The following is a 57,671-nucleotide window of genomic DNA, read 5'->3' as shown; positions in this document are numbered from 1 at the left end:
TTGACGTGGACGTCGGCGACGAAGCCTCCGATCGCCTGACGCACGTCCCGGCGGTCGAGCGCCGAGCCGGTTGTGGCACCGTCCTCGGAGCCGGAGCCGTCGGGCAGCGCGCCCGCCAACCGCACGAGCCGCTGCAGCGCACCGAACAGCGAAGCACCGCTGCCCGCACCCGCACGCTCGTGCACCAAGCTGGCCGTGGTCACGGCCCAGCCCTGATCGACTTCGCCGATCACGTGCTCGGCCGGAACGCGCACCCCGTCCAGGAAGACCTCGTTGAAGTCCGCCGTCCCGGTGATCTCGCGCAGCGGCCGCACCGTGACCCCCGGCAGCGACATGTCCAGAGCGAAGGCCGTGATGCCCGCGTGTTTGGGGACCTCGGGATTGGTGCGGGCCAGCAAATAGCCCCAGTCGGCGTGCTGGCCATTGGTGGTCCACACCTTCTGGCCGTCGATGACGAACACGTCGCCGTCGCGACGTGCGCGGGTGCGCAGGCCCGCGAGGTCGCTGCCGGCATCCGGCTCGCTGAACAGCTGGCACCAGATGTGCTCCCCGGACCGGATGCGGGGCAGGAAGTAGTCCTTTTGCTCGGCGGACCCTGAAGCGATGATCGCCGCGGCAGCCAACATCCCGCCACCCACCGGGCCAGGCGCGTTCACACGGATCAGCTCGTCGATCACGACCGACTCGTGCAGCGGATGCGCGTCGGGCAGTCCACCGTATTCGACCGGCCAATTCACGCCGAGCATTTGCTCGGAGAACAGCCGCGCGGTCCATTCCCGGAGTTTCGGGATGTCGTGCGCTTCCGGAGCCCGAACGCCGGTTCGACCATGTCGAGGCGGTTGACAGCTGGCGGCCAAGGCACGCACCCGCTCGCGCAACAAGTCGAGGTGCGTGTCCTGTTCGAGGTGCAATTCAACCCCTCTCCATCGAATGGCCGAACCAGCAATCGAGCTTAATCAGTATCCTGTATCTTGTGAAGGCTTTTCCGGATCCGGTCCTTCCGTCACCGATCAGAGCCAAGGAGACACCGTGGATTTCGACCTCACCGACGAGCAACGGGGGCTGATCGAGGTCACCCGGGAGTTGTTGGAGCGGCAGTCCTCGGTGGAGGCAGCCCGGGCGTTGATCGATGGGCCGGCGGGTTACGACCAGCAGTTGTGGCATAAGGGAGCCGAGCTGGGCTGGCCCGCCTTGGCCATTCCCGAGGCCGACGGGGGGCTGGGTCAGCAGGTCATCGAATGGGCTTTGGTCGCAGTTGAAATGGGTCGCGGACTGGCGAGTACGCCCTTCCTGCCGACCGCCGTGGTCGCAGACGCGGTCACCCGTTCGACCGTGGCGGGTCGAGCGGAGCTGCTGTCCGCGCTGGCCTCCGGTGCGCAGACGGCGACCTGGGCGTTCGCCGAGGTTGGACGGCCCTGGTCGGTGGCGGGAATCCAGACCACCGCCACACGGGACGGTTCCGGGTATGTGCTCAACGGCGCGAAGGCATCGGTGCAGGACGCCGATTCGGCGGCGACGTTTCTGGTCGACTCGGTCCTCGACGGACGCCCGGCGCGCTTTCTGGTACCCGCCGAGACAACCGGTGTGAAGATCGAGCGCCAGCACACGCTCGACGTGACCCGCCGGTTCTGTGACGTCGTGCTTGACGGGGTGACGCTGGAGGGCACGGCCGTGCTTGCCGAGGGTGCGGCCGCCGAGGAGTCCATCGCCCGCTCCGGCCAGCTTGCAGCGGTGCTGACCTGCGCCGAACTGGTCGGAATCGGCGAGCGGCTGCTCGAGGTCACGGTGGCCTATGTCAAGGAAAGGGTTCAGTTCGGCCGGGCGGTCGGCAGCTTCCAGGCCGTCAAACACAAGTGCGCGGACATGCGAATCTGGAGTCAATCCTGTGCCGCCGCAACGTACTTCGCCGCCATGGCCCTCGACAGTGAACACCACGACAGCGCCCACGCCGCCAGCGTGGCCAAGGCGTACGTCTCCGATGCGGTCAACAGGCTCGCCGGCGAGGCGTTACAACTGCACGGCGGTATCGGTTTCACCTGGGAGCACGACCTACACCTGTACCTGCGCCGGGCCCGGGTGGGCGCCGCACTCTACGGCGACGCCGACCATCACCGCGAGCAGCTGTTCCGGGCGCAGGTCCGCGCCTCCGCCTGACGGCTTCCTCAGTTCTCCCAACTCAGCTGCAGCGAGTCCAGCCCGAACACCTGCCCCGGGTGCGCCAATGTCGTGGGCAGCGGGATCGATGTTCGCGAAGCCTGTCAACGTCACATCGTCAACCTCTCGTCAGGCGTACCTTGTCTCCTTGTCTACCAGGCGATTTCGCCACATGCGATGACGCTAGGACGGGACTGCGGTCAGACGGCGCACCCGCTAGTCGGAAACGTCCTCCGCCGGCCGTCGTCGTTCGCAGTTCCCTGGCTTCTCCCGGAGGGAACAGTCGTGCGGCGGCGAGGCGCCTTCAGAGATTCAGCAGACAAGGTCACGACGGGGACCGCCGAACTCACGTGACGGACGTACCCACTAGCAGTCCGACGACATAGGTCGCGGCGATCGCCAGGGTCCCGAATGCCAGCTGACGTAGGGAGGCGAACCATATCGGTCGCCCGGTGAAACGCGCGGCCACACCCCCCGCGACGAGCAGGCCCACGCCACCACACGCCAGCCCTGCCCACAGCGAGTGGAAGCCGAGCAGGTACGGGATCAGCGGGATGATCGCGCCGAGCGTGAACATCAGGAACGACGACCCACCCGCGACCCACGGCGAAGGCTTCTCCCTGGGGTCGACGCCGAGCTCTTGGACGAGGTGGAAGTTCAGGGCTCGGTTCTCATCGCGATGGACCTCGTCGGTGGCCTTGAGCGCGGTATCGCGGGTCATGCCCATGTCCATCAGCATCGCCACCAGTTCCGCCCTCTCGGCCTGCGGGTGCTTGCGAAAGGCTCGTCGCTCGACCAGTACCTCGGATTCGATCTGTTCGTTGGCGGTGGTCACCGAGGTGTACTCCCCCAGCGCCATCGAGAACGCGCCTGCCAACAGCCCCGCGACGCCGCTGATGACGACGGTGTTGGGGTCGGCCGCTGCGGCGACCCCCGCGATGAGGGCGGTATTGCTGACCAGACCGTCCATGGCGCCGAAGGTCGCAGCGCGCAACCAGCCGCCGGTCACATCGGCGTGGCGATGTGTCGAGGTGTGCGGCACTCCGGTCGGGGCGGACATGAGGATGATTCAACGCCACGGATTTCGCCTGGTCCAGTGAGGATTGCCTGGGTTTACCACATCACAGTTTGCGGGAGCGCGCGGACGGCTACGGTCGAGTCATGACCACCACTGCGGAACATCTGCGCAACGCGCTCGACGGCCGTTGGCGCGATGTGAAGAACCGGATGCGCGAGGAGCTCTCCAACGAGATCTTCCGACCGCACTACACCCCCAACACCGTCATCGCCCGTACGAAGGTGGCGGAACAGCTCAAGATCATGGCGGCCATGGGGGCCGCCGAGGACGGCTTCAAGAAGGAGCACGGCGGCAACGGCGACGTCGGTGCGGCCGTCACCCAGATCGAGATGCTGGCGATGAGCGATTTGTCGCTGATGGTGAAAGCCGGTGTGCAGTGGGGGCTGTTCGGCGGGGCCATCGAGAACCTCGGCACCGAGCGACACCATGAGAAGTACGTCAAGCCGATCATCGACTGTGAGCTCCTGGGCTGCTACGCGATGACCGAGACCGGTCACGGCAGCAATGTGCAGGCGTTGGAGACCACCGCCACCTACGATCCGGCCACCGAGGAGTTCGTCGTCGACTCCCCGACACCGACCGCGCGCAAGGACTACATCGGCGGGGCCGCCGAGACCGCCCGCATCGCCGCCGTTTTCGCCCAGCTGATCACTCCCGACGGGCAGGGCCACGGTGTGCACTGCGTGCTGGTGCCGATTCGCGACGACGACGGCAACGACCTGCCCGGGGTGACGACGTCGGACTGCCACTACAAGGGTGGTCTGCCCGGCGTCGACAACGGCCGGATCCAGTTCGACAAGGTCCGCGTCCCGCGGGAGAACCTGCTCAACAGATACGGCGACGTCGCGCCCGACGGCACCTACAGCTCACCGATCGAGAGCCCCGGCCGCCGATTCTTCACCATGCTCGGCACCCTGGTTCGGGGCCGGGTCACGGTGGGCGGCAGCGCGGCGGCCGCGGCCCGCGTCGCACTCGACATCGCCACGCGATACGGCTTGCAGCGCAGGCAGTTCGAGGCACCGGGCGAGGACCACGAGGTGGTCATCATGGACTACCTGGTGCATCAGCGCCGGCTGCTGCCGCTGATCGCCGAATCGTATGCGCTGCAGTTCGCGCAGAACGAACTCGTCGCCAAATGCCATGACCTGCAGAGCGCCGAGGATCCCGACCCGGAGGAGCAGCGTGAGCTCGAGGGCCGCGCGGCCGGGCTGAAGGCCGCCAACACGTGGCACGCCACCCGCGCGATCCAGGAGGCTCGCGAGGCCTGCGGCGGCGCGGGCTACATGGCCGAGAACCGCCTGATCGCGTTGAAAGCCGACACCGACGTGTTCACCACCTTCGAGGGCGACAACCACGTCCTGACGCAATTGGTGGCCAAGCAACTGCTCACCGCGTACGCCGACGACGTCAAGAGCATGAGCCCGGTCGAATGGGTGCGGTTCGCCGCGAACTTCGCCGGTGAACGGGTGCTCAAACGCACTGCGGCCGAGACGATCATGCAGACGATCCTCGACACCCGGCAGGACAACGAGGAGGAAGGCAGCCTGTTCAACCGCGGCACCCAGGTCAAGATGTTCGAGGACCGCGAGGAATACATGCTCTCCACGGTGGCGCGCCGGCTACAGGGCAAGTCGAAGGAGATGAGCGAGTTCGACGCGTTCAACGCGGTGCAGGACCACGTGCTGCACTGCGCCCAGGCCCACATCGACCGGGTGATCCTGGAAGCCTTCGTCGCCGGCATCGATGCGTGCGAGGACGAAGAGGCGCGCAAAATCCTGAACATGGTGTGCGATCTGTACGCGCTGTCGGTGATCGAAAAGGACCGAGCGTGGTTCATCGAGCACAGGTTCATCTCGACCGAACGCGCGAAGGCCGTCACCCGTGGCATCAACGAACGCTGCCGGACGCTGCGCCCGAACGCCGAGCTTCTCGTCGACGGCTTCGGCATCCCCGAACAGTTGCGTTACGCGGAGATGCTGCATCCCGAGCGCATCCCCGACGCCGACGAGCACACCGAGCAGAACGCGATCAGCTCGGGAACGATCGAACCGAAGTAATTCTTGGGATCGGTAGCCGCTCAGTAGGCCTGTACTTGATCGCACCTCACGACAAAGGAAGCGATCATGAAACAAATTTCGCGATTCGCCGCAGCAGCGACGGTATCCGGCGGTCTCGCGCTGGCCGGATTGGGATTGGCGAGCGGCGCCGGTGCCGACTACTACTGGTTCAGCTGGTGCCCCGGCCAGACGCCGCCCTCGGCAGCGTCGGACCGCAACCTGGACTGGGATTGGAACGTCTGCCACCGGTACCGGTATCAGGGCAACGACCTCATCGACGAGAGCGGTCGCCTCTATCCCGCGCCGCCGCCGGCGCCCGGCGCCATCTGCGGTAGAGACCTGTTCACCGGGACGCCCATCTACTGCGGCGCCTGACGCCGCGGCGGGACGGCCCGCCGCCACGTGACGACGAGCCATCCTGCAAGGGGCGTTCAGCCCGCGGCCAGCTCCTTCTTCCCGTACACGCGCTCCATCAGAGCGGTGTCGCCGTGGATCCTCACCGCGGTTGTCTTCCCGCCACGAACCGTGAATACGTCTGCGTCCCGGCCGATTTGGCCGTCGACGCTGATCTCCGTGAGTGCGACGACGGTGTCCCCCTCGGCGATCATCTGGTCGACCCTGATGGTGATCGGCCGCTGCGCAAGTCGGCCGAGGTACTCCATCAATTCCGTCTTGCCGTGGTAAGTGCCGCTGACAACGCTCTCGCCGGGCTGAACCCATTCGATGTCGTCGTCGAACAGACTCATCAGCGACTCCATGTCTCCGGTTGCGAAAGCCTCGTACCCGCGTCGGATGAGTTCCTTGTTTTCCTGCTCGGACATTTCGATCCCCTTTGTGCGCATCCGATACTTCGGCCGCGAGAGCGTGGCCGGTCTAGGGAGCCGCATGTGTGCAGCTCCCGGATCAGTCAGACCGTTCGCCGCCGCAACAGATTGTCCGCCTGGTCGGATCCGTTGGAGCTGGTTCCACAACGTCGGTTCGCCGTTGTTGCATGTGGCAACTTCCGATTGCTGTCACCAGGGAGAACGATCGCGGGAAGCGAGATTTTGGTTCAGCTCCGCGTCCATAGGCAGTCGCCGCTCAATTCGATGAGAAACATCCTCGGCGGTACGTCGAACTGCAGCGGCTGGCCAGGATTCCCTTCGACGGTCGACGGTGTGCTGAGCTCACCGGGGCTGACGACCACCTGCTGTTGGGCGCGGCACGTCGTGCTCGAGTCCCGCGGTGTCCCAACCCATTTGCCCGCTGCCACGTCCGGATTACGCATGCCCTGTCCGTGCAGTCTCAACCCAGACGCCTGGCTCAACCAGCGGTCGGCGGGCGGCTGCGGACCGGTCACATCCTGCCACGCGCCGCCTCGGCACACCGAAACGGTATCCGCGCCCGGCGACTGCGTCCTGGCGCCCTCGAGGTCGGCGGTGCACTGACCGGTTGGCGGCGGCGGTCCAGGATCCGCGCACGCGACCGGTGCGCTGATCAACGCGATCAGCATGGCGGCGAGCACGACTCTCAACACATCACACCTTGCTCAGGTCCGTCTTCATCATCACCACGTTGTAGGAGTCCCACACCGAGAGGTTCCAGTACAGATCCGTACCGGTGCCCTGAGTCGACGGCGACCACGGATGCATCATCGGGGCGTAGATCCCGCCCGGTTGTTGCTTCATCAACACCTTCGGTTTCGACCAGGTGCCCTGTGGGGTGTCGGATGTCCGCAGCACGATGTTGTTGAACTGGTCGCCGTGCAGCACGACGTACTTGTTCAGCTGTTTGTTGTACTGCACGGACATTTCGCTGACCTGGTTGCCTTCAGCGGCGGCACCGCAAGCACCCTGCTCGACCCCAAACACGACCGTGGCCGCGGATGGGTTGTTCTTCACCCAACCGGCCGGAGCCCCACCCCAGGCGCTGCTGCCGTTCCAGTACTCGTACTTACTCAAATCCAAGATGTCCTGCTCGGGTACCCGCGCCAGGTATGCCGCGCCCTGACGGCCGTTGGGGGTGCCGTACACGTAGACATATCCGTCGCCGGGCCGCACGAACGCCATCTGCTGGAAGTTCTGGTTGCCGCTCCACGGTTGGTTGTAGCGAACGGTTTCCGGTGCGACATGGAAGGTTTCACCGTTATCGTCGGACCAGGCGATCGCCGAGTAGTTCGTCGTCCAGCTACCCGGTGCGCCCCACTGGGTCACCGACATGAAACTCACGTATTGGATGGTGCCGTACCTGGAGCCTTCCACGGGCACCGAGATCCCCGCTGTCGGAATCAGCGTGATTCCGGCGGGCAAGCCCTCGGGGAAGATGACCTGCCTGGCGCGGGTCGGGTAGCCGTCGGGGCCCAACGGCGCGCCGCCGAACATGTTGCCGTTGTACCACTCGCCGTCGGGGATCTCCATGCCGTTGGCGAGGTACCAGTCCTCGCTTCGCATGATGATGTTGGACCGCCAGTCTTGCGACATATTGCCGTCGAAGAATGTGTCCCCGAAGGCGATCAGGATCTGCCTGCGTTCGATCTCCGGAGTGTTCGGATCGTCCTCCAGAATGCCGTTGTCCCACATGATCCCGAGGTCAGTGCCGCCGACGGAGAAGCGGTCGACGGTGTTGGCCAGCAGCGGATTACCGGGGTAGGCGTGGGGGCCGGTCACCCAGGAGACGAACTGCGTCGACGGGCTCACCTGCGGGTTGGGGAACGGCGAGTACAGCGGAGTGAAGGGTTCGGCGGCCGTCAGCGCCATCCTGGCCATCGGGTCCGTCAGCATCATCGTCGGGGTGGTCACCATCGGCGTGGTGGTGGGCCGCCCCGCCAGCGCCGCGAAGAAGTTCTCGAACTCCCGACGCGCGAACGCCAGCAAGCCCCAGATCAGCGGCGGCTGCGCGGGTGACGACGGCACCGTTCCCGCCAGCGGGTTCAGTATCCAGTTGATCGTGTTGGTGACCAGATTCGTGACCGCGGTGAACAGGTTGGCAGGAGCCGCCGGCGTCACGGTCGTCGGCTGGTAGGCGAGCATCAACGGCGACGCGTTGTTCATCGCCGTCGTCGCCAATGACCGTGCGTCGGCGAACACCACGTACTTGGCCGGTTCCTGGAGCGTCGAGGCGGGGTCGGAAAGCGACTGCGTTGCAGCCGTGTCGGTCGTGGTGCCCGCTTCTTGCGTGGAGGCGTCAGCGGTTGCGTCGGGTTTCGATTGCGATGACGGGCCCGCTTCACCGGTATCGAAATTCTTGGCGGACTCGGTGCTCGCCTTCCGCTCGGCGGAGGGTGTCGGTGACGGCACGGCCGTCGGCGTCGCTGTCGGTGTTGCCGTCGGCGTAGCGGTGGGCTCCACGGTCGGCGTCGCAGTGGGCTCGGGGCTCGGTGTCGCGGTGGGCTCGGCTGTCGGTGTCGACGTGGACTTCGGTGATTCCGCTGTCGGAGTGGAGCCCTCCTCGTCACCGGTTTCGTCTTCGGCGGCGGTACCGCGCGACGACCCCGTATTGGTTTGGGCGCTGACCGTCACACCGCCGGTCACGGTGCGGGTCCGGGTCCTCGAGTCGGACGGCTCTTTGTCGTCGTCCTCGTCGTCATCGTCCTTGTCGTTCCCCGCCGAGGTCGAGGTGGACGTCGAGGCCGACCCCGTCGTGGACGTCGTGGCACCGCTACCCGACGTCACGGACCCTGTCGCGGCCCCCGGCCCGCCGGTCGCGGACTCCGAATTAGCGGACTTGTCCCATTGCGAGTCGGTGGTGTCTGCCACTGCGAAGCCGTGTCCCACGGCAACCGCGGTACCCACCCCCAACGCGATGGCCAGCCCCCCGACACGACCGACATACCTTGCTGCGCCCATGCTTGCCCTCCGAAAAAGATCCCCCGCCCGTCGAAGCAATGTAATAGCAGTTATGGGGGGTGTCAGCAAAACCGGCAGATGTCCCACTCGCAACAACTGTCAGGGCAGTCATCGCCGTGCTGGGGTTTTGCGTTACTGGTTCACAGAGGAGCTATCACCTAAGAGGAAAGCAGGCCTGCCTTGCGTAGTGCCTTCTCATACAGATCGAAGGCATCGCCGAGGCCGTCGTTGACCCATGCGTCGACCATTCCGACGCTGTCGGCCACCAGTTGGACCTGCGTCACGAATTGCTGGAAGTCCCCGTCCCGACGCAGCGCGTCTATCTGCTCCTGCGATCCTTGGATCAAGACGAACCCGCCGAGTTCCATGTTCTGAGGGCGCAGTACGGCGACGTCGTAGCGCTCGATCGCCCCATCGCGCAGAAGCTGGGCACCGTAGCCCTCGAGGGACTCCCGGAAGAATTCGAGTGCTTGCACTTCACGTCCGCGGGTAGGGATGCCCCACGCGATCCAGATGCCTGCATCAGCCATCCGCCCATCATGCGCTGTGCGTGCTGAGATGGGTTGGCCCGACACGGTGGAGAACCCGAAAGTGGTAATGCTGCTCCCCCGGCTGGACTCGAACCAGCAACCCTTCGGTTAACAGCCGAATGCTCTGCCAATTGAGCTACAGGGGACTGCTCTCCCGCCGGCACGCTGTGTGCGGGACGGGGGTTGACTCTAGCGTACGTGTCGGCGGCGCCGCCAATACGCCGCCACCGCTCGCGCTCTCAGGTACGTCAGGCAGGATGGAACGCAACACACCGTTTTTGGAAGGGACCTTGTGATCGGGTATTTCGTCGTATTGGGTGTCGGCTATGTACTCGGCTCGAAGGCCGGCCGCCGCCGATATGAGCAGATCGCCGGCACCTACAAGGCGGTCACCGAGAGCCCTGCGGCGAAAGCCGTGCTCGACGCCGGACGACGCAAGATCGCCGACCGGGTGTCACCGGACCCACCGATGATCACGTTGACCGAGATCGACAACGGAACCGAGATCATCGGGCCCGAGACCGCGCAGGTGAGAAAGGTCCGCTAGCGGTACGGGTCGGTGATCGTCTGGCCCGGGACCAACGGGCCCGTGTTGATGCCGGTCTGCCCCTGATTGAGGCCGATATCGGGCGTGCCGACGTTGATGCCGTTGCCATTGGAGACGCCGAGGCAGCGGCCGTCCTCCTTGTTCCCGAACCACGCCAGGCACTGGCTGAGCGGCGGGGCTGCATCGGATTCGGACAGCACGGAGGCGGCGAGCGGCGCCGCGACGGCGGCCACCGCGAACGCACCTGCGGCGACGAAGCGTCGCGTCCGGTTGTTGGTCGATGTCACGTCCACGCCTTCCTGACCGCTGACCGTTCCCACGGTTGTATAGCGCGCCCACCATATCGCGTTACCGAGGGCTACGCAGAGATGTCGTCTCCGCTGGCCTGCTCGAGCAGGCTGCGCCGATACGCCTCCATCGCGACCAGGTCCCCGAACAATGCGTGGTACTCGTCGCCCTGCTCGACCGGTGACATGCGCTGAAGTTTGGACTTGACCTCGGCGATCTGTCGCCCCACCCAGACTTCCTGCAACCGGGCCAACACCCCGCCGATGTAGCGCGGCAAGCGCTCGTCGTCGTCGACGTTGATGGCTTCCACCCCGAGCTCGTTGACCAGGCTCGCGGCGGCGGGCGTCTCGGTGTGCGTGCGAACCGTCTCGATCCACTCCGCGCCGGACTGGCCGGTGGACGTGCCACCGGCGGCGTCGACGGCCGCGCGCACCGCGGCGTAACCCGGATGCGTGAAGCTCTCGACCGTCAGGGAGTCGAACACCGGCCCCGCGAGCGCGGGATACTGCAAGGCGGCCTTGAGCGCCTCGCGTTGCGGCCACAGCGTCGGATCCGCAGGGTCGGGCCGCGAACCCGGGTCAGGAGTGCGTGACCTGCGTGGCTGCGCCTGCTCGCTTGCGGTGCGCCTGCGACCGGCGCGTTCGGGCATCCCCCGCTTCTGGGCTTCCTCGCGCACCCGCGTGAGCACCTGCCCCTCGTCGGCCCAACCGACCCATCCCGACAGGCGGCGCGCGTACTCGTCGCGCAGCATCGGCTCCTTGATGCGAGCCACCATCGGCACGCACCTGCGCAACGCGGCGACCCGACCCTCGGCGCTGTCGAGGTCGTGTTCGGCCAGCGCGGTGCGAATCGCGAACTCGAACAACGGTGTTCGACGTGCCACCAGGTCGCGCAGCGCACCGTCGCCGAAATGAAGCCGGATGTCACACGGATCCATCCCGGCCAATTTGTCTTCTGAGGCCACCGCGACGAACGACTGGCCCGCCAGGTTCTGTTCACCCTCGAACGCCTTGATCGCCGCGGCACGGCCCGCCGCGTCGCCGTCGAAGACGTAGATCAGCTCGCCGCGAAAGAAGTTGTCGTCCATCATGAGTCGACGCAACATCGACAAGTGCTCGTCGCCGAATGCGGTCCCGCAGGACGCGACCGCGGTTGTCACGCCGGCCAGGTGCATCGCCATCACGTCGGTGTAGCCCTCGACCACAACGGCCTGATGCCCCTTGGCGATGTCGCGTTTGGCCAGGTCCAACCCGAACAGCACCGACGATTTCTTGTAGAGAACGGTTTCGGGCGTGTTGACGTACTTGGCTTCCATCGGGTCGTCGTCGAAGATCCGGCGCGCGCCGAAACCGATCACCTCGCCGCCGCTTGCCCTGATAGGCCACAGCAGCCGGCGGTGGAAGCGGTCCATCGGGCCGCGTTTGCCTTCCCGGGACAGGCCTGCCGACTCGAGTTCCTTGAACTCAAAACCCTTGCGCAGCAGATGCTTTGTCAACGTGTCCCAGCCCGACGGCGCGAAGCCGCAGCCGAACCGGTTGGCCGCATGGCCGTCGAAGTTGCGCTCGATCAAGTACTGCCGCGCCGGTGCGGCCTCCTCGGACTCCAGCGCCGCCGCGTAAAACTCCTGTGCTGCCGCGTTGGCCGCCAGCAACCTGCTGCGGCTGCCACGGTCGCGCTGCACATTGGTGGTCGAGGTGCCGGTGTAGGTGATCGTGTAGCCGACACGGTCGGCGAGCAGTTCGACCGACTCGACGAAGCTGACGTGCTCGATCTTCTGGACGAAGGCGTAGACGTCGCCACCCTCGCCGCAGCCGAAGCAGTGGAAGTGGCCGTGATTGGGCCGCACGTGGAACGACGGCGACTTCTCGTCATGGAACGGGCACAGCCCCTTCAGCGAGTCCGCGCCCGCGCGCCGCAACTGCACGTAGTCGCCGACGACGTCCTCGATGCGGACTTGGTCGCGAATGGCCGCGATATCGCGATCAGGAATGCGGCCGGCCACCGGGCCAGTCTAGAGCGCCCCGCGCGAAGGCCTAGGCGGGTTCCAACCGCTCGAGGCGACCCTCGGTGAAGGACGCGACCTGGTCGATGATCACCCGCAGGCGGGCGCCGTCGTCGCCGGCGGAATTGAAAGCCGGTACGAAGATGGGGTCGAGCGTCGCCGGTGCGCCGGCGGCGACCCACCCCACCACGCGGTGCACGCGTTCGCGCTGCCGGGCCTGCAGTTCCAGATGCCGGGGATCCGACATGATGAACTGCAGGGCCAGGATCTTGAGCACGGCCACCTCGGCCCGCACCAGCTCCGGGACGTGCACGTCGGCCTGGTAGCGAACCAAGGGCCCCCGGCCGGATTGCTCGCGGGTCGCCGCGATGGCCGCGGACGCGAACCGGCCGACGAGCTCGCTGGTCAGCTTCTTGAGCGCGACGGATGCGGCCAGCGTGCCGTCGTACTTACCCACAGCGGCCACGACCGGCAGACTGGACAGCCGCGATGCGGCGGCCACCAGGTCGTCGGACCGCAGCCCGGCACCCATCCCGCTCGACTCCCCCAACCGACCCAGTACCGCCGCGGCGTCCGTGTCGGCCAGCACCCGCATGTCGATGCGACCGGAGACCACCCCGTCCTCGACGTCGTGCACCGAATAGGCGACGTCGTCGGCCCAGTCCATGACCTGGGCCTCCAGGCAGGGTTTCTCCGCGGGCGCATCGGCGCGCACCCAGTCGGCCACCGGCACGTCGTCCTCGTAGAAACCGAACTTGGTGGGTCGGCTTCCGCGTCGCCACGGATACTTGGTGACGGCGTCCAGCGCGGCCCGGGTGAGGTTCAGCCCCGCGCTACCGCCTTCTGCGTCAAGGGTTTTCGGCTCGAGGCGGGTCAGGATTCGGAAATTCTGGGCGTTGCCCTCGAAGCCGCCGCAGTCGGCGGCGATCTCGTTGAGGGCACGCTCGCCGTTGTGGCCGTACGGCGGGTGACCGATGTCGTGAGCCAGGCCGGCGAGGTCGACGAGGTCCGGGTCGCAGCCCAGGCCGATCGCCATACCGCGGCCGATCTGGGCGACCTCCAGCGAATGGGTCAGCCGGGTGCGTGGCGTTTCACCCTGGCGCGGCCCGACCACCTGCGTCTTGTCGGCCAACCGGCGAAGGGCCGCACAGTGCAGCACCCGCGCCCGGTCACGCGCGAAATCGGTGCGGTGCTCGGTGTCGGTACCGGGCAGCGCGGCGCCCTTCGGCGGCTCGACCACCCATCTCTGGCGGTCGACCTCGTCGTAGGGATCTCCGTGCCCTGTCAGCTTGCCTGTCACCGACGGATAGTCTGCCAGCACCAAAACCGGCCCGACCGTGGCGCGCACTAGATTGGCGGGCATGCGCCTCGTCCGCTTGCTGACCCTCGTGCTCGCCATGCTCACCGCCGGCACGCTCATCGCGCCGACGGTGGCAGCCGAGCCGCCGTTTCGACTGCCGGGTTACGTCACCGACAACGCGGGCGCCCTCGACAGCGCCGGCCAGGCGGACGTGACCTCGGCGGTCGACTCGCTCTACAACAGCAGCAGGACCCGGTTGTGGGTCGTCTACGTCGACACGTTCTCCGGTCAGCCGGCCGAGACGTGGGCGCGCAACACCATGCGCACGAGCGACCTGGGTTCCTATGACGCCCTGTTGGCGGTGGCCACGGTCGACCGTTCGTACGCCTTCCTGGTGCCCGACAGCGCGACGGAGTTGAGCTCGGGCCGGGTGGAAAGCGTGCGGCGCAACGACATCGAGCCCGCACTGCGCAACAGCGACTGGGCCGGGGCGGCGGTCGCGGCCGCCGAAGGGCTCGCCCGCTCGGGCAGCTCGGGTTCGACGCTCAGCTGGACCGGATTGCTCATCGCCCTGGGAGTGATCGCGCTCGCGGTGGTGGTGCTGATGATCTGGCGGCGTCGGCGCAGGCGCAAGCGCCGGGAGGCCGAATTCGCCGCTGCGCGCAGAGTCGACCCGAGTGACCCGCAGGCCCTGGCGGCGGTGTCGCTGGACGCGCTCGACGACCTCTCGCGAGCGATGGTGGTCGAGGTCGACAACGCGGTGCGGACCAGCGACCACGAACTCGAGTTGGCGGTCGAGGAGTTCGGCACCGCACGGACCGAGCCGTTCACGCGGGCGGTCACCAACGCGAAAACCACGCTCGCTCAAGCATTCAACGTCCGGCAGATCCTCGACGACGCCATCCCCGAAACCCCGGCGCAGCGGCGCGACCTGCTGACCCGCGTGGTCGTGGCGGCGGCCAAGGCCGACCGGGAGCTGGACGCGCAGCGCGACGCGTTCACCGAACTGCGGAACCTGGTGATCAACGCCCCGTCCAAACTGGACTCGATGACGCAGCGCGTCGTCGACATCACCGCCCGGCTCGAGCCGTCGCGTCAGAAACTCGCCGAACTGCACAGCGAGTTCGATGCGACGGCGCTGAGCTCGGTGGCCGGCAACGTCGACGCGGCCAAAGAGCTCCTCGACTTCGCCGATGAGAGCATCAGCCGCGGGCGCGACCTCGCCGCACGCCCGGTGCCGGGCCGCCAGAGTGAGCTCGTCGAATGCGTCCGTGCGGCGGAGTCGGCGCTGGTGCAGGCGCGCGGACTGCTCGACGCGGTGGACAGCGCCGCCAGTGACATCCGCCGCGCCGCTGCCACGTTGCCCGCAGCTATCGAGGACATCCAGAACGGCATCAAGCAGGCCGGCGCCCTGCTGCAGCAGGGAAGCGTGCCGCAGGCGGCGCAGTTGGCCAAGGCGCGTGACGCGGCAGCGGCCGCCGTCGCCGCCGCGCAGCGCTCGAAAGCCACTGACCCGCTGGGGACTTTCACCGAACTGACGAAAGCTGACGCGGATCTCGATCGGCTGCTGGCCGCCGTCGAGCAGGAGCGGGAGGCCGCCGAACGACTCAACCGGGCGCTGGACGAGGCGCTGTTCACGGCGCGGTCGCGGGTGCGGTCGGTGTCGGACTTCATCGACACCCGTCGCGGCATCGTCGGTCCCGAGGCCCGGACCCGGCTGGCCGAGGCCGTCCGTCAGATCGGCGCGGCCGAAGAGAGGCGGTCCACCGATCCGGCCGAGGCCATCAAGCACGCCAACGGCGCGGCGATGCTCGCCTCACAGGCGCAGAACCTGGCCAACGCCGACGTCCAGAACGCGCAGAGTTCGTACATGGGACCGTTCGGGGGTGGCCGCGGTGGTGGCGGCAACATGGGCGCGATCATCGGCGGCATCCTCATCGGCAACATCCTCAGCGGAGGAATGCGCGGCGGGTTCGGCGGATTCGGCGGGGGCGGATTCAGCCCCGGTTCGTTCGGCGGCTCCGGTGGCGGCGGCGGGATGTTCGGCGGCGGCGGCCGCTTCTAGGTCGCCCGGGGCGCGCTAGCGACCATAGCTCCTATGTCAAGCGGCGGCGTGTTGCGGTGATTGATCGTGGGTTTGATGGTCGGTGCGCAGGCGGTGGACGACGTCGCGGGCGATATAGCGCTTGAGGCAGCGCAGTGCAGCCTTTTTGGTTTTCCGCTCGAGTTTCTTTCGGTAGTAGCTCTGGCCGGGGCCCGGACAGCGGATCTGGGTGATGGCGATGCGGTGTAGTGCGGCGTTGAGTTGGCGGTTACCGGCGCGGCTCAACCGCACCCGGCCGGTGTTATCGCCAGACCACACTGGGATCGGTGCCACTCCGGCGTGGCGGGCGAAGGCGGCTTCGCTGCTGAAACGGGTGATTCCGGCGGTTTCGCCAACGATCTTGGCGGCGGTGAGCTCGCCACAGCCAGGCAACTCCAGCAGGGTCGGGACGACCTCGCGCACCCGCGCGCCGATGCGCTTTTCCAACGCGTTGATCTTGTCGGTGAGCTCGATGATCTCGAGCAGCTCCTCGCCGGCGAGTTCGGCCACCAAGCCTGAGTGAGCATCCAAAACGGCCCACAATGCCTGCTGATGTTTATCGCGGTCCAGTGCGCCCAGAACGAACTCAGGGTCGAGTTCATGGATCCGCCAGCGCAGCGAGTTGATCGTTGCGGTGCGTTGCCCCACAAGGGTTTCACGCCGGTCCACCAGCAACTTGAGTTCACGAGAGATCTCATCATGGGAGGCGATCGGCAGATCGGGTTCGCGCAATACTGCCCGCGCCACCGCCTCGGCGTCGATCGGATCAGACTTGCCCTGGCTGCGCGCCGAGGCCCGGGTTTGGGCCATCAACTTCGTCGGCACCCGCACCACTTTCTGCCCGTGCGAAAGCAGGTCACGTTCCAGGCGTGCCGACATGTTGCGGCAGTCCTCGATACCCCAGATGAGGTCAGTGCCGAAACGCTCCCGCGCCCACCTGATGGCCTCGGTATGTCCGGCGCTGGTGGCCTTGGCGGTCTTGGCCTCGAGTTTGCGGCCGACCTCGTTGACCGCCACAAAGGTATGGGTGCGCTTGTGTACATCGACTCCAACGACAACCATGGTGAATGTCTCCTTCACATATCAGGTGACACGAGGTTGGGCCGGTCGGCGGACAAAGCTCAGTGGGGGCGATGCCACGCTCCTATCAGGTCACGCCGGCCGGTCCTTCACACCCGATGCCGACAAAACGGTCGAACATCAACCGAAGGTGACAGCGAAATGCAGGGTCAGACATCGGGTGGTCCGGAACCAACCACTACGCAACGGGCGATGTCACGCCGACACACCGCAGCGCAGTACCATCACTCTGACACTGAGCGAAGTGTCACAGTTTCGCGGCGTGTTGCGGACAAACACGGGCGCTCGCGGTAGTGGGGCTAGCAGCCCTTGAGCCGGGCGGCGAGGTAGTCGCTGACGTTGTCCAGTGACACCCGGTCCTGCGTCATCGCGTCGCGCTCGCGGACGGTGACGGCCTGATCCTCGAGCGTGTCGAAGTCGACCGTCACGCAGAACGGGGTGCCGATCTCGTCCTGGCGACGGTAGCGGCGCCCGATCGCGCCCGCGTCGTCGAACTCCACGTTCCAGCACTTGCGCAGTTCCGCGGCCAGGTCCCGCGCCTTCGGCGAGAGCGCCTCGTTGCGCGACAGGGGCAGCACCGCGGCCTTCACCGGCGCGAGCCGCGGATCCAGCCGCAACACGGTGCGCTTGTCGACGCCGCCCTTGGCGTTGGGCGCCTCGTCCTCGGCGTAGGCGTCGACCAGGAACGCCATGAACGACCTCGTCAGCCCGGCCGCCGGCTCGATCACGTAGGGAACGTAGCGGGTGTCGTTGGCCTGGTCGTAGTACGACAGATCGGCACCGGAATGCTTTGAGTGCGTTGACAAGTCGAAGTCGGTGCGGTTGGCCACACCCTCGAGCTCACCCCACGGGTTGCCCTGGAACCCGAACTTGTACTCGATGTCGACGGTGCGGTCGGAGTAATGCGACAACTTCTCCTTCGGATGCTCGTAGAGCCGGAGGTTGTCGCGGTCGATGCCCAGGTCGACGTACCACTGCAGCCGCTCGTCGATCCAGTACTGGTGCCATTCGCGGGCGGTCGACGGCTCGACGAAGAACTCCATCTCCATCTGCTCGAACTCGCGGGTCCGGAAGATGAAGTTGCCCGGGGTGATCTCGTTGCGGAAGCTCTTGCCAGTCTGCGCGATGCCGAACGGGGGCTTCTTGCGTTGCGTGGTCACCACATTGGTGAAGTTGACGAAGATGCCCTGCGCGGTCTCCGGCCGCAGATAGTGCAGGCCTTCCTCGGTTTCGATCGGACCGAGGTAGGTCTTGAGCATCATGTTGAAGTCACGCGGTTCGGTCCACTGGCCTTTCGTCCCGCAGTCCGGGCAGGCGATCTCGGTCATCGCGACGGATTCGGGATCCTCGATCCCCTTTTTCTCGGCGTAGTTCTCCTGCAGGTGATCCTGTCGATGCCGCTTGTGGCAGTTGAGGCACTCGACGAGCGGGTCGTTGAACACGTCGACGTGTCCGGACGCCACCCACACCTCGCGGGGCAGGATGATCGACGAGTCCAGGCCCACGACGTCTTCGCGGCTGGTGACCACCGCCCGCCACCACTGGCGCTTGATGTTCTCCTTGAGTTCCACGCCGAGCGGGCCGTAGTCCCACGCCGACTTGGTGCCGCCGTAGATCTCCCCCGCCTGATAGACCAAACCGCGCCGCTTGGCCAGGTTCGCAACGGTGTCGATGATCGAGGAAGAATGAGCCACGACTGCATAGCCTAGCCACACCCTCACCGCCGCCGAGCGACCGCATTTGGACGGCGACACGCCGCGATTTCGGGGACAGACACGGTCGCTCGCGCCAAGGGTTGGGGGGCTGCGGTCCGGCGTTGACATGCATGGAAGCGCATGTATTGTTGGCCGTAATGAAAATCGTTTCCACTTTGGCTGACGGGCGCGACGCCACCGGGGACGCCCACGACCACGGCGGCGCACCGCTTCCCGAGCTGCCGCCGCGCGACGTGCTCGACACCTCCGGCGACCTGCTGAGGGCGTTGGCCGCCCCCGTCCGCATCGCGATCGTGCTGCAGTTGCGGGAGTCGGCGCGCTGCGTGCACGAGCTCGTCGACGCGCTGGCCGTGCCCCAGCCGTTGGTCAGCCAGCACCTGCGCATCCTGAAGGCCGCGGGCGTCGTTGCCGGTGAACGGTCCGGGCGCGAGGTGATGTACCGCCTCGTCGATCATCACCTCGCCGACATCGTCGTCGCTGCGGTGACGCACGCGGCCGAGGGCCACGAGTGAACACGACCGGAGTGCGCGCCACCCGACAACGTGCGGCCATTGCAGCCCTGCTGGAGAACGTCCACGAGTTTCGTTCGGCCCAGGAACTCCACGACGAGCTCCGCCGGCGCGGCGAGGGCATCGGGCTGACGACCGTGTACCGCACCCTGCAACAGATGGCGGCCTCAGGCGTCGTCGACACGTTGCGCACCGACACCGGCGAGTCGGTGTACCGCCGCTGTTCGGAAGACCACCATCACCACCTGGTCTGCCGCGCGTGCGGTTCGACGGTGGAGATCCAGGGCGGCGACGTCGAGACCTGGACGGCCGACATCGCCCGGCAGCACGGCTTCTCCGATGTCAGCCACACGATCGAGATCTTCGGCGTCTGCGGCCAGTGCGCGGCGACGAACGGTTCAGCCGACTAACGCGCGGCGTACCTCGGCGCCGGTGGCGAGCACCATCAGGATCAGCGTGCGCAGTGCGTCGTCGGTGAGCCCGGCGGCGGGAAAGTTGTAGCGCAACAGCACATCCGCGGCCTTCTTCGAGTTGCGCTTGGCTCCGGCGGCAACCTCCTTCGGTGCGCTCTTGGAGGCCAGCGACACCGTACCCAGCAGCGTGTTGTGGGCGTGTTCGGCGACCGCGGCGCGCAGCTTGGCGTCCAGCGGTAGATCCCAGGCCAGAATCTGGGTGAGCGACACCAACTCCAGACCCTCGGCGACCGGAACCGTGCGCAGGGAGGCGAAGGTCTCGTCGTGGTGAACGGTGACCGCCCCGTCGTCCTCGCGCGTCACGGGCAGCACGCCTTCGAGGATCTCGCCGAGGCGCTCCTGCAGTGCCATCAGGCTCTGCCGCTCAGGTACATCATCAGGCTCTCCCGAAGCGCCGGTTGCGGTTGACGTACTCCTCGCAGGCGGCCCACAGATCACGCCGGTCGTAGTCCGGCCACAACTTGTCCTGGAAGACGAACTCCGCGTAGGCGGCCTGCCAGAGCAGGAAGTTGCTGGCGCGCTGCTCCCCCGAGGTCCGGATGAACAGGTCGACGTCGGGGATGTCGGAGCGGTGCAGGTGCTTGGCGAACGTCGCCTCGCTGATGCGGTCCGGCTTGATCTTGCCGTCGGCGGCCAACCGCGCGAGCTCACGGGTCGCCTCGACGATCTCGGTGCGGCCGCCGTAGTTGACGCAGTAGTTGATGGTGATGACGTCGTTGCCGACGGTCATCTGCTCGGCGATGTCGAACTCCTTGATCACGCTGCGCCACATGCGCGGCCGCGAGCCCACCCAGCGCATCCGCACGCCCATGTCGTTGAGATTCTCCCGGCGGCGACGCACCACCTCCCGGTTGAAACCCATCAGGAAGCGCACCTCTTCGGTGCTGCGTTTCCAGTTCTCGGTGGAAAACGCATACACCGTCAGGTGTTTGATGCCGATTTCGATTGCGCCACAGGTGATGTCGATGAGGACGGCCTCACCCATCTTGTGCCCCTCGGTGCGGTGCAGGCCACGCTGAGTGGCCCAGCGCCCGTTGCCGTCCATGACGACCGCGACGTGGCGGGGCACCTGGTCGGCCGGGATCCGCGGCGCGGCCTCCTTCGACGTGTGCTGGGGCGGACGCGCGAACCGGCCGTTGGTGCCCGCGGGGATCTCGGGGAAGACGACGGGCCACGTCGACTTGTCCGGGAACGTGGGATAGTCGTCAGGCGCCGGGGGCAGCTGTGGGTAGGTCGGCGGAGCCTTCTTCCTCCGCCCATCCCGTTCGCTTGCCATGTGGCACATCCTGCCCGACCACCGACACATGCTCGTCGCCGACACTCTTATCCACCCGGTACACCCGTTCCACCAGCGGCAACGTCCGCAATTGGCGCTCCAGGTGCCACTGCAGATGTGCGGCCACCAGCCCGCTGGCCTGGCTGCGGTGCGACGCCGTCGACGTCTCGGCGTGCTCCCAATCCCCGTCATGCAGCGCGGCCATCAGGTCCAGCACAGCCTGCGGCGGGGTCACCGACCCGGAGGGCCGGCAGTGCACGCACACGCTGCCCCCGGCCGCCACGTGGAACGCCCGGTGGGGACCCGGCGCAGCGCAGCGGGCACACTCGGTCAACGCCGGGGCCCAGCCCGCGATGCCCATGGCGCGCAACAGGTACGCATCCAACACGAGCTCACGGGGTCGGCCGCCGTCGGCCACTGCCCGCAACGCGGCCACCGTCAACCGGTGCAGCGCGGGCATCGGGGCGCGTTCCTCACCGGCCAGGCGTTCGGCGGTCTCCAACACCGCGCAGGCACAGGTGTAGCGGCCGTAGTCGCTGACGATGTCGGAGGCGAACGCGTCGATGGCCTGTACCTGGGTGACGATGTCGAGGTTGCGGCCCGGATGCAGCTGAACGTCGATGTGCGCGAACGGCTCCAGCCTGGCGCCGAACTTGCTGCGGGTGCGCCGCACCCCCTTGGCCACCGCCCGCACCAACCCGTGATCGCGGGTGAGAAGTGTCACGATGCGGTCGGCCTCGCCGAGCTTGTGCTGGCGCAGCACCACCGCCCGGTCCCGATACAGCCGCATCGGTTCAGTCTCCCACTGCGGTCCGTCAGATTCCGATCCGCACCGCCGATAAGCTTTCACTCGATGGTCAAAAACGCGCGCTTCCCCACACTCACTCAACAGCTCTTCCAGCTGGCGAGCGGCTCTGTCACGTCGGTGGAACTGGTTACGCGCTCGCTCGACGCCATCGCGGCCAGCCAGCCGACGCTCAACGCGTTCCGCGTCGTGTTCACCGAGCAGGCCCTGGCCGACGCCGCCCGCGCGGACCGCAAACGCGCCGCGGGCCATGATCTTTCGAAGTATCCGCTCTGCGGCATACCCATCGCGGTCAAGGACGACGTCGACGTCGCGGGCCACCCGACCAGGTTCGGCGCCGACGGAGACGTCCGCCCCGCGACCCGGGACGCCGAGGTGGTGCGGCGGTTGAAGGCCGCGGGCGCGGTCATCGTCGGCAAGACCAACACCTGCGAACTGGGTCAGTGGCCGTTCACCAGCGGGCCCGCATTCGGCCACACCCGCAACCCGTGGTCGCGCGACCACACGCCCGGCGGTTCGTCCGGCGGCAGCGCCGCGGCGGTGGCGGCCGGGCTGGTGACCGCCGCGATCGGATCCGACGGGGCGGGCAGCGTGCGCATCCCCGCCGCGTGGACACATCTCGTCGGCATCAAACCGCAGCGCGGCCGCATCTCGACATGGCCGCTGCCCGAGGCGTTCAACGGGATCACGGTCAACGGTGTGCTGGCGCGCACCGTCGCCGATGCCGCGCTGGTGCTCGACGCCGCGTCCGGCAACGTCGCGGACGATCGCCACCAGCCGCCGCCGGTCAAGGTTTCGGAGTACGTGGCTCAGGCGCCCGGCCCCCTGCGGATCGCGATGTCGACGAAGTTTCCGTTCACGGTGTTCCGGGCCAAGTTGCACCCGGAGATCCAGGCAGCGATGTCTGTCGTCGCCGCTCAGCTCGAGGACCTCGGGCACAGCCTGTTCGCCGCCGATCCCGACTACAGCCTCGAGATGTCGTGGAACTTCCTGTCCCGGTCCACGTCGGGGCTGCTGGACTGGGCGGACCGGCTCGGTCATGGCGTCACCCTGGACAAACGGACCAAGGCGAACCTGCGCACCGGCCGGCTGCTCTCGGAGCACGTGCTGCGCAAGGCCCGCGCCCGCGAGGCTCGCGCGCACCGTCGCATCGGATACATCTTCAACATCGCCGATGTGGTGCTGGCGCCGACGACCGCGCAGCCGCCGCCGAAGGTGCACGAGTTCGACGAGCTCGGCGGGCTGGCCACCGACCGCACGATGATCAAGGCGTGCCCGGTGACCTGGCCGTGGAATCTGCTGGGCTGGCCGTCGATCAACGTGCCGGCCGGATTCACCTCCGAAGGTCTGCCGATCGGCGTTCAGCTGATGGGCCCGGCCAACAGCGAACCGTTGCTGGTCTCGCTGGCCGCGGAACTGGAGGCGATCAACGGCTGGACGGTGCGCCAGCCCGACCCGTGGTGGCTCCCCGCACCCGCCCCCGACCCCGAAACCGCGGCGTCCGAGGAGCCCGCGGCGGCCCACGACCGGCGCGAAGACGAGGACGTCTCCGACGAGGTCGCGTAGAGTCTGCCGACATGAGAGCGCTGCGTTACGCGTGCGCATTGCCGGTTCTGGGGCTGGTGGGCGGCTTGGTGACTGGAGTTCCGACCGCGGCCGCTGACAACAAGCGGTTCAACGACGGTGTGGTGGCCAACGTCTACACCGTGCAGCGACAGGCCGGCTGCGACACCGACATCAAGATCAACCCGAAGCTGCGCCTGGCCGCCGAATGGCACACCAACGACGTGCTCAACAACCGAGCGCTGGGCGGCGACATCGGGTCGGACGGAAGCACGGTGGCCGACCGGGCGCGCAATGCCGGCTACGCGGGCGCCGTCACGGAGACGGTGGCCATCAACCCCGCGCTGGCGATGAGCGGCATCGAGTTGATCAACCAGTGGTACCACCGGCCCGACTACAAGGCGATCATGGCCGACTGTTCTAACGTCGACATCGGCGTGTGGTCGGCGAACGCGCTCGACCGCACGGTGGTGGTGGCGGTCTACGGCAAGGGGGACGGCGCCCCACCGGCACACGGCCCTGGACGGCCCTTCGGGGAGCCCGGCTCGGGCGCCCAGAGCTGAGCTAGAAACCCAGGCGGCCCAGCTGTTTCGGGTCGCGTTGCCAGTTCTTGGCGATCTTGACCCTCAGGTCGAGATAGACCTTGGTGCCCAGCAGCTTTTCGATCTGCTTTCGCGCGGCGGTGCCGACCTCGCGCAACCTGGCCCCGCCCTTGCCGATGACAATGCCCTTCTGGCTTTCGCGTTCGACGAACAGGATGGCGTGCACGTCTATCAGCTCACCCTGCTCCGGTGTGCGGCCTTCCCGCGGGGTGACCTCCTCGATGACGACGGCCAGCGAGTGAGGGAGTTCGTCGCGCACACCTTCGAGCGCGGCCTCACGGATCAGCTCGGCCATCAGGGTCTCCTCGGGCTCGTCGGTGAGCTCCCCGTCGGGGTAGAACGCGGGCCCCGGCGGCAGTTCGGAAGCCAGCACGTCGACGAGCACATCGAGGTTGTCCGCCGCGGTCGCCGACACCGGAACGATCTCGGTGTCGGGGCCGACCAGTTCGCTCACGTCGACCAGTTGCGCCGCGACGCGGTCCCTGGACACCTTGTCGATCTTGGTGACAATCGCGACCAGCGTGGTCTTGGGGGCGACCGCGCGGATCTGGTCGTGGATCCAGCGGTCGCCGGGGCCGATCTTCTCGTCGGCGGGGATGCACCATCCGATGACGTCGACCTCGGAGTAGGTGTCCTTGACCAGGTCGTTGAGCCGCTGGCCGAGCAGCGTGCGCGGACGGTGCAGCCCCGGGGTATCGACGAGCACGATCTGGAATTTCTCCCGGTGCACGATTCCGCGGATGGTGTGCCGGGTGGTCTGCGGGCGGTTCGACGTGATCGCGACCTTGGTGCCGACCAGCGCGTTGGTCAACGTCGACTTACCGGTGTTGGGCCGGCCGACGAAACAGACGAAGCCCGAACGGAATTCGTCGCTCACGGGTTTGACACCGGACGCCCGGACCGATCGGCGACGATCACCACCGCGTCCGCCGACAGCTCGCGCACCGCCGCCACGCCCGCGTCGTCGGAGGATCCGCCGAGCACCACCGCGGCCTCCAGACCGGTGGCACCGCTCGACACCGCTGCGGCCACCGCGGCCTGTAAGGCGGTCAGTTCCAACGCCGTCAGCGCCACCGGAGCCGCCGCGTAGGTGCGCCCGTCGCGGTCACGCACGGCGGCGCCGCTGCCCGCCTCGGCCCTCGCCATCGCCCCGCGCGCCAGCGTCACGAGCTTGGCGTCCTCACTGTCGAGGTCAGTCATCGTGCCTCACCGCTCTTCGCCCAAGCGCTCATTGTTGTCCTCGCCGTCTCCTTGGTCAGACTCGGTGCGACTGACCAGCACCGTGCCGATGCGCACCCGCCCGCGGTGGTCCGGTCCGCCTTCGGCCTGCAGCCGCAGCCCGTCCCACGTCACCTCCGCGCCCGGGAGCGGGACGCGACCGAGTTCCAGCGCGACCAGACCGCCGACAGTGTCCACGTCGAGATCGTCGTCGAACTCGATGTCGTAGAGCTCGCCGAGGTCCTCGATCGGCAACCGGGCCGAGACGCGATAGCGGTTGTCGCCCAGGTCTTCTACGGGGACCACTTCGCCGGCATCGTACTCGTCGACGATCTCACCGACGATCTCCTCGAGCACATCCTCGATGGTGACCAGGCCGGCGATCGCACCGTACTCGTCGACCAGCAGCACCATGTGGACGCGGTCGCGTTGCATCTCGCGCAGCAGCTCGTCGAGCGGCTTGGAATCGGGTACGAACACCGTGCGCCGCATGACATCGGAAACCTTGGTGCCGCGACCGCCGTCGGTCGAGTAGTACGTCCGCTGTACAAGGTCTTTGAGGTAGACGACGCCGACGATGTCGTCGACGTTCTCCCCGATCACGGGGATACGGGAGTGGCCGCTGCGCACGGCGAGCGAGGTCGCCTGCCCCGCCGTCTTGTCGCTTTCGATCCACACCATCTCGGTGCGCGGCACCATGACCTCGCGTGCCGGGGTGTCACCAAGTTCGAACACCGACTGGATCATTCGCCGCTCGTCGTCGGCCACCACACCGCGCTGCTGCGCCAGGTCAACCACCTCGCGCAGTTCGATCTCGGAGGCGAACGGGCCGTTGCGGAATCCGCGACCCGGTGTCAGCGCGTTCCCGATCAGCACCAGCAGCCGGCTGATCGGTGTCAGCAACACCGAAAGCGCTTGCAGCGGAAGGGCGGCGAGCAGGGCGATCGTGTAGGCGTGTTGTCTGCCGATTGTGCGGGGGCCGACGCCGATCACGACGAAGCTCACCACCACCATGATCGCGGCGGCGACGAACAACCCCCATGTGACGCCGAGATGCCCGTCGAGGTAGGCGGCCAGCAACACCGTCGGCCCGACCTCACAAGCGATGCGCAGCAGCACGATCAGGTTGATGTAGCGCGGGCGCTCGGCCATCACCCTGGCCAACCGCACCGCTCCCGGTCGTTCCTCGCGGACGAGTTCCTCGACGCGGGCCATCGACACCGTGCTCAGCGCCGCGTCGATCGCCGCGAAAAGCCCGCCGAAGAAGACGAGGACGATCGCGAAGATCAGCTGTCCGGCGCCGGTCACAGCTCGTCGAAGTATCGGGAGTTGTCGAGAAGCCGGCGTTCCTTCTCGGACTGGCGGTCCTGGTGGTAGGCCTCGACCTGGTCGGCGACCCACTCCTCGAGCAGTTGACGCTGCAGGGTGAACATCTCTTTTTCCTCGGCGGGCTCGGCGTGGTCGTAGCCCAGCAGGTGCAACACCCCGTGCACGGTGAGCAGCGCCAGCTCCTGGCCCAGCGAATGCCCGGCCGCGGCGGCCTGATCGGCGGCGAACTGCGGGCACAGCGCGATGTCGCCCAACATCGCCGGACCGGGTTCGGGGGCGTCGGGCCGGCCGCCGGGCTCCAGCTCGTCCATGGGGAAGCTCATGACGTCGGTGGGACCGGGCAGGTCCATCCACCGCATGTGCAGATCGGCCATCGCCGCGGTGTCGAGCAGCACCATCGACAATTCGGCCGCGGGGTTGACCTTCATCTTGCGGATGACGAAGCGGGCGACGCTGATCAGTTCCTCTTCGGAGACGTCGATGCCCGACTCGTTGGACACCTCGATGCTCATATCGACCGCTACCGTCGGGACCGGGAGCCGGAGGCGCGGCGCTGTGCCCGGTTCAGCTGCGTGGGTTCGTCGTGTCGCGCGTACGCATCGACGATCTCCGAGACCAGCCGGTGCCGCACGACGTCGGCGCTGGTGAGCTCGGCGAAGTGGATGTCGTCGATGCCGTCGAGAATCCGCATCGCCGCGTGCAGGCCCGAAGCGGCGCCGCCGGGCAGGTCGACCTGCGTGATATCGCCTGTCACAACGATTTTGGAGTTGAAGCCGAGCCGGGTCAAAAACATCTTCATCTGCTCGGCGGTGGTGTTCTGCGCCTCGTCGAGGATGATGAACGCATCATTCAAGGTGCGGCCACGCATGTACCCCAGCGGCGCCACCTCGATCACCCCGGCGCTCATCAGCTTCGGGATCAACTCGGGGTCCATCATGTCGTGCAATGCGTCGTAGAGCGGGCGCAGATACGGGTCGATCTTCTCGCTCAGCGTGCCGGGCAGGAAGCCGAGTCGCTCACCGGCCTCCACGGCAGGCCGGGTGAGGATGATCCGCGACACCTGCTTGGACTGTAAAGCGTTGACCGCCTTGGCCATCGCCAGATACGTCTTGCCGGTGCCCGCCGGGCCGACGCCGAACACGATGGTGTGCGCGTCGATGGCGTCGACGTAGCGCTTCTGGTTCAGCGTCTTGGGCCGGATGGTCTTGCCGCGCCGCGACAGGATGTCGAGGGTGAGCACCTCGGCGGGCGACTCGTTGCCGGTTCCGGTGAGCATCCCGACGCTGTGCCGCACGACGTCGGGGTTCAGGGCCTGCCCGTTGCTCACGATCGCGATCAGCTCGGAAATCACCCGTTCGGCCAGCGCGACGTCGGCGGGTTCGCCGGACAGGGTCAGCGCGTTGCCGCGCACATGGATGTCGGCCGCCAGGACGCGTTCGAGCGCGCGCAGATTCTCGTCGGCGGAACCCAATAGGCCCACGACGAGGTCGGGCGGAATGTTGATGCTGCTGCGTACCGACTCAGAAGACTGATCAGAGTCAGCGGTCGTCTCGCGGGGCGTCAAGAGGGTTCAGTGCCTGCTTTCTGGTTCTGACCTGGCCGTTGCAGATGGTCTGTTCACAGTTTACCGCTGGTCAGCGACACGACCCAATGCTCGAGGCGGCCGTGTATCACGACCACCGGTCGGTCAGCACGCCCAACGCCCCCAGCGCGACGGCCGCGGCACTCGAGGTCCGCAGCACCGTGGGCCCCAACCGCACGACCGTCGCGCCCGCGTCTGTCAGCGCTGCGATCTCGTCGTCGGCGATGCCACCTTCGGGCCCCACCACCAGGACCACCGAATCCGCCGCGGCCACCGGCACATCGGCGAGCCGCTGCGTCGCCGATTCGTGCAGCACGACTACGACGGCGTCCCGGTCGCCGAGCCCGGCGACCAACTGGGCCGTCGAAACGGGTCCGCTGACCTCGGGGATGCGTGCCCGCCGCGACTGCCGGGCCGCCGAGCGGGCCACCGCACCCCACCGGCGCAAACCCTTTTCGGCCTTGGCCGCCGAGTCCCACCGGGCCACGCAGCGCGCGGCCTGCCAGGCCACGAACGCATCGGCGCCCGCCTCGGTCGCCAATTCGATCGCCAGTTCCGAGCGGTCCGACTTGGGCAGCGCCTGCACGACGGTCACGGTCGGCGACGGGGGCGGTACGAAGCGCCGGTCCAGCACGCGCGCGGTCAACCTGCCCTTTGTGACCTCGCTGACCTCGCAGTTCGCCAACTCTCCGGCGCCGTCGCTGAGCTGCAGCGGCTCACCCGGCCGGATGCGGCGCACATTGGCGGCGTGAAAGCCCTCGTCGCCCTCGACGACCGCCAACTCACCGACCGCAGGCAGGGAGTCGACGTAGAACAGGCCCTGCGTCACGGCTTGTAGACCCGAGACTGCACTGATGGTTGCCGATCACGGTTCGGCACAGCCCTCAGCGCAGTCTCGCGCATAGGCGTCGGCATACCACTGCCCGATCAGCGGCCGCTGAACGTCTCACGCAGCCGGCTGAACAGCCCGCCGCCGCCCGCGGCCGTCGGCTGCGCGGAGCGCACCTCGGCGACGTCGCGGGCGCGCTTCGCCTTGAGCTTGCGCAGCAATTCGGCGTCCTCGTTGTCCAGCCGCGACGGCACCACGACATCGATGTGTGCGTGCAGGTCGCCCCGCACCCCGGAGCGGAGGTGCGGCATGCCGTGACCGCGCAGCGTGACGACGGCGCCGGGCTGCGTCCCGGACGGGATCGCGATCTCGGTCGGCCCATCGAGGATCGCGTCGACGGTGACGCTGGTACCCAGCGCCGCGTCCACCATCGGCACCGAAACCGTGCAGTGCAGATCGTCGCCGTCACGCAGGAATGTGGCGTGCGGCTGCTCGTGCACCTCGACGTACAGGTCGCCCGCCGGTCCCCCGCCCGGTCCGACCTCGCCTTGGGCCGCCAACCGCACCCGCATTCCGTCACCGACGCCGGCCGGGATCTTCACGCTGATCTCCCGGCGGGCGCGCACGCGGCCGTCGCCGCCGCAGCGGTGGCACGGATCGGGGATGACCTCGCCGACCCCACCGCACACCGGGCAGGGCCGCGACGTCATGACCTGGCCCAGCAGCGAGCGCTGCACCGTCTGGATCTCGCCGCGGCCGCCGCAGGTGTCACAAGCCACCGGGCTGGAGTTTCCGTGTGTGCCCTTGCCGTGGCACAGGTCGCACAGCACCGCGGTGTCGACGGTGACCTGCTTGGTCACGCCGGTCGCGCACTCCGATAGGTCCAGGCGCATTCGCAGCAGCGAATCCGACCCCGGCCGCACCCGGCCGACCGGCCCCCGGGTGGCGCCGCCGCCGCCGAAGAACGCCTCGAACACGTCGCCCAGGCCCCCGAAGCCAGCGGAGAACCCGGCTCCGTTCGACGCCGATTCCAGCGGGTCGCCGCCGAGATCGACGATGCGGCGCTTCTCCGGATCGCTGAGCACCTCATAGGCGGCGCTGATGTCCTTGAACCGGGCCTGGGCCTCTTCATCAGGGTTGACGTCGGGATGCAGTTCGCGCGCCAACCTGCGATAGGCGCGCTTGATCTCCGCATCCGACGCGCCCTTGCTCACGCCGAGCAGCCCGTAATAGTCGCGTGCCACGCTGACTTGCCTGACCTTCCGCCTGTGCCGGTGTCTACCGGCTGCCTAAGACTTCCCCGATATAGAGAGCAACCGCAGCGACATTAGCGATAGTTCCCGGATAGTCCATTCGGGTGGGGCCCAACACACCCATGCCGCCGTACACCTTGCCCGAACTGCCGTACGCGGTGGTCACCACGGAGGTGCCGGCCATCTCCTCGGCCTCGGTTTCGTGGCCGATGCGCACGGTCACCTTGCCGGCCTCCTGCTGTGCCGCCAGCAGCCGCAGCACCACCACCTGCTCCTCGAGCGCCTCGAGCACCGACCGCAGCGAGCCGCCGAAGTCGGCGGTGTTGCGGGTGAGGTTGGCGGTGCCGCCCAGCAGCAGGCGCTCCTCGCGGTGCTCGACCAGCGTTTCGACCAGTACCGTCGCCGACCGCCCGACCGCGTCGGCGAGCCCGCCGTGCCCGTCGAGGTGCAAGGCCAGGTCCGCGACGGCGACCGATGCCGCCGCCAGCGGTTTGCCCTCGAGTGCCTGGCCAAGCAGGTCGCGCAGCTTGCTCACATCGTGCTCGTCGAGCGTGTCGCCCAACTCGACCATGCGCTGGTCGACGCGGCCGGTGTCGGTGATCACCACCAGCAGCAGCTTGGCCGGGGTGAGCGCGACCACCTCGAGATGACGAACCGTGGAGGTCGACAGCGTCGGGTACTGCACGATCGCGACCTGCCGCGTGAGCTGTGCGAGCAGCCGCACGGCGCGGCGCAGTACGTCGTCCAGGTCGACACCGGATTCGAGGAACGACAGGATCGCGCGGCGTTCCGATGACGACAGGGGTTTGATGTCGTCGATCCGGTCGACGAACTCGCGATACCCCTTCTCGGTGGGCACCCGCCCGGAGCTGGTGTGGGGCTGGGCGATGTAGCCCTCCGCCTCCAGCACCGCCATGTCATTGCGCACGGTCGCACTGGAGACACCGAGGTTGTGCCGCTCGACGAGCGTCTTCGACCCGATCGGCTCCTTGGTGGCCACGAAGTCGGCGACGATCGCGCGCAGCACCTCGAACCGGCGGTCGTCGGCGCTACCCATGTCTGCTCACCTACCCCTCGAATCGTGTTGTCACCCATTTTAGGGGCACCAACAGCGCCGATAGCGCCCGAGCGGTCGTTCGACACGTGCAACGCGCGCGACTGCGGTGCACTAACCTTGCTCCTTGTTGTCATTGTGAAAATCACAGTCCGGGGAGGACACCGGGGGACGACTCGAAGGACGCTGGCCCGATGATCTTCAAGGGAGTCAGGGAGGGTAGGCCCTACCCCGACCACGGGTTGTCACACCGGCAATGGGCGCAGATCCCCCCACGCCAGATACGGCTCGACGAGTTGGTCACCACCACCACGGTGCTCGCGCTCGATCGACTGCTCTCCGAGGATTCGACGTTCTACGGCGACCTGTTCCCGCACGCGGTGCGCTGGAAGGGCATCGTCTACCTCGAAGACGGGCTGCACCGCGCGGTGCGGGCCGCCCTGCGCAACCGCACGGTGCTGCACGCACGGGTGTTCGACATGGACGTGCCCTCCCCGGCTGACGGGTGGGCCCGAGCACAATAGGTTCAGGCACAACAGATTAGCGCCGCCCGTCACCGAACCGATTGATGCTCATGTCCTTTCAGTGACTGCGCGCCCGCGGACTCGCCCAGGTCGGCACCCAGGATGCGGTCCGACAACAGCCCCAGGCATGACAGGTTGGGGAAGCCCGGTCCCTGTGTGAGCCCTGACAGACCCGGCAGGAAGAGCTTGGGCCGCAACCCGCCGACGGCGAGGTCGTCGCCGATGGCCTCCTGCAGCACGTCCGGGGTCAGCGGCGCACCCAGGCCGAGCTCCAGCAGATCCAACGCGTCCTGACCGAGCAGCGGCACGAACCACATCGCGTCGGCGCCTGAGCCGTCGATGACCAGATCGAATCCGTGCACCGTCTCGAGAGACTCACCACCCGCAGTTGTGCTCAGCGTCAACCGGATCCGGCCCTCGCGGGCGACCGCGTGCGCGACCCTGCCCCGCAGGTGGCGGATCCGGTCGTCGGCGAGCAGCGCCTCCTGCACGCGCGCGGAGAACACCCCGCGGTCGGTCCGCAACAGCGCGTCGCGTCGCTCCGCCATGGTCAGGCTGGTCCAGCCGGTCGGATCGGAGAACAGCGTGTTCTCGAAGAAGCCCTCCCCTCGGGTGAACAGGGTCACCTGCGGCGAGATCACCGTGATCGTCGAAACCCGATGCCGGAACAGCTCATTGAGCATCGACGCCGCGGTCTCTCCCCCGCCGATGACGGCCACGCGTTCGGCGCGGATCAGCTCGTGTTGCGCCGCGCGATGCCAGAACTGCGCGATCGACAGCACCCGCGGGTTGCCGGGCAGGATCGAGCGCTCCGGCTGACCGGGCCCGGTGATCATCAGACCCTCGGCCGTCACGGTGCGGTCGGGTGTGTGCAGCGCCCACCGCGGCTCACCGGATCCGGTGTCGGCTGTGTCGATCGAGATGTTGCGCACCTCGCCCCGGACCACGTTCATCTCGACATTGCCGGCGACCCAGCGCAGGTACTGGCTCCACCGGCGGTGGGTGGGGGCGGGCCTTCCGCGGTCGACCCACTCGGCGAACTGGCCGGTCGAGATCAGGTACTGCTGCCAGCTGTGCCGGGTCATGCGTTCGTCGAGTTCGGCGTTGCGCCGCGGGACGAGAGCCGATCGGTACGGGAACCCGACGTCCTTCTCCGGGCTCGTGCCCAACCGGTGTTGCCCGTCGGTCCACCCACCGTCGGCCTGCCAGTTGGCGGCCACGCCGGTCTTCTCGACGGCCACGACCTCGGGCACGTCGATGCCCATGTCGCGAAGTTCGGCGGCCTTGGCGGCGACGGCGACGGCCTTCGCGCCCGCGCCCACGACCGCAAGTGTCCGGCTCATGAAACGACCTCTCGTAGCGATTCCTGCCACATCGCCTGCAGTGTGGCGACGTCGTCGGCGGACAGGATTTCGGGGAGCGTGCGCCATTGCGTGCCGAGCAGCGGTGCGTCGCTGTCACCGAGCACCGCGGCCAGCACCGTCAGTTCGTGCCGTACCGCCAGCCGCGGCTCGGGCAGCGGCGACACCCCCGCCAACAGTGCCCGGTCGGGGCGCAGCGCACCGCCGTCGAAGCCCGCGTGCACCCGGCCCAGGAAGTTGAGCAGCAGCTGCGGTTCGGGCAGCGCCGCCAGACGCTCGGCGGTATCGGGCCGCAGATAACGCAGCAGCCCGTAATCGATTCCGTCGCCGGGGATCTCGTCGACACTGCGGGCGGCCTGCACACGCAGCGGATAGATCGCGGTGAGCAGGCCCACGGTGTCGGAGGTGTCGACGGTGTCGATGAGGGCGTCGGCGCGGCCGTGGGTCTCCAGGGCCAACAGCGGCGTCGGTGTGTCCTGGCCGCGGTGCAGCCGCCATCGGGTGACGGTGCGCGCGGCGGCCGCAGCCAACAGATGCGGCGCGGGCTCCGGCGCGTTGAGCAAGCGCACGGTGACGTCGCTGTCGGTCACCGCCATGGAGACGACGACATCACCGGCCCGATCGGTCTGCGGCCGCAGCCTGCGGGCGCCGAGCGGCGGGTCCTCGCCCTCGAGTTGGGCCGCCCAGAAGTCGGCCGTGTCAAGCGTGTACGCCCGCTCACTGAGCAGCCTCGACCAGCGCCGGTAGCTGGTGTGCTCCCGGGTGGGCGACGGCTCGCGGCCCGACGCGATAGTGTGCCACGCCGCGTCCAGTTCGGCCAGCAGGATCCGCCACGACGCCGGGTCCGCCGCCAGCACGTGCGCGGTCAGCAGCAGGACGCCGGGACCGGCGGGCGGGTGCAGCCATACCGCGCCGAGCATCGAACCCTGTTCCGGGTCGAGGCGTTCCACCGACCGGTGGGCGTGTTCGGCCACGGCCGCGACGAGCGCTTCGTCCGTGTCGTCATCCACAAGGACCTCGGTCAGCAGATTTCGTGCCTGGCTCTCGACGAGCGTCATCGTCTGCCGGTCGATGCGGCTTCGCAGCACCGGATGACCGCCGATCACCGCGCGCAGGATCTGCTCGAGTCGCTCTGCGGTGATGCCGTCGGGCAGGCGGATGGCCTCGGTCTGCGCCAGCCGTCGCGGTTCGCCGTGTTCGTAGAGCCAGTGCGCGCTGGGCAGCACGGGCGTCGGGCCGTCAGGGTCGTCGTCGTGTTCGGCGGCCGCCGACTCGTTATCGACGGCCTCGGCGAGTTCCCGCAGTGTCGCGCACTCCAGCATCAGCCTGGCGCGCAACGGGATTCCGCGCCTGCGGGCCGCCTGCACCACCGACAGCGCCACGATGCTGTCCAGGCCCAGGGCCAGAAGGTCGGCGTTGACGTCGATGGTGCGACCGGCGTCGGGGCCGTCGAGTAGTTCGCCGAGCACGGCCGCCAGCGCCTTCTCGGTCTCGGTCTCCGGGGTGGTCGAGGGACCTTCGGCGACCGCGATCGCGTTCAGCGCGGCCTCGTCGACCTTGCCATGCGTGGTCAGCGGCATCTGCTCGATGACCACGATCGAATGCGGAACCATGTAGCGCGGCAGACGTTTTGACACCAGCGCGCGTAGCTCGGAGACCGCGGGTGCGGGTTCGGCGGCGACGAACGCGACCAGTTGCGCGCCCCACCGTTGCCGGCGCACCGCCACGTGGGCGTGGCGCACCGCGGGATGGGTGTGCAGAACGGCCGAGATCTCGCTCGGCTCCACCCGGAAGCCGCGGATCTTCACCTGCGCGTCGGAGCGTCCGAGGAATTCCAGCGCCCCGTCGGGCCGGCGCCGCACTACGTCACCGGTGCGGTACATGCGCTCGCCGTTCCCGAACGGGTCGGCGACGAACCGGGAGGCGGTCTCGCCGAACCGGCCCAGATAGCCACGGGTCAGTTGACCGCCCGACAGGTACAACTCGCCCGGTACCCCGTCGGGAACCGGTCGCAGCCACGAGTCCAACACGTAGGCCCTGCTGGGCGACGTGGGGCGCCCGATGGTCGGCTGGTCGTGTTCGGCGATCGTGGCGACGACGGCTTCGACCGTGGTTTCGGTTGGGCCGTAACAGTTGTAGGCCGCCATGCCGGTGCGCGCGCATTCGTCGCGGATCAGGTTCCACGCCGGGATCCCGACGGCCTCGCCGCCGAGGGCCAGCACGCCGAGCGGCACCGTGGTGAGCAGTCCGACCGCGTGCAGCTGGGCGAACATCGACGGGGTGGTGTCGATCAGGTCGATTCCGTACCGGCCGATCGTTTCGACAAGGGCCTCGGCGTCGCGCTGAATGTGGTCGTCGACGATATGCACCGCGTGGCCGTCGAGCAGCGCGGCCAGCGGCTGCCATGCGGCGTCGAAGGTGAACGACCAGGCGTGCGCCACCCGCAGCGGGTGGCGCAGTCGACCCGCCGCCGGGCGCAGCACGTTTCGGGCGTGGTCCTCGGCATAGGCCAGCAGCGCCTGGTGGGTTCCGATGACGCCCTTGGGCCTACCCGTGGTGCCGGAGGTGAACACCATGTATGCGGCCTGGCCCGGCGACGCGGTCGCCGGTCGGAAGTCCTCGGCGGGCTCGGCCGGAACCTCGGCGAGCAGTTCGTCGTCGACGACGACCGTCGCGCCGCACTGGTCGAGGATGTCGGCGATCCGCTCGGCGGGCATTCCGGGATCCAGCGGCACAATGACGCCGCCGGCCTTGAGCACCGCCAGCATCGCCACGACATACTGCGGTCCTCGCGAAAGGTGGATCGCGACAGGCGTTTCGGTGTGTACACCCTTGGCCGCCAGCGCGGCGGCGAGCTGGTCGGCCGCCTCGTCGAGTTGTCGGTAGGTGAGTTCGCCGCCGGGCCAACTCAGTGCCGGTGAGCCCAGCCGTGCGCTGGCGGCTTCGGCGAACGCGGTGTGCACACCGAGATGTTCGCCGGCCGGGGCGGGCTCGGCTGTAGCGATCGGGGCCTCACCGTCGAGCAGGACACTGACGTCGCGCAGCGGGCGATCCCAGCCGGTGATCAGTCGCTGGGTGGTGGTGAGCAACCGGTGCCCTAGCGACTCGGGGCTCATTTGGCCGAGCGCCCCCTCGACGACCTCGACCAGGACGGTGAGCTCGTCGTCGATCATGTGCGCGGCGATGGTGACGGGGAAGTGCGACACGCTCTCCAGTGCCGCCGGCCGGAATGTCGCACCGTTGGCGACGAAATCGCCGCCGCCGACCAGGCCGCCGGGCGGGAAGTTCTCGTAGACCAGCAGGGTGTCGTACATCTCGCCGATACCGCCCAGGGCCCGCAGTTCGTTGTGGGGCAGGTATCCGTGATCGCGCAGTTTGGCCGCTTCGCGTTGCAGCGCAACGCATTGCGCACCCACCCGGGCCGCCGGGTCCAGCCGGACCCGCAGCGGCACCGTGTTGATGAAGAGCCCGACCATGGTCTCCACGCCTGCCAGCTCGCCGGGGCGTCCGGACACCGTCACGCCGAACACCACATCGGAGCGGTCGGTGAACGCCGAGAGCACGGCGGCCCAAGCCATCTGGACCAAGGTGTTGACCGTGACGCCGCGGGACCGCGCGGCCTCCGCCAGTTGCCGGGTCGCGTCCCGATCCAGGCTCAGCTCCGTGCGGTGCGGTTCGCCGGTGGGCGGTTCACCGGAGGTGAGGGCGGGTGTGACAAGCGTGGGGCCATCGAGGTCGGCGAGGTGCTCACGCCACAGGGCGCGGCTGGTCTCCTGATCGCGGCCGGCCAGCCAGCCGATGTAGTCGCGGTACGGGCGCGGCGGCGGGGGAAGCACCGCCGGGTCGCCGCCCGAGCTGTACAGCGAGATCAGCTCGCCCACGAACAGCGGCAGAGACCAACCGTCGATGATGATGTGATGGGCGACCACGACAAATCGCCAGTGCGATTGCCGAACCTCGATCAACAGGAACCGGATCGCCGGTCCGCGTGCGAGGTTGAACGGCCTGCGACATTCCTCGGCCTCGATCGCCTCGACCTCGTCGGCCGTCGCGGTGACGTGCCGCCACGGCACGTCGACGCGGTTCGGCACCACCTGAACGGGTTTGCTCTGCGCCCGAACGAAACTGGCCCTCAGGTTGGGGTGGCGGGCGAGCATCGTCGCCGCGCACTCGCGCAGCAGCACCGCGTCCAGTGATCCGGTGACATCGGCGGCCATGGTGATGACGTAGGGGTCCTCGCCGCCGTCCTCGGCGGTGCTCAGCTGGGCCAGCGAGAACAGCCCCTGCTGCAGCGGGCTGAGCGCCATCACGTCCTCGATGGCGACCTTCGGTTCGGCCTGCGTCGAGGTCATGGTGCGCCCTCTTGCGACTCCGACCACATCGACGTGACCGCTGCCAGCTCGTCGGCCGACAGCCCGGAGGCCGCCATCGGCTCGTGATGGACGTCGGGTGTCTCCGTCTCCGCGCCGGTGTCGACCTTGGTCGCCAGTTCGTGAATCGTGGGGTGCTCGAACACCATTCGCGCAGTGACCGCCAGCCCGGCGTCGCGGGCGCGGGCGGCGAGCTGAACCGCGAGGATGGAATCGCCACCGAGCTCGAAGAAGTCGTCGGTGCGGTTCACCTCGGGCACGTTCACGATGTCGGCGAGCAGCGTAGCCAGCACGCGTTCGGTTTCGGTGCGCACGGGTTCGGCCGGTCCCGCCGCCGACGGGCGGCGCTGCTCGACGGCCTCGATGTACTCCAGTTCACCGTCGGCGGTCCAGCGCCCACGTCTACCCGTGGCACGCAGGTCGGCGCCGGTCTCGTCGACGACATGCTCGTAGACGTCGCCGACCACGCCGATCGCCACCGGATCGCGCCAGAGGTCGAGCACGCTGGCCGATGCCGCCGCGCTGAACCGCGCTATGCGCCGGCGCTCCTCGCCGTCGGCGATCTGCACGTCGCGCACCCGTTGACCGGGATCGTCGGAGAAGGCGGCCAGCACGCGGTTCAGCCACCGGACGAACCGTTCGGCGGTGCTGCGCCGGTACAGGTCGGTGCGGTAGATGACGTGGCCGCGGTAGCCGTCCTCGGCACCGAAGAAGTTGACCGACAGGTCGGCGTGCGCGACGTCGAACGGCGGCTCGAGCGCGGTGAACGTGGTGTCTCCGTCCGGGCGCGATTCGATCACCTGGTCGGCGGGCAGCGCCTCGCGCACGTGCACGACGACACCGAACAACGGGTTGCGCGACAAGGACCGCGCCGGGCTGACCGCGTCGACCACCTGGTCGAACGGCAGGTCCTGGTGGGCGTAGGCCCCCAGTGCGGTGTCGCGGGCCCGGCGCAGCACCTCTCGCAGCGTCGGGTTGTCGGTCAGATCGTTGCGCAGCACCACGATGTTGATGAAGAAGCCGACGAGTTGGTCGAGTTCGGCCTCGGTGCGGCCGGCGACCGGGGTGCCGAGCGGGATGTCCGGACGCTCACCGGCTTTGTGCAGCGCGACCGCCACGGCGGCCTGCAGCAGCATGAACTCGGTGACACCGAGCTCCTGACTCAGTTCGGCGAGCTTGGCGCGGGTGGTGGCGTCGATGGCGAACTCGACGGCGTCCCCTTCCCCGCTGAGCACCGGTGGACGCGCGAAATCCGGTGTCAGACCCGGATCCTCGTGCAGACCGGCCAACTGCTCGCGCCAGTAGTCGCGCTGCGCCGCGACGGGCCCGTCGGTTTCGCCGAGCAGGGCCGCCTGCCACGCCGCATAGTCCGCGTACTGGATCGGCAGGGGCGCGAATCCCGGTGTCTCACCGGCGCGCCTGGCCCGATAGGCCGTCAGCAGGTCGGTGAACAACACCATCGCCGACCAGTGGTCGGCGGCGATGTGATGCACCACCAGCGACACCACGTGTGCGTCCGGTGTCGCGAGCACGGCGGCGCGTACGGGCGGGTCGGCTTCCAGGTCGAACACGTGCCTGCGTTCCTTGGCGAGCTCGGCGTCCAGCCAGTCGTCATCGGCGCCGTGGTCGCGGCGCACCGCGACCTCCAGATCGTCGTTGACGATCTGGTATGGCGCACCGTCGATTTCGCGGTAGGTCGTGCGCAGCACCTCGTGCCGGGCCACCACGTCGCGCACCGCGGCCACGAACGCGTCGGTGTCGCAGGGCCCGCTGATGCGGGCCGCGAACGGGATGTTGTTGACCGGGCTCGGACCGTCGATGCGGTACTGAAACCACATCCGCAGCTGCGAGGCCGACATGAGCAGCGGCCCGTCATGCGGGACGGGGACCAGCTTGGGACGGGCGGGGCCGCCGTCGACCGATGCCGAGTCGATCCGGTGGGCCAGGGCGGCCACGGTGCCCAGCTCGAAGACCTCCCGCACGCCGATGTCGACGTTGAACGCACTGCGCACTCCGGCAACCAGTTTGGTGGCTAGTAGCGAATGGCCGCCGAGGTCGAAGAACGAGTCGTCGGCACCGATGCGGTCGCGTTCCAGGAGTTCGGCGAACAGGTCGGCGATCCGGCGTTCGGTGCCGTCGGCCGGCTCGCGGAACACCGCGCCGGAATCGATGTCGGGTTCGGGCAGCGCCGCCCGGTCGATCTTGCCGTGCGCGGTGATCGGGATCTCATCGATCACGACGTAGGCCGCCGGGGTCATGTACTCCGGCAGGGCGGCGGCGACCCGGTTGCGGATCCGCTCGACATCCACCGATTCGATGTCCTCGGCCGGCGTGACGTAGCCGACGAGGCTCTTGCCGACACCGGGCAGATCGCTCACCACCACGACCGCCTGCCCGACGCTCGGGTCGACGGAGATCGCCGCCGCCACTTCGCCGAGTTCGATGCGGAATCCGCGGATCTTGACCTGCTCGTCGGCGCGACCGACGAACTCGATGTCGCCGTCGGCGTTACGACGGGCCAGGTCACCCGATCGGTAGAGCCGACCGCCGGGATTGAACGGATCGGCGACGAACCGCTCCGCCGTCAGCCTGGGGCGATCGTGATAGCCGTGCGCGACATGTGTTCCGCCGATGTAGATCTCGCCGATCACCCCGACGGGAACCGGCCGCAGGGCGTCGTCGAGCAGGTGGATCTGGGTGTTGATCTTGGGCTTGCCGATGGGCACGATGCGGGTGCCCTGCTTGCCCTCGACCTTGTACCGGCTCGCGTTGATGACGGTCTCGGTCGGTCCGTAGAAGTTGTGCAGCAGCGCGTCGAATGTGGCGTGGAACTTGTCGGCCAGCTCGCCGGGCAGCGCCTCGCCGCCGATGGGCACCCGTTGCAGTGTCCGCCACTGGTTGACGCCGGGAAGCGACAGGAACAGGCCCAGCAGCGAGGGCACGAAATGCATGGAGGTGATGCCCTCGTCGTGCAGCAGGTCGGTGAGGTAGCCGACGTCGCGAAGTCCGTCCGGGCGCGGAATGACCAGCCGGCCGCCGCACGCGAGCATGCCGAAGATCTCGGCGATCGAGACGTCGAAGCTCGGTGAGGCGACCTGCAGCAGCCGCTCGTTCTCGTCGATCCCGTAGTCGCCCTTGAACCAGACGAAATATTCGGCGACGGGCTTGTGGGCCACCGGGACGCCCTTGGGCAGACCGGTCGAACCCGAGGTGTAGATCAGGTAGGCGGTGCTTTGCGGGTACAGCGGGCGGACGCGCTCGGCATCGGTGGGGTTGGTGTTCGGGAACCGGTCGAGATCGGTGACCGGTTCGTAGATGGCCAGTTTCGGATCGGAGTCCGACAGGATGAATGTCAGCCGGTCCTCGGGGTAGGTCGGGTCGACGGGTTGGTACACCGCACCCGCCTTGATCACCCCCAGCGCCGTGATGACCAGCTCCGGTGAACGGTCCAGCAGCACCGCCACCCGGTCCTCGGTGCCGATGCCGCGCTCGATCAGCCAGTGCGCCAACCGGTTCGCCGACTCGTTGAGTTCCCGGTACGTGTAGTTGCGTCCCTCATAGACCACGGCGACGGCGTCGGGGGTGCGTGCCGCCTGCGCTTCCACCAGCGCCGTCATCGTCGAGGGAGCGGTGTCGAATTCCTCACCCGCCGAGACCTTGCGCAACCACTCGACGTCCTCGGGCGCCATCAGGTCGAGCTCGTTGACGGGAACGTCGGGTCGTTGCAGCGCATCGTCGAGCAGCACCGCGTAGTGCTCGAGCAGCTGGCGCACCAGCGGCGCGTCGAGGATCTCGACGAGGTACTCGGCTTCCACCACGATCCCGGGCGCGTCGAATTCCACCATGAAGCCCAACGGCAGCTGAGTGTGGTGACCGCGTAATTCGGCTCGGCGGCAGGCGATCCCGGGCGGGTTGAAGCCCTGCCCGTCGGCGCCGCGCGCGCCGAAGGTCACCCGCGTCATCCGCTCCACGCCGTGGCGGCGGTCGGGGTTCAGTTCGCGCACCACTCTGTCCAGGTTGACGCGCTGATGTGCGAACGCGCCGACCGCGGTGTCACGGGCGTGCGCCAGGACGTCGCGGAAGCTCTGATGGGCGCCCGGACGCAGGCGCAGTGCCACCGTGTTGCCGTAGTAGCCGATCACGTCCTCGACGTCGGCCGTGCGGTTGAGAACCGGTGTGGCGACCAAGAAGTCGTCGGCGTGGGTGTAGCGCTGCAGCAGCACCCCGAAGGCGGCCAGTAGTACCATGTACGGCGTCGCGCCGGCCTCCTTGGCCAGCGCGGCGACCCGCTCGACCGTCACGTCCGGCAGCTGCAGCGTCAGCCGCTGTGAGCGCCAGTTCGTCGGCACCGCAGACCCGTTGGGACCGGGCAGCTCCAGCGGCTCCGGTGGGTCGGCGAGTGTGTCGCGCCAGTAGTCCAGGTCCTCGTCGACCGGGCCGAGCGCATGCGACGGAGGTGTGACCGCGGGGGCCAGCGCCTCACCGGCGTACGCGCGGGTGAGATCGCCGAAGAAGACCTGCCAGCAGCCGTCGTCCCAGGCGATATGGTGCGCGACGAGCAGCATGACGTGTTCGTCGGGGGCGGTGCGCACGACGGTGAGCCGCAGCGGCGAGTCGGTGCTCAGGTCGAAAGGAGCGCAGAACTCACGCTGGGCCAGCACCTCCAGGCGGAGCCGGCGCGCATGCTCGGTCAACTCGGTCAGGTCGTGCACGGTCCAGCCGGGGGCCAGGTCGTCGTGGACGGTCGGTTGTGGTTCGCCGTCTTCGTCGACGCCGTAGGTGGTGCGCAGCGCGGCGTGACGTGCGGCGACCGCGTTGACGGCGTCGTGCAGCCTGGCGACGTCCAGGTCACCGGTGAGCCGGTAGGACAGGCAGATGTTGAGGATGGCCCCGGTGGGGTCGGCCGCTTGGACGAACCACATGCGCCGCTGCCCGTCGGACAGTCCGCTTTGTTCGCCGGTCGCGGTGTTCTCCGCGCGCAGACCCCGCTCGGCGAGCTTGCGACGCAACAGCTCCAGCCGGCGGTCCTTAACCTGCTCGCGGATATCGACCGTGTCAGTCACGCGTTGTCCACCTTCTCTGATCGTTCTTTGCTGTCGAGGTCGGCGATGAGTTCGCCGCCGGTGATGCCGCCGAGCAGGACTGCCAGCGACACCTTGTGTCCAGTCGTCCGTTGCAGGCGCTTACGTAGATCCAGAGCCAGCAGCGAGTCGACCCCCAGGTCCAGCAACGAGGTCTCCAGGTCGATCGAGCCCGCGTCGATGTTGAGCACCGCGCCGAGCTCCGCGGTGACCAGCGTCGTCGTGTCGGCATCGGGTTGGGTTGTGGCCGCGGCTGTCTCGGCGCGCTCGGCGGTCCGGCTCTCCAGGAACACCCGCAGCCGGGCTTGGTCGGCGCTGAACAGCAACGGATCCTCGCCGTGATCGCGCAGACTGGCCTCGACGGCGGCGTCCGGGGACATCGCCAGCAGACCGGACCGCTCGATCTTGGTCACCTCGGATGCGTCGGCGATGCCGCTACCGCGCCACAGTCCGTACCTGGCGGCCACGCAGTGCTGGCCCTTGGCCCGCAGTTGGCCCGCCATCACGTCGAGCATCCGGTTGGCGGCCGAGTATGCCGCGTGCCCGCGCCCGCCCCACACTCCGGACACCGAGGAGCACACCAGGATCCGGGCGTCTGCGCGCATCGGCCAAAGCTCGGTCACCCTGGCCAGCCCGCCGATCTTCGCGGCTCCCGCATCGACGAACGTCTCCGGTGTGAGCGCGTCGCGGTCGGCGAAGGCCGCCGCGCCTGCGCCGTGGATGAGCAGGGACGCACCGTCACCGCCGAACTCCTCGGCCGCGGCGGCCACGTCCTCGGTGGAGGTGATGTCACAGCGTGGCGCCAACACGTCGATACCCGGTGCGATCGCGGCGATTTGGGCCTTGACGGCGTCGTCGACGCCGCGACGGCTGAGCAGCACGATGCGGCGCGCCCCGTGGGCGGCCAGGTACCGCGCGAAATGCATGCCCACCGCGCCGTTGCCGCCGGTGATCACGACGTCGTCGAACACACCGGGCGCCGAGAGCCACGACGGCGCGGGCTCCGTCGCCTCGCTGACGGAGCGGGCGAAAACCGTTGGCCCCAAACCATCGTCACGTACGGCCAGTTCGTCGCCGCCGGACAGAAGCGCGCCCACCGCCGCCGCGGTAAGAGCGTCGTCGGGTTCCCAGGACGGCAGGTCGAGGTGTCTGAACGCCTGCTCGGGTCGCTCGAAGCCGAGACTGCGGTGCATCGCTGCCAGCGCGGTCTGCGCCGGCAACGCGACCGGCTCCCGCGCCTGGACGTGCTCACCGCCGACGGTGACCAGACACACCGCGCGGCAATGCTTTCCCGGTGCATCGACATAATCGAGCAGGCCCGCGCCGACGAGCTGGGAGACGTCGTGGGCCGCACGTTCGGCGTCGGGATGGTCCAGCAGGGGCGCGACCGCGACGACGAGTTCGGCCTCGGACGGCTCGACCACGTCGGACCCATTGTCCCGCAAGGCCGACCGCAGTCGCGCACCGAGCGGCCCACGCGGGCCGGCAAGCTCGACGACAGCCACGCGCTGTGCGGATCCCGCCGGACGTGCGGCGGTGACGTCCCATTTCTCGCGGGCGACGCTCAGGCCGTCGACCGGGGCCAACGGCTGCGGCTGTGCCCACAGCCGCACCGCCCGCATCGGCGCGTTCGGGAAGCCGCGCAACTGGGGTTGCGCAGCGACGTCGACCAGGTCGGTCCAGCGGAATTCGGGGTTGGCCACCGCGGCGGTGGCGATGTTGGCCGACACCGAGTCTATGAGCGCAAGGCCACGATGCCCCGATCCGACGACCAGCGCGTCCTCGTCGACCAGCAGGTCCCCCAGCGCGAACAGCAGGGCCGGATGCGCCGACATCTCGATGTATTCCGTGACATCGCGGCGGCCGGCGGCCGTGACGGCCCGGTCGAACCGCACGGTGTTGCGCAGGTTCTGGTACCAGTAGGAGGTGAACCCGGTGCCTGCGGATACCACGTCGGCGGTGGTCGATCCTATGAATTCGATTGGGGCGTCGGCGAACTCGGTGTCGGGGAGCATTGCCAGCAGGTCCTCACGGACCCGCTCCAGCGCACTGGTGTGTCCGGCGTAGTTCACATCGAGTTCGCGGGCGAACAAACCCTGTTCGGTCGCGGCTGCGACCAGCGCGCTGATCGCGGCGCGCTCCCCCGACACCGCCACCGACGCACCGGCGTTGACCGCCGACACCTCGAGCCACCCCGGCGTCGACTCGATCAAGCGCTCGGCGTCGGCGAGTGAGACCCCCAGGGCGGCCATGCCGTAGTCGCCGGCGAGGCGCTCGACTGCCGTGGCGCGGGCGATGACCACAGCGGCCGCGTCGGGCAGCGCGATGCTTCCGGCGATGTAGGCGGCGGCGACCTCACCGAGGCTGTGTCCGACCACCACGTCCGGGGTGATTCCACATGTGCGCCACATCTGGGCCAGCGCGACGGCATGGGTGAACTGCGCCGACTGGATCTGCGTCTGCGACCACGCCCCGCCGGTGGTCTCGGCGGTCAAATACGGCAGCGGTGACGGCTGCCCGGCGGCGACGAACGCCTCGGCGCACCGGTCGACCTGCATGCGGTACACCGGGGACCGCCGGTAGGCGTCCGCTCCCATGGACGGCCACTGGTTGCCCTGTCCGGGGAAAACGAAAGCCGTTCGCGGCGCGGTTGATTGCGACGAGCGGGCCACCAGCGGATGCGTACCGCCGTCGGTGATCGCGCGGAGCCCTTCGGCCAGTTCGGCGGTGTCGGCGGCGCGCACCACCGCGCGGTGCCTGCGCATGCGCCGGGTGCGCAACAGTGTGGCGGCCACCGCCCCCACCTCGGGCTCGCGATCGAGATAGCGCAGTATCGCCTCGGCGTCGGCGGCCAGCAGCTCCTCGGCGTGCGCGCTCAACACGACGGGCAGCCGACCGTCGGGCAAGCCGGTGGCCATCACGCCGCCTCGGGCCGGGCCGACGGAATCGACACGATCACATGGGCGTTCGTGCCGCTCATGCCGAACGCGGTGACCGCCGCGAACCGTTCCCCGTTGGTTGCGGGCCAGGGCGTCAGCTCCGATGCGAGCCGCAACCCTTGGCTGTCCCAGTCGATTTCGCGGCTGGCCTCGTCGGTGTGCAAGGTGGCGGGGATGGCGCCGTGTTCGGCGGCGACCAGGGCTTTGGCCAGCCCGAGTCCCCCGGCGGCGGCCTGCGTGTGTCCGAGGTTGGACTTCACCGAGCCGAGTAGTGGGCCTTGGCCGGGTTCGGTGGCGCCGTAGGTCCCGGCGAGCGAGATCAGTTCGGTGCGGTCCCCGAGTCGGGTGCCGGTGCCGTGCCCCTCGACCATCCCGATGTCCTGCGGACTCAGTCCGCTCCGTTTGAGGGCTCGTGCGAACAGCCACGCCTGCGCCGCGCCGCTCGGTGCGGTCAGGCCGACGGAGCGGCCGTCCTGGTTGAGGCAGGTGGCCCGCAACTCGGCGAGGACTTGGCGTCCGTCGCGCAGCGCGCGCGACCGGTGCTGCAGGACGAACATGGCCGCACCCTCGGCCCAGACGGTGCCGCTGGCCTGCGCGCTGTAGGGGCGGCAGTGTCCGTCGTCGGACAGCGCATGTTGTTTGGAGAATTCGACGAAGAAGCCGGCTGAGCCCATGACGCAGACACCTCCGGCCAGCGCGAGGTCGCAGTCTCCCGACCGCAGCGACTGTGAAGCGGTGTGGATCGCGGTCAGCGTCGACGAGCATGAGGTGTCGACGGTCACCGCGGGTCCGGCGAGGCCAAGAGTGTAGGCGATGCGCCCCGAGATCACGCCGAGCGCGGTGCCGGACATCAAATGACCTGTGAGGTTGGAGTATTCGGCCAGATCGGGGCCGTAGCCCATCACCGAAGCGCCCACGTAGCAGCCGGCGTCGTGGCCCGCGAGGTCGTCGGGGTTGATGCCGCTGTTCTCCAGCGCCCGCCATGCCACGCGAAGCGCGACCCGCTGCTGCGGGTCCATCGCGACCGCCTCCCGTGGCGAGATCCCGAAGAACTCCGGATCGAATTCGGCTGCCCCGGACAGAAACCCACCGAGATCGTGGATGCGCTTGAACCCGTCACGCGCCGAGCCGTCGAGGATGTCGCGGACCGACCAGCCGCGGTCACGGGGGAACGGGCACAGGCCCTCGCGGCGGTTGACCAACAGATCCCAGTAGTCGTCGGCGGTGCCGATTCCTCCCGGCGCCTCGATCGCCATCCCCACGATGACGATCGGATCGTCGCTGACGCCGTCGGGCGCGCTAGCCGGCATTGACCAACTCCGCGACGGCGTCGAGATGGTCGTTGATGTAGAAGTGGCCGCCGTCGAACAACGAGAGCGTGAAGGCGCCGTGGGTGTGAGTCTCCCATCCGCGCAACATGTCTGGGCTTATCCGGTGATCGTCGCGGCCACCGACGGTGTGGATGTCGGCGGCGAGGCGGACGTCGGCTTCGCACGCGTAGCGGTTGAACGCCGTGTAGTCGGCACGCACCGCGCGAACGAGCAGTTCGATGAAGTCCTCGTCGGCCAGCAGGCGGGGGTCGGTCCCGCCGAGGTCGACCATGTTGGCGACGACTTCCGCCTCAGCCGTCGGCAGGCGCGGCGAGGTCGCGATGGTCGACGGTGCCTGGCTCGCCGAGACCCACAGCTGGCGAACGGGAATGCCGTTGCGCTCGGCCACGCGGCCGAACTCGAACGCGATGACGGCACCCATGCAGTGGCCGAACAACCGTAGCGGTCCCAGCTCAGACCAGTCGCCGGCGGCGAACAGATCGGCGGCCAGGTCCTGCACCGTCTCCGGGGCGGGATGGCGCAACCGGTCCGCGCGCTGCGGGTACTGGACCACGTACGCGTCGTCGCCGGCGCGGGCCAACGCCGAGGCGAATGCCCGGTAGGCCGCCGCCGCACCGCCGGCGTGCGGGAAGACGACAGTCGCGCCGTCTGAGGACTGCCCCGCCGAACGTTTGATCCAGGGCGCGAAGGTCAGCTGGCTCCGTTCGTCGATCATCGCGTTTCAGTCGCGTCGGGGCGGCGGCGAAGACTCAGAAGATAGGGTGAGCGGGCCTGCGATTCCGCGGCGAAAACACTCATGAATTCCTCCGTGTGATTAGCGCAGGCTGTCCTAAATCGGAAGTGAGGTTACCCTATCCTTCGCGACCCGGACACGCCTACGTCGCCCCTCCACCAAGGGCCATCCCGGTCCTGTCGTGTTCGCTGCTTCGCGTAGCCGTACCCGCCTGACGTGCGCGAACGCGGCTATCCTTCCGCCGCCGCCATCACCCAACCGCTCGCGGCCACACGTTGGTTCCAGAACTGCGCGTACTGGCCGCCGCGCGCCATCAGCTCGGCATGGCTGCCCTGGTCCTCGACCGCGCCGTCGGCGCAGAGCACCACGATGTTGTCGGCGGCAGTGACCGTGGACAGCTTGTGTGCGATCACGATGACGGTGCTGTGTTGCGCCAGCGTCCGGATGGACTCGGCGACGTGATGTTCGTTTTCGGGGTCCAGCGCGCTGGTCGCCTCGTCGAACAGCACGATGGGCGCGTTCTTGACCAGCGCCCGTGCGATCGACACCCGCTGCCGTTCGCCGCCCGAGAGCGCCGAACCGCCTTCACCCACCCGGGTCTGCCAGCCATCGGGCAATCGCTCCACGACCGACAACAGGCCCGCCGTGCGAGCCGCCTCGACGACGGCGGCATCGTCGGCGTCGGGCCGACCGATGCGGATGTTCTCCCACAGCGTGTCGTCGAACAGGTACACGTCCTGGAAGACCAGCGACAATTGCGCCATCAAGTCCGCGGTCAGCTGGTCGCGCACGTCCACGCCGCCCACCCGGACCACGCCGCCGTCGACATCGTAGAAGCGCGCGATCAACCGGGTGATCGTCGACTTACCCGAGCCGGACGGGCCGACCAGCGCGGTCATGGTGCCCGGCTCGGCGACGAAACTCACGTCCGTGAGCACCTTTCGGTCCGAATAGCCGAACGCGACGCGGTCGAGCTCGACTCGTCCGGGCGCCGGAAGCGCACTCGCGGCGGCCGGCTCCGCCAAGGACGGGGTGTCCAGGATTGAGGTGATGCGCCCAAGCTCCGCGGTGGCCAGCCTGACCGCGGACCCGAGTTCAGCCAGCTGCGACAGCGGCGAGGCGAAGCGGGCGGCGAGCCCGAGGATCGCGACGAGCGTGACGGGGTTGATGTCGCCTTGTACCGCGATCCACACACCCGCTGCGATCAGTGCCGAGAAGACCGCCTGCACGGCAACGCCGTTCAGCAGCAGTCCGGTGACCGACTGCCACAACGCGGCGCGTCCGGCGCGATGCTGGGTCTGCAACGCGTCGCGAAGGGGCGTGTAGTCGGCCCCGGTGCGCCCGAAGGCCCGCAGCACGGGCTGGTAGCGCGCGAACTCGATCACCCGGTTGTTGACTTCGATCGCCGCGTCGTGGGTGCGCACCTCGGCGCCCGCGATCAGTCGGGAGGCGAATCGCCCGCACACCACCAGCAGCACACCGCCGACCAGCGCGACGACCCCGATCCGCCAGTCGAAGTAGAACAGACCGACCACCACGGTGAGCGCGCTGACGGTGTTGACCACCAGCGGCGTGACCAGGTTGCCGCCGCTGGTGCCGACGAAAACCGTTCCCTTGACCGCGATTTGGGACACCTTGCCGACCGTCTCGCGGCTGAACCACCCCAGCGGCAGGGTCACCATGTGGTCGCCAAGCCGGTGGTGCAGCAGCCGCATCGTGGTCAGCGCCATGCGGATCGCCAGTTTGGCTTGAACGTAGCTGAGCACCGACGCGACCAGCACGGTGATCGCCATCAAGCCCAGCCAGCGGCCGGTGGCAGCGTAGTCGCCGTCGAACAGCGACACGGTCACCGGCACCAGGAGCAGCATCACCAGGCCGTGCACGATGCCGTAAACGGTCACCACCGACAGGAAGCTGAACATCCGGCCCCGCTGCGGGCCGAGGATCTGCAGAAAGCCCCGGATCATCGGGCCACCTCCCATTCCCGTGCGTGGCCTGCCGTGTAGGACTGCCACATGCGCGCGTACTGCCCGCCCGCGGCGAGCAGTTCGTCATGCTTGCCCTGTTCGACGACGCGTCCTTGATCCAGCACGACCACGTTGTCGGCCGAGACGATCGAGCCCAACCGGTGCGCGATGACCAGCACGGTGCGCCCCGCGATGAGCCGCGACAACGCCTCTTGGATCTGGGCTTCCGAATCGGGGTCGGCGAACGCGGTCGCCTCGTCGAGCACCAGGATCGGGGTGTCGGCCAGTACCGCGCGCGCGATGCTGACGCGCTGAGCCTCGCCGCCGGAGAAGTGGGCGTCCTCGTCGATGACGGAGTCGTACCCCCTTGGCAGCTGCAGGATCCGGTCGTGGATACGGGCGGCCTTGGCCGCCGCGACGACGTCGTCGTCGGTGGCGTCGGCGCGGCCGAGGCGGATGTTGTCGGCGACGCTGATGCCCAGCAGTTGCACGTCCTGCAGAACGAACCCGACGTGCCGGTACAGCTCGGCGGGCGCGATGTCGCGGACGTCGACACCGCCGACGCGCACCGCGCCCGCGGTGACGTCATGGAAGCGCGGCACGAGGGTGGCCAGCGTCGACTTGCCGCTGCCCGACGGTCCGACGAGCGCGGTGATGGTCCCCGCCGGAAGTGTGAGCGAGACGTCGTGCAGCACGGTGTTCTCGCCGTCGTAGGAGAATCGGACGTCCTCGAATCGGATCGAATTGTCCTGCGGTACCGCAGGTTCGCGCGCGACGGGCAGGACGGGTGTGTCCAGGAGGCGCTGCAGGCGCCCGGCGGCGGCCGCGGCCTGGCGTTTGATGTGGGTGGAGTAGCCGACGGTCAGGACGGCCGCCGGGATGGTCACCGCGACCAGCGTCGAGCCCAGCACCTCGATCGGGGTGACCCAGCCGCTGCGGACGAACCAGTATCCGCCGGCCAGGTTGGCCAGCAGCAGAACCGGGGTGTCGATGAAGACCGACGACACCGCCTTGACCCGGACCAGCGGTCCGATCCACCCGGCGAAGCTCTCGTTGAATTCGTCGGCGGCGTCGGCGAAACGCTTGTGCGCCTTGCCGGCCTGGCCGAATGTCTTGACCACCGACACTCCGGCGATGAACTCGACGATGGTGGCGCTGATCCGTTCGACCCCCCGGTCGAGCCGTTCCATCTGCGTTCGGGAGTCGCGCCCCAGCGCGAGGTAGATGCCGATGTAGAACGGCACGGTGGCCATCGCCAGCAGGCCCAGCCGCCAGTCGAGGTAGAAGCAATAGATCAGGCCGAACAGCGGGGTGGCCAACGCACCGGTGTTCTCCACGGCCGAATGAGCGACCAGGAAATGCAGTTCGCCGACGTCGTTCTGGACCGCCTTGTTCACCTCGCCCGACGACTTGCCGCCGAACCAGCCCAGCGGCAACCGGCCCAGCTTGTCGACGATCCGCAGCCGCAACGACCGCTGCAGATCCACGTCCGCGAAATGGGTGATCGTGAGCGCGGCACCGCTGGCCAGCGTGCGCACCAGCAGCGCGACGATCACGATGGCGACGACGGTCCAGAGCCTGGTGGTATCCGGCGGTCCGCCGGCGAGCAGTTCACGGCCGATCTCCACGATGCCGATGAACGGCACGATCGTGGCCGCCGAGGCCAGCAGCTGGTAGCGCTGCGCCCGCGACGAGCGGGCGCGAGTGGGGGCGAGCAGCTGCTGCAGCGCGAGCTTGTCGTAGGTGGCCGCCCGCTTGGCCGCGTCGGCCGCGGTTTCGGGGGGACCCGTCTCGATGGCGGGCGCGGGTTGCACAGCGGTCATGCACCCTCCAGATCTAGCGGTGGGTAAGGATCGCCTAACCCTACCGGGCGCATACGAGTCGGCGGTGGCTACGTAACGTGAAGACGTCGGTTACGAGCTCGCACCTTTCGAAGGGACCGTTCATGGATCTGGCAGGGGTCGGTATCTGGAGTTCGCAGTTGCGATACGGCGATCAGGGTGAAGCGGCCGAGGCCGCCGCGGAGTTGGAGGACCTCGGGTTCACCGCCCTGTGGATTCCCGACGTCGGCGGGCCGGTCCTCGATTCGGTCGAACACCTGCTCTCGGCGACCAAGCGAGTGGTGATCGCCACCGGGATCCTCAACCTCTGGATGCACGAGCCCGCCGAGGTGGCCGCCCGCTACGCGGCACTGACCGAGAGCCACGGCGAGCGCTTCCTGCTGGGGATCGGAGTGAGCCATGCGCCGCTGATCGATTCGAAGGAACCGGGCCTCTACCGCAAGCCGCTGGCCGCAACCCGCAAGTACCTGGACGCGATCGATGCGACCCCGCAACCGGTTCCGGTCGCCAACCGGGTGCTCGCGGCCCTGGGCCCGAAGATGCTCGAACTGGCCGCGACCCGCGCGCGCGGAGCGCACCCCTACCTCGTCACCCCCGACCACACGCGCTACGCCCGCGAGCAGCTGGGCGAGGGCCCGCTGCTGCTGCCCGAGCAGACCGTCCTGCTCACCACCGACCGCGACGAGGCGCGTTCGGTCGGAACCGATTGGCTGCGTTCGTATCTGGCGCTGCCCAACTACCGCAACAACCTGTTGCGGACGGGGTTCACCGAGGAGGATGTCGAGACGGTCAGCGACCGGTTGTTCGACGCGATCATCGCCTCGGGCGACGAACAGACCGTGCTGAGCCGGGTCCAGCAACACCTCGATGCCGGTGCCGACCACGTGTGCGTGCAGGTGCTGACCGCCGACCCGCGGGCGTTCCCGCGCGATCAGTGGCGTCGGTTGTCTGGTGCCCTAGGCTGACGATTCGAGTTCGGACAGCACTTCGACGCTGTCCATCTGCGCGACCTCCAGATAAACCTCGGCGACGGCGTTGAGCCGGTCGCCGTCGGGTTCGCGACCGAGGAGTCGCTCGGCGAGCCTGGCGACGCACCGGGCGGCGAACATGTCGGTGACCAACACCGTCGGGGTGTCCAGCCAGTCGCGCACCCGGGCGATCATCTGCGTGGCCAGCACGGAATCCCCACCGAGGGAGAAGAAGTCGTCGTCCACACCCACGCGGACGTCGTCGTCGACGTCGAGCACATCTTCGACGATCGCCACCAACGCGGACTCCAACGGGGTGGCCGGTGCCCGATACCCCTGTGCGGCGGGCGGTTCCACGTCGGCCAGCAGGCGCGCCACGGCCTTGCGGTCGATCTTGCCGTTGACGGTGAACGGGATACGGTCGGCGACCGCGACGATCTTCGGGATCATGTGGGCGGGAACGAGATCGGTCATGGCCGCGGTGACCGCCCGCGCATCGACCGCGGGATCGTCGGTGCGCACCAGAGCCGCCAGCACATCGCGTTCACCGGGAATGACGGCCGCCACCGCGGCGTCGATTCCGGCGACCCGCTTGAGGGCGGCCTCGACCTCGCCGAGCTCGATGCGGTATCCACTGATCTTGACCCGATGGTCGACACGGCCGACGAATTCCAGTGTCCCGTCGGGAAGGTAGCGAACGAGATCGCCGGTGCGGTACCAGGTTCGGCCCTCGTGCTCGACGAACTTCTCGGCCGTCAGGTCGGGGTGCCGGCGGTAACCGCGCGCTATGCCGCGGCCGGTGAACCACAGTTCGCCGGGGACCCAGTCGGGGCAATCCGACCCGTCGGCGGCCACCACGCGGCAGGCGTTGTTCGGGAAGGGGGTGCCGTAGGGCACCGATGTCCAGTGCGCGGGCAGATCACCGACCTCGCAGATCGTTCCGTGCACCGCGGTCTCGGTCGCGCCGCCCAGACCGGCGGCGCGGACGTCCGGGGCCGAGTTACGCAGGGTCCGAATCAGATCCGGGCGCACCCAGTCGCCACCGAGCAGCACCACCCGCAGGCTGGTCAGCCGGTCGCCGCCGACCTCGAGCAGCATGTCGAGCCATCCGGGCATCCAGTTCAGGAACGTCACGCCGTGCTGCTGGATCAATCGCGCCCAGGTGTCCGGATCGCGGCGCTGATCCTCGTCGACCACCACGACCGCGCCGCCCGCGCGCAGCAGCGCGAATATCTCGAGCACCGACATGTCGGCTTCCAGCGAGGCCAGCGCCAGGCTGCGATCACCCCGGTGCAGGCCGAAATGGTAGGAGACGAATTCGACGGTGTTCATCACCGCGTCGTGAGTGAGCTCCACCCCCTTGGGTTCACCGGTCGAACCCGAGGTGAACAGCACGTAGGCAAGCGAATTCGGGTCGGTCGGGGCGGGCTGCACGTCGGACGTGTCGCGGGTGATCGCGTCGGCGACGGTGATGACCGGCACGCCGGTGTGGTTCGTCCCCGTGTGGTTCGCCCCGGTGCCACCGCACACGAGGACCGCGGCCACCGCACTCGACTCGAGTATCCGCGCGGTGCGCTCGGCGGGCTGGCCCGCGCCGATCGGGAGGTAGGCGGCGCCCGCCGCGAGGATGCCGAGCACGGCGGGGATCTGTTCGGCGCACTTGGGCCCGATCAGCGCGACGAGGTCACCGGGGCGAACGCCGTTGTCGCGCAACGTCGCCGACACACCCAAGGCCCGGTCACGAAGTTCGGTGTAGGTCAGGTCGCCGTCGCGGCTCAACACCGCCGGGGCGTCGGGGTCGGCGAGCGCTCGGTTGAAGAACCCGTCGTGGATCGCCTCGCCGCTCGGCGGCGCCGTGATGCTGTTGACCGCCCGCCGCACGGCTCGCTGCGTCTCGGGCACCGCGGGCGGATCGGGAGCGTCCCACGCGGCGTCGTCGGTCGCGAGCCGGGTCAGCTCGGCGAGGTGGTAGGCGAACATCGCGTCGGCGACACCGGGCCGGAACGCGTCGACGCGCACATCCCAGTTGATCATCAGACCGTCGGCGAGCGGGGTCGCCTGCGCGTCGATGAGCACCTGCGGGCCCTGCGAGATCGTCCACACCGGGGCCCCGAACTGGTCGGTGACCTCGCCGGCGAACAGGTCGCCGAGCCCCAGTGCGCTGGTGTAGACGATCGGCGCCAGCACCTGGCTGCCCCGGTGACGCCCGAGGTCGCGCAACACCGACAGGCCCGAGTATCTCGAATGCCGCGCGGTGTTGTGCAGGGTCTGCTGCACGGCGCGGGCCCGCTGCGCGGGCGTGCGGGTTTCGGTGAGGTCGATGTCGAGCATCAACGACGACGTGAAGCAGCCCACGAGCTTCTCGACGTCGGGATGGAACGGCTCACGTCCGAACATCGGCAGGTTCAGCAGGAACCGCGAACCGCTCGACCAGCGTGCCAGCGCATGGGAATACGACGCAGCGACGGCCATTGCCGGCGTGATGCCACGGCGGTGCGCGGCGGCGAACAAGGCGTCGCGGGTCGGGACGTCGAAGATGTGCCAGAGCCGGACGCTGCGCCGGGGGTCGTTCTGTTCGGCCGGCGGAATCAGCGGCAGCGCCGGCGATTCGGGAAGTTCGGGGATGCGTTCGGCCCACCACCGCACATCCTCGTCGGACGGGCCGGGATCGGACGCGGCCAGCGCGGCGCGGTATTCCCGATAGGTGTATCCCAGCTCGGGTAGATCGCCGCCGCGGTAGAACACCGCGAGGTCGGCCATGAACTTGCGGTAGCTCACCGCGTCGGCGGCATTCATGTCCATATCGACGTGCAGCCGGGTGCGCCCGTCGGGACGCAGCGACAAGCTCAACTCGAGTACGTCGCCGTCGAGGATCTGGTGCGATTTCTCGTGCCGGATGGACTCGAGGCGCTGCTCGGCGGCCGCGGCGTCCAGGTCGCGCAGGTCGTAGACCGTTACGGGCAGGCCGCGCTCCCCGATCCGCTGGGTGCCGTCGGGAAGGATCTCGACCCGCAACATCGGGTGGCGCGCAATGAGTTTGGTTGCCGCGCTCTGCAACCGCTGCGGGTCTACGCCGGCGCCGTCGAACTCGACGTACAGGTGTGCGGCGACCCCGCCGAGTTGCTGATCGTCGTTGCGGCCCAACCACATCGCGTGCTGCATCGGCGCCAACGGGAAGGGGTCGTTCTCGTCGCCGGCCGGCGCGGTGTGCGTCGCCTGCTCGGCTTCGCCGCCACCGGACCGCTGGGCGACCAGCGCCGACCACGCCGCCACGGTCGGGTTCTCCGCGAGGGCGGCGAAGTTGATGTCCATGCCCTGCTTGCGCCACCGGCCCGACAGCGACATCATGCGGATCGAGTCGAGTCCGGAGGCGATCAGGTCGGCGTTCGGGTCGACCTCGTCGGGACTCACCCCGAGGAGCTCGGCGACCTCCTCGCGGACGGTGCGATCGGTCGTTCGCTCGGTCCCCTGCCCGGTCAGCGAACCAGTCTCACCCACACCCACGACGCGTCCTCCGGATTAGTACAGGCTGCCCTAACTAACGCGGGGCACGCTACCTTATATTCGACGCACCGAACACACCTACCCCAAGGGGTCGCATCCTTTATGAGCACCGGTTTCGAGCAGCGCCCAACAGCAGGACAGCCCCTTGGGGGCGGCGGGCTCGGCGACCTCGGAACGGGTTTCGTACCCTTCCCCGCAGACCGCGCCGACAAGTACCGCCGCGCGGGTTACTGGACCGACGAACCACTCGAGTCGATCCTGACCGGTGCGGCCGCTGCGTGGCCCGACCGGACCGCGGTGATCGACAACCAGGTCAGCTACACGTTCGCCGAACTCGATGCCCGCGCCGAGCGGATCGCGGCGGCGCTGGCCGATCGCGGCATCGCTCCCGGCGACCGCATGCTTCTACAGCTCCCGAACACCTGCGAATTCGCCGTGGCCCTGTTCGGTGTGCTGCGGGCGGGCGTCGTCCCCGTGATGTGCCTGCCGGGACACAGGTCGGCGGAGCTGAATCATTTCGCCGCGGTCAGCGGCGCGGTGGGCCTGATCGTGCCCGATTCGGTCGGCGGCTTCGACTACCGCGAACTCGCCGACGAACTCGCCGGCAACAATCCGGCGCTGCAGCACGTGTTCGTCCACGGAGACGCGGGACGGTTCCAATCCTGGTCCGTGCTGGCCGATTTCGATGGTCCACCGGCAGAGCGGGCGCCGTTCGATCCCGATGCGCCCGCCCTTCTTCTGGTGTCGGGGGGTACCACGGGTCTGCCGAAGCTCATCGCCCGGACCCACAACGACTACCTCTACACCGCGAGGGCGAGCGCCCAGGAGTGCCACCTCACCGGCGACGACGTCTATCTCGTGGTGTTGCCCGCCGGACACAATTTCCCGCTGGCGTGCCCGGGACTGCTCGGGTCGATGACCGTCGGCGCGACATCGGTATTCACCACCGACGCGAGCCCGGAGGCCGCGTTCGCGCTGATCGACCGGCACAATGTCACGGTCACCGCGCTGGTCAACGCGCTGGCCAAGGTGTGGACCCAGGCCTGCGAGTGGGAGCCCGTGTTGCCGACGGGGCTGCGGCTCGTGCAGGTCGGCGGTTCCCGGATGACACCGCAGGAGGCCGAGTACATCCTGTCCGGCCTCACGCCGGGGCTGCAGCAGATCTTCGGCATGGCCGAGGGCATGCTGAACTTCACCCGGCCCGGCGATCCCGTCGACGTCGTGGTCAACACCCAGGGCAGGCCGATGTCGGCGCACGACGAGATGCGCGTCGTCGACGAGTCCGGCGCGGAGGTGGCGCCCGGCGAGGAGGGCGAGCTGCTGGTACGGGGCCCCTACACACTCAACGGCTACTACCGCGCCGAGGAGGCCAACGCCCGTTCGTTCACCCCGGACGGCTTCTACCGCAGCGGTGACCGTGTACGCATCTTCGCCGACGGTCCGCGCGCCGGCTACGTCGAGGTGACCGGCCGCATCAAGGACGTCATCCACCGCGGGGGTGAGACGGTGTCGGCGTCGGACCTCGAAGAGCATCTGTTCGCCCACCCGGCGGTCTACACCGCGGCGGCGGTGGCGCTGCCCGATGAGTTCCTCGGCGAAAAGATCTGTGCCGCCGTTGTGTTCAAGGGCGCGCCGATCACCCTGGCCGAGCTCAACCAGTTCCTCGACGAACGTGGTGTGTCGGCGCACTGCAGGCCCGACGTGCTGGCGCCGCTGCCCATGCTGCCCAAGACCGCGGTCGGCAAGGTCGACAAGAAGAAGGTCGTCACGCAGTTGACGTCCTGAACTCACCGCCGAAACTGAACCTCTGCGGCAAACGTCGGCCTTCGGTTCAGGGGGTCGATGCAACAGCACTCGTTTTGATTGAGGAGTGTTGTTGTGCCGCTTCCACCTCTTGCCTT

The 57,671-nt window shown here is 68.3% G+C and carries 43 protein-coding genes and 1 tRNA gene (1 of these 44 running past the window's edge); 12 read left to right on the top strand and 32 right to left on the bottom strand.

Going from position 1 to position 57,671, the window contains the following annotated elements; all coding sequences use genetic code 11:
* Positions 1 to 911, bottom strand: the 5' portion of a protein-coding gene (locus tag AU198_RS08750) for an acyl-CoA dehydrogenase family protein (RefSeq protein WP_064347641.1). It extends 292 nt beyond the left edge of the window; 911 of the gene's 1,203 nt are visible here — the first part of the coding sequence; it begins with the start codon at positions 909 to 911; its stop codon lies off the left edge, out of view.
* 118 nt (positions 912 to 1,029) lie between these two features.
* Here AU198_RS08750 and AU198_RS08745 point away from each other — a divergent pair, with 118 nt between their 5' ends.
* Complete coding sequence (locus AU198_RS08745) at positions 1,030 to 2,154, top strand: acyl-CoA dehydrogenase family protein (RefSeq protein ID WP_064347639.1); 1,125 nt, start codon at positions 1,030 to 1,032, stop codon at positions 2,152 to 2,154.
* A gap of 346 nt (positions 2,155 to 2,500) precedes the next feature.
* On the opposite strand, the gene AU198_RS08740 is transcribed toward AU198_RS08745, so the two are convergent.
* Positions 2,501 to 3,214: a VIT1/CCC1 transporter family protein gene (locus AU198_RS08740; protein ID WP_064347637.1), complete on the bottom strand. Its 714-nt coding sequence runs from the start codon at positions 3,212 to 3,214 to the stop codon at positions 2,501 to 2,503.
* A 101-nt stretch (positions 3,215 to 3,315) separates the two neighbouring features.
* Between AU198_RS08740 and AU198_RS08735 the strand changes: the two genes are divergently transcribed.
* Positions 3,316 to 5,289, top strand: a complete 1,974-nt coding sequence (locus AU198_RS08735; protein WP_064347634.1) for an acyl-CoA dehydrogenase family protein — start codon at positions 3,316 to 3,318, stop codon at positions 5,287 to 5,289.
* A 66-nt stretch (positions 5,290 to 5,355) separates the two neighbouring features.
* A complete protein-coding gene (locus tag AU198_RS08730; protein ID WP_064347632.1) occupies positions 5,356 to 5,664 on the top strand; it encodes a hypothetical protein in 309 nt (102 codons plus the stop codon).
* 56 nt (positions 5,665 to 5,720) lie between these two features.
* On the opposite strand, the gene AU198_RS08725 is transcribed toward AU198_RS08730, so the two are convergent.
* The 5 genes from AU198_RS08725 to AU198_RS08705 form a co-directional block, all read right to left on the bottom strand.
* Positions 5,721 to 6,110, bottom strand: a complete 390-nt coding sequence (locus AU198_RS08725; RefSeq protein ID WP_064347630.1) for a nuclear transport factor 2 family protein — start codon at positions 6,108 to 6,110, stop codon at positions 5,721 to 5,723.
* A gap of 230 nt (positions 6,111 to 6,340) precedes the next feature.
* Positions 6,341 to 6,802 carry a hypothetical protein gene (locus AU198_RS08720; protein ID WP_064347718.1) on the bottom strand — a complete coding sequence of 154 codons (462 nt, stop codon included), beginning with the start codon at positions 6,800 to 6,802 and terminating at the stop codon, positions 6,341 to 6,343.
* Between the two features lie 4 nt (positions 6,803 to 6,806).
* Positions 6,807 to 9,113 (bottom strand): DUF4185 domain-containing protein, encoded by a 2,307-nt coding sequence (locus AU198_RS08715; RefSeq protein WP_064347628.1) that lies wholly within the window; start codon positions 9,111 to 9,113, stop codon positions 6,807 to 6,809.
* 158 nt (positions 9,114 to 9,271) lie between these two features.
* A complete protein-coding gene (locus AU198_RS08710; RefSeq protein ID WP_064347716.1) occupies positions 9,272 to 9,643 on the bottom strand; it encodes a hypothetical protein in 372 nt (123 codons plus the stop codon).
* 73 nt (positions 9,644 to 9,716) lie between these two features.
* A tRNA-Asn gene (locus tag AU198_RS08705) sits at positions 9,717 to 9,789 on the bottom strand.
* Positions 9,790 to 9,935: 146 nt separating this feature from the next.
* Between AU198_RS08705 and AU198_RS08700 the strand changes: the two genes are divergently transcribed.
* On the top strand, positions 9,936 to 10,190 hold the full coding sequence (locus tag AU198_RS08700) for a hypothetical protein (RefSeq protein ID WP_064347626.1): 255 nt from the start codon (positions 9,936 to 9,938) through the stop codon (positions 10,188 to 10,190).
* Here the strand turns inward: AU198_RS08700 and AU198_RS08695 are convergent.
* The 3 genes from AU198_RS08695 to AU198_RS08685 form a co-directional block, all read right to left on the bottom strand.
* A complete protein-coding gene (locus AU198_RS08695; protein ID WP_502689275.1) occupies positions 10,187 to 10,477 on the bottom strand; it encodes a DUF7155 family protein in 291 nt (96 codons plus the stop codon). The genes AU198_RS08700 and AU198_RS08695 overlap by 4 nt on opposite strands.
* Before the next feature lie 71 nt (positions 10,478 to 10,548).
* Complete coding sequence (gene dnaG, locus AU198_RS08690) at positions 10,549 to 12,480, bottom strand: DNA primase (protein WP_064347624.1); 1,932 nt, start codon at positions 12,478 to 12,480, stop codon at positions 10,549 to 10,551.
* 31 nt (positions 12,481 to 12,511) lie between these two features.
* Complete coding sequence (locus AU198_RS08685) at positions 12,512 to 13,843, bottom strand: deoxyguanosinetriphosphate triphosphohydrolase (protein WP_082690931.1); 1,332 nt, start codon at positions 13,841 to 13,843, stop codon at positions 12,512 to 12,514.
* On the opposite strand from AU198_RS08685, the gene AU198_RS08680 reads away from it, so the two are divergent.
* Positions 13,842 to 15,845, top strand: coding sequence for a TPM domain-containing protein (locus AU198_RS08680; RefSeq protein ID WP_064347622.1), 2,004 nt, complete (start codon positions 13,842 to 13,844; stop codon positions 15,843 to 15,845). The two genes, AU198_RS08685 and AU198_RS08680, sit on opposite strands and share 2 nt — an antisense overlap.
* Positions 15,846 to 15,881: 36 nt before the next feature.
* On the opposite strand, the gene AU198_RS08675 is transcribed toward AU198_RS08680, so the two are convergent.
* Complete coding sequence (locus AU198_RS08675) at positions 15,882 to 16,943, bottom strand: IS110 family RNA-guided transposase (protein ID WP_197416067.1); 1,062 nt, start codon at positions 16,941 to 16,943, stop codon at positions 15,882 to 15,884.
* A 299-nt stretch (positions 16,944 to 17,242) separates the two neighbouring features.
* On the bottom strand, positions 17,243 to 18,637 hold the full coding sequence (locus AU198_RS08670; RefSeq protein WP_064347620.1) for a glycine--tRNA ligase: 1,395 nt from the start codon (positions 18,635 to 18,637) through the stop codon (positions 17,243 to 17,245).
* Between the two features lie 158 nt (positions 18,638 to 18,795).
* Between AU198_RS08670 and AU198_RS08665 the strand changes: the two genes are divergently transcribed.
* The gene (locus AU198_RS08665) at positions 18,796 to 19,170 is read left to right on the top strand and encodes an ArsR/SmtB family transcription factor (RefSeq protein WP_064347618.1); all 375 of its coding nucleotides are present in this window, start codon (positions 18,796 to 18,798) and stop codon (positions 19,168 to 19,170) included.
* Positions 19,167 to 19,577, top strand: coding sequence for a Fur family transcriptional regulator (locus AU198_RS08660; RefSeq protein WP_064347616.1), 411 nt, complete (start codon positions 19,167 to 19,169; stop codon positions 19,575 to 19,577). The genes AU198_RS08665 and AU198_RS08660 overlap by 4 nt, the downstream gene beginning before the upstream one ends.
* On the opposite strand, the gene AU198_RS08655 is transcribed toward AU198_RS08660, so the two are convergent.
* From AU198_RS08655 to recO, 3 genes are read right to left on the bottom strand one after another with little or no spacing between them, the layout of a single operon-like run.
* On the bottom strand, positions 19,566 to 19,991 hold the full coding sequence (locus AU198_RS08655; protein ID WP_064347614.1) for a hypothetical protein: 426 nt from the start codon (positions 19,989 to 19,991) through the stop codon (positions 19,566 to 19,568). The genes AU198_RS08660 and AU198_RS08655 overlap by 12 nt on opposite strands.
* A gap of 25 nt (positions 19,992 to 20,016) precedes the next feature.
* A complete protein-coding gene (locus tag AU198_RS08650; RefSeq protein ID WP_064347613.1) occupies positions 20,017 to 20,916 on the bottom strand; it encodes a decaprenyl diphosphate synthase in 900 nt (299 codons plus the stop codon).
* On the bottom strand, positions 20,846 to 21,706 hold the full coding sequence (recO, locus tag AU198_RS08645; protein WP_064347611.1) for a DNA repair protein RecO: 861 nt from the start codon (positions 21,704 to 21,706) through the stop codon (positions 20,846 to 20,848). The genes AU198_RS08650 and recO overlap by 71 nt, the downstream gene beginning before the upstream one ends.
* A 63-nt stretch (positions 21,707 to 21,769) precedes the next feature.
* On the opposite strand from recO, the gene AU198_RS08640 reads away from it, so the two are divergent.
* Together AU198_RS08640 and AU198_RS08635 are read left to right on the top strand one after the other, a co-directional pair.
* Positions 21,770 to 23,287, top strand: a complete 1,518-nt coding sequence (locus AU198_RS08640) for an amidase (RefSeq protein ID WP_064347608.1) — start codon at positions 21,770 to 21,772, stop codon at positions 23,285 to 23,287.
* A gap of 11 nt (positions 23,288 to 23,298) precedes the next feature.
* Entirely contained in the window at positions 23,299 to 23,847 is a 549-nt protein-coding gene (locus AU198_RS08635; RefSeq protein WP_064347607.1) for a CAP domain-containing protein, read from the top strand.
* 1 nt (position 23,848) lies between these two features.
* Here the strand turns inward: AU198_RS08635 and era are convergent, their stop codons facing one another.
* The 8 genes from era to hrcA form a co-directional block, all read right to left on the bottom strand.
* Positions 23,849 to 24,763 (bottom strand): GTPase Era, encoded by a 915-nt coding sequence (gene era, locus AU198_RS08630; RefSeq protein ID WP_064347605.1) that lies wholly within the window; start codon positions 24,761 to 24,763, stop codon positions 23,849 to 23,851.
* On the bottom strand, positions 24,760 to 25,086 hold the full coding sequence (locus AU198_RS08625; RefSeq protein ID WP_064347603.1) for a cytidine deaminase-like protein: 327 nt from the start codon (positions 25,084 to 25,086) through the stop codon (positions 24,760 to 24,762). The genes era and AU198_RS08625 overlap by 4 nt, the downstream gene beginning before the upstream one ends.
* Positions 25,087 to 25,092: 6 nt before the next feature.
* Positions 25,093 to 26,412 (bottom strand): hemolysin family protein, encoded by a 1,320-nt coding sequence (locus AU198_RS08620; protein ID WP_064347601.1) that lies wholly within the window; start codon positions 26,410 to 26,412, stop codon positions 25,093 to 25,095.
* Positions 26,409 to 26,945, bottom strand: a complete 537-nt coding sequence (gene ybeY / locus AU198_RS08615) for an rRNA maturation RNase YbeY (RefSeq protein WP_064347598.1) — start codon at positions 26,943 to 26,945, stop codon at positions 26,409 to 26,411. Before ybeY ends, AU198_RS08620 begins: the two co-directional genes overlap by 4 nt.
* Positions 26,946 to 26,953: 8 nt before the next feature.
* The gene (locus AU198_RS08610) at positions 26,954 to 27,997 is read right to left on the bottom strand and encodes a PhoH family protein (protein ID WP_064347594.1); all 1,044 of its coding nucleotides are present in this window, start codon (positions 27,995 to 27,997) and stop codon (positions 26,954 to 26,956) included.
* A 106-nt stretch (positions 27,998 to 28,103) separates the two neighbouring features.
* A complete protein-coding gene (locus AU198_RS08605) occupies positions 28,104 to 28,844 on the bottom strand; it encodes a 16S rRNA (uracil(1498)-N(3))-methyltransferase (RefSeq protein ID WP_064347592.1) in 741 nt (246 codons plus the stop codon).
* Between the two features lie 98 nt (positions 28,845 to 28,942).
* Positions 28,943 to 30,088 (bottom strand): molecular chaperone DnaJ, encoded by a 1,146-nt coding sequence (dnaJ, locus tag AU198_RS08600; RefSeq protein ID WP_064347591.1) that lies wholly within the window; start codon positions 30,086 to 30,088, stop codon positions 28,943 to 28,945.
* Positions 30,089 to 30,122: 34 nt separating this feature from the next.
* Positions 30,123 to 31,154, bottom strand: a complete 1,032-nt coding sequence (gene hrcA / locus AU198_RS08595) for a heat-inducible transcriptional repressor HrcA (RefSeq protein ID WP_064347589.1) — start codon at positions 31,152 to 31,154, stop codon at positions 30,123 to 30,125.
* A 191-nt stretch (positions 31,155 to 31,345) separates the two neighbouring features.
* On the opposite strand from hrcA, the gene AU198_RS08590 reads away from it, so the two are divergent.
* The gene (locus tag AU198_RS08590) at positions 31,346 to 31,675 is read left to right on the top strand and encodes a type II toxin-antitoxin system VapB family antitoxin (RefSeq protein WP_064347587.1); all 330 of its coding nucleotides are present in this window, start codon (positions 31,346 to 31,348) and stop codon (positions 31,673 to 31,675) included.
* A 29-nt stretch (positions 31,676 to 31,704) separates the two neighbouring features.
* Here AU198_RS08590 and mbtG read toward each other — a convergent pair whose 3' ends face one another.
* The 8 genes from mbtG to AU198_RS08550 form a co-directional block, all read right to left on the bottom strand.
* Positions 31,705 to 33,018 (bottom strand): NADPH-dependent L-lysine N(6)-monooxygenase MbtG, encoded by a 1,314-nt coding sequence (mbtG, locus tag AU198_RS08585; protein ID WP_064347585.1) that lies wholly within the window; start codon positions 33,016 to 33,018, stop codon positions 31,705 to 31,707.
* Complete coding sequence (locus tag AU198_RS08580) at positions 33,015 to 37,388, bottom strand: non-ribosomal peptide synthetase (protein ID WP_064347584.1); 4,374 nt, start codon at positions 37,386 to 37,388, stop codon at positions 33,015 to 33,017. The genes mbtG and AU198_RS08580 overlap by 4 nt, the downstream gene beginning before the upstream one ends.
* Positions 37,385 to 42,469: a non-ribosomal peptide synthetase gene (locus AU198_RS08575; RefSeq protein ID WP_064347582.1), complete on the bottom strand. Its 5,085-nt coding sequence runs from the start codon at positions 42,467 to 42,469 to the stop codon at positions 37,385 to 37,387. The genes AU198_RS08580 and AU198_RS08575 overlap by 4 nt, the downstream gene beginning before the upstream one ends.
* Positions 42,466 to 45,405: a mycobactin polyketide synthase MbtD gene (gene mbtD / locus AU198_RS08570; RefSeq protein WP_064347580.1), complete on the bottom strand. Its 2,940-nt coding sequence runs from the start codon at positions 45,403 to 45,405 to the stop codon at positions 42,466 to 42,468. Before mbtD ends, AU198_RS08575 begins: the two co-directional genes overlap by 4 nt.
* Complete coding sequence (locus AU198_RS08565; protein WP_064347579.1) at positions 45,405 to 46,736, bottom strand: beta-ketoacyl [acyl carrier protein] synthase domain-containing protein; 1,332 nt, start codon at positions 46,734 to 46,736, stop codon at positions 45,405 to 45,407. The genes mbtD and AU198_RS08565 overlap by 1 nt, the downstream gene beginning before the upstream one ends.
* A complete protein-coding gene (locus tag AU198_RS08560; protein WP_064347577.1) occupies positions 46,726 to 47,472 on the bottom strand; it encodes a thioesterase II family protein in 747 nt (248 codons plus the stop codon). Before AU198_RS08560 ends, AU198_RS08565 begins: the two co-directional genes overlap by 11 nt.
* A 248-nt stretch (positions 47,473 to 47,720) precedes the next feature.
* Complete coding sequence (locus AU198_RS08555) at positions 47,721 to 49,457, bottom strand: ABC transporter ATP-binding protein (RefSeq protein WP_064347709.1); 1,737 nt, start codon at positions 49,455 to 49,457, stop codon at positions 47,721 to 47,723.
* Positions 49,454 to 51,280 carry an ABC transporter ATP-binding protein gene (locus AU198_RS08550; protein WP_064347575.1) on the bottom strand — a complete coding sequence of 609 codons (1,827 nt, stop codon included), beginning with the start codon at positions 51,278 to 51,280 and terminating at the stop codon, positions 49,454 to 49,456. The genes AU198_RS08555 and AU198_RS08550 overlap by 4 nt, the downstream gene beginning before the upstream one ends.
* 122 nt (positions 51,281 to 51,402) lie before the next feature.
* Between AU198_RS08550 and AU198_RS08545 the strand changes: the two genes are divergently transcribed.
* Positions 51,403 to 52,263, top strand: coding sequence for an LLM class F420-dependent oxidoreductase (locus AU198_RS08545; protein ID WP_064347574.1), 861 nt, complete (start codon positions 51,403 to 51,405; stop codon positions 52,261 to 52,263).
* Here the strand turns inward: AU198_RS08545 and AU198_RS08540 are convergent.
* Positions 52,255 to 55,770: a non-ribosomal peptide synthetase gene (locus AU198_RS08540; protein WP_082690930.1), complete on the bottom strand. Its 3,516-nt coding sequence runs from the start codon at positions 55,768 to 55,770 to the stop codon at positions 52,255 to 52,257. The two genes, AU198_RS08545 and AU198_RS08540, sit on opposite strands and share 9 nt — an antisense overlap.
* 102 nt (positions 55,771 to 55,872) lie before the next feature.
* Here AU198_RS08540 and AU198_RS08535 point away from each other — a divergent pair, with 102 nt between their 5' ends.
* Positions 55,873 to 57,555, top strand: coding sequence for a (2,3-dihydroxybenzoyl)adenylate synthase (locus AU198_RS08535; RefSeq protein ID WP_064347571.1), 1,683 nt, complete (start codon positions 55,873 to 55,875; stop codon positions 57,553 to 57,555).
* Positions 57,556 to 57,671 lie beyond the last annotated feature (116 nt).

The organism is Mycobacterium sp. GA-1199 (assembly GCF_001500045.1).
Classification (GTDB): Bacteria; Actinomycetota; Actinomycetes; order Mycobacteriales; family Mycobacteriaceae; genus Mycobacterium.
Note: the sequence above shows the minus strand (reverse complement) of the source record. Positions and strands in the feature narration are given on the sequence as shown.

What these genes read in the sequence shown, in the direction of transcription:
- ybeY (WP_064347598.1), bottom strand. Translation starts at nt 26,945, where the DNA reads ATGAGCATCGAGGTGTCCAACGAGTCGGGCATCGACGTCTCCGAAGAG.
- AU198_RS08535 (WP_064347571.1), top strand. Translation starts at nt 55,873, where the DNA reads ATGAGCACCGGTTTCGAGCAGCGCCCAACAGCAGGACAGCCCCTTGGG.
- hrcA (WP_064347589.1), bottom strand. Translation starts at nt 31,154, where the DNA reads ATGGGTAGCGCCGACGACCGCCGGTTCGAGGTGCTGCGCGCGATCGTC.
- AU198_RS08635 (WP_064347607.1), top strand. Translation starts at nt 23,299, where the DNA reads ATGAGAGCGCTGCGTTACGCGTGCGCATTGCCGGTTCTGGGGCTGGTG.
- AU198_RS08545 (WP_064347574.1), top strand. Translation starts at nt 51,403, where the DNA reads ATGGATCTGGCAGGGGTCGGTATCTGGAGTTCGCAGTTGCGATACGGC.
- AU198_RS08580 (WP_064347584.1), bottom strand. Translation starts at nt 37,388, where the DNA reads ATGACCTCGACGCAGGCCGAACCGAAGGTCGCCATCGAGGACGTGATG.
- AU198_RS08555 (WP_064347709.1), bottom strand. Translation starts at nt 49,457, where the DNA reads ATGATCCGGGGCTTTCTGCAGATCCTCGGCCCGCAGCGGGGCCGGATG.
- AU198_RS08590 (WP_064347587.1), top strand. Translation starts at nt 31,346, where the DNA reads ATGATCTTCAAGGGAGTCAGGGAGGGTAGGCCCTACCCCGACCACGGG.
- recO (WP_064347611.1), bottom strand. Translation starts at nt 21,706, where the DNA reads ATGCGGCTGTATCGGGACCGGGCGGTGGTGCTGCGCCAGCACAAGCTC.
- AU198_RS08685 (WP_082690931.1), bottom strand. Translation starts at nt 13,843, where the DNA reads ATGCCCGCCAATCTAGTGCGCGCCACGGTCGGGCCGGTTTTGGTGCTG.
- mbtD (WP_064347580.1), bottom strand. Translation starts at nt 45,405, where the DNA reads ATGGCCACCGGCTTGCCCGACGGTCGGCTGCCCGTCGTGTTGAGCGCG.
- AU198_RS08625 (WP_064347603.1), bottom strand. Translation starts at nt 25,086, where the DNA reads ATGACTGACCTCGACAGTGAGGACGCCAAGCTCGTGACGCTGGCGCGC.
- AU198_RS08725 (WP_064347630.1), bottom strand. Translation starts at nt 6,110, where the DNA reads ATGTCCGAGCAGGAAAACAAGGAACTCATCCGACGCGGGTACGAGGCT.
- AU198_RS08715 (WP_064347628.1), bottom strand. Translation starts at nt 9,113, where the DNA reads ATGGGCGCAGCAAGGTATGTCGGTCGTGTCGGGGGGCTGGCCATCGCG.
- AU198_RS08680 (WP_064347622.1), top strand. Translation starts at nt 13,842, where the DNA reads ATGCGCCTCGTCCGCTTGCTGACCCTCGTGCTCGCCATGCTCACCGCC.
- mbtG (WP_064347585.1), bottom strand. Translation starts at nt 33,018, where the DNA reads ATGAGCCGGACACTTGCGGTCGTGGGCGCGGGCGCGAAGGCCGTCGCC.
- AU198_RS08730 (WP_064347632.1), top strand. Translation starts at nt 5,356, where the DNA reads ATGAAACAAATTTCGCGATTCGCCGCAGCAGCGACGGTATCCGGCGGT.
- AU198_RS08565 (WP_064347579.1), bottom strand. Translation starts at nt 46,736, where the DNA reads ATGCCGGCTAGCGCGCCCGACGGCGTCAGCGACGATCCGATCGTCATC.
- AU198_RS08665 (WP_064347618.1), top strand. Translation starts at nt 18,796, where the DNA reads ATGAAAATCGTTTCCACTTTGGCTGACGGGCGCGACGCCACCGGGGAC.
- AU198_RS08560 (WP_064347577.1), bottom strand. Translation starts at nt 47,472, where the DNA reads ATGATCGACGAACGGAGCCAGCTGACCTTCGCGCCCTGGATCAAACGT.
- AU198_RS08710 (WP_064347716.1), bottom strand. Translation starts at nt 9,643, where the DNA reads ATGGCTGATGCAGGCATCTGGATCGCGTGGGGCATCCCTACCCGCGGA.
- AU198_RS08650 (WP_064347613.1), bottom strand. Translation starts at nt 20,916, where the DNA reads ATGGCAAGCGAACGGGATGGGCGGAGGAAGAAGGCTCCGCCGACCTAC.
- AU198_RS08550 (WP_064347575.1), bottom strand. Translation starts at nt 51,280, where the DNA reads ATGACCGCTGTGCAACCCGCGCCCGCCATCGAGACGGGTCCCCCCGAA.
- AU198_RS08740 (WP_064347637.1), bottom strand. Translation starts at nt 3,214, where the DNA reads ATGTCCGCCCCGACCGGAGTGCCGCACACCTCGACACATCGCCACGCC.
- AU198_RS08640 (WP_064347608.1), top strand. Translation starts at nt 21,770, where the DNA reads ATGGTCAAAAACGCGCGCTTCCCCACACTCACTCAACAGCTCTTCCAG.
- AU198_RS08735 (WP_064347634.1), top strand. Translation starts at nt 3,316, where the DNA reads ATGACCACCACTGCGGAACATCTGCGCAACGCGCTCGACGGCCGTTGG.
- AU198_RS08655 (WP_064347614.1), bottom strand. Translation starts at nt 19,991, where the DNA reads ATGGCACTGCAGGAGCGCCTCGGCGAGATCCTCGAAGGCGTGCTGCCC.